Raw genomic sequence first — 44,473 nt, 5'->3', positions numbered from 1 at the left:
CCGAGGGGCGAAGCCAGGCGCGACGCACACCGGACAGCGACCGGCAGGCGCCACGCCGACGTCCTCGACACACCACCGCCCCCCCGCCCCACGACCGTGCGGATCACACGCCCGAGCAGGGCGCACCACCACGACTGGGCGGAACCGAGGGGCGAAGCCAGGCGCGACGCACACCGGACAGCGACCGGCAGGCGCCACGCCGACGTCCTCGACACACCACCGCCCCCCCGCCCCACGACCCCACCTGGGAGGCGCATCACCACGACCGGGCGGATCGCACGCCCGAGCAGGGCGCACCGGACGGCTACCGGCAGGTGGTCCTACCGCCTCCTCAGCCAACACCCCGGCCCACCGCACTGTCGGCAGCCGCATTGCCACGGCCTGGCCGATCCCAGGCCGAGATGACCGACGCACACCGGACGGCGACCGGCAGACGTCGCCACCGCCGGATCCCGCCCGCGGACACACCAGCACCGCGACCGGGTAGCACCCACAGCCGAAGCGCTCACCGACGCGCACCGGTCGACAACCGGCAGGCGCCACCCGCCAGTCCTCAGCCACCGCCACCGTCCACCGCATCAGCGGCAGCCGTCCGAATCGCCGACCCGCGCGCGGGACGGAAACCCGGCGGGCGCCACCCGACCGTTCTCGGCACGCCACCACCGCGCCGCCGGCAGGGGCACCCCCTCACTTACTGCACCCGGGTGAATCCCCTCGCCGTAGTGATGAAGGGGGCGTGCCGGAGGGGGAGACGAGGTGTGTGAGTTCCGTACGACGCCCCCCGCGCAGCCGCGACTGGCTGCGGGCGCTCGTGCTGTTGCTCGCGCTGCTGATTCCCGGCGCACATCTGCAGGCGCAGGCGATGCCGACGGTCCCGGCCGGGGAACTCGTCGAGTACGACGTCCTCGACACGGCCGTGCGGCCACCGGCCAGGATCGTCCACCGTGCGGTCGTACCCCTGAGGCCGGTTCCGTGGCCCGAGGCGGTCCCCGGGGAGCCGGCGGACCGTCCCCTCCCGGCGGCCCCGCGACCGCCGCACGCACTGCCCGCCCTGCGTTCCGTGGTCCTGCGCTGCTGACAGAGCCCGCTTCCGACAGGTCTGTTCAGCACTCACGCGAGGAACACCGTCATGCCCATCGACCCTTACGCGGCCCTGCGCGCCCTGCTGCGCGCGGAGGCCGCCCGCAGTGCGCCGAAACCGCAGAGCACGACGAAACAGCCGCCGGTGAGAGAGGAGAAGCGCGGCTGACCCTCCGGAGGAGGCGGGGCTACCGCCTCCTCCGGGCCGTACCGAAGACCGAGCGGGTGATCTCACGCCCGATCTGCGTGCCCAGCGACCGCGCGAGCGACTTGAACATGCCGCTGCCGACGACCTGTTCGACGACGGAGGGGTTCTTCTCCCGCGCAGAAGGCGGGGCCTTCGTCTCGGCCGTCTCCGCCATCTCGTCCGGGCCCTTGGCGCCGCGGGAGTCGAGCCTCTCGTACGCCGACTCCCTGTCCACAGCCTGTGCGTAACGCCCGTACAGCGAGGAGGCCCTGACCGCCGAGTCCAGCGCATCTGCGTCGAGGGGACCCATCAGGGACTCGGGGGCGCGCAGGCGGGTCGCGGCGACGGGCGTAGGAGCCCCTCTCTCGCTCAGCACCGTCACCACGGCCTCCCCCGTCCCCAGGCCGGTGAGCAGCTCCTCCAGGTCGTACGCGGAGTCGGGGAAGGTCTTCACGGTCGCCTTCAACGCCTTCTGGTCGTCCGGCGTGAAAGCCCGCAACGCGTGCTGGACCCGGTTGCCGAGCTGGGCGAGGACATCGGCGGGTACGTCCTTCGCGGTCTGCGTGACGAAGAAGACGCCGACTCCTTTCGAGCGAATCAGCCGGACGGTCTGCGTGAGGGAGTCGAGGAACGCCTTCGAGGCCCCCTTGAAGAGCAGATGCGCCTCGTCGAAGAAGAAGACGAGCTTCGGCTTGTCGACGTCCCCGACCTCCGGCAGATCGTGGAAGAGATCGGCGAGCAGCCACATCAGGAAGGTCGAGAAGAGCCGCGGCCGGTCCTGTACGGCGGCCAGCTCCAGCACGGACACGAGCCCGCGCCCGTCGTCCGCGACCCGCAGCAGCTCACCGGTGTCGAACTCGGGCTCCCCGAAGAAGTCGGCCATGCCCTCCGCCTCGAAGGCGGTGAGGGAGCGCAGGATCACTCCCGCGGTGGCCGTGCTCAGCCCGCCGATGCCCTTCAGCTCGCCCCTGCCCTCGTCGGAGGTCAGAAAGGCGACGACGGCCCGCAGGTCCTTCAGGTCGACCAGGTCCAGCCCCTTCTGGTCGGCGTAGTGGAAGATCAGGCCGAGGGACTGCTCCTGGGTCGGGTTGAGCTGGAGCACCTTGGACAGGAGCAGCGGCCCGAAGCTGGTGACGGTGGCCCTGACCGGAATGCCGTGCCCGATGCCGCCGAGGGCGTAGAACTCGGCGGGAAACCCGGTGGGCTCCCACCGCTGATGCACGTCGGCGGCCCTGGCCTGCACGTTCTCGTTCCGTGCGCCCGGCTCGCGGATCCCCGACACATCGCCCTTGATGTCGGCGAGGAAGACGGGCACCCCCTGCGCCGACAGCTGCTCGGCGATGAGCTGGAGCGTCTTGGTCTTGCCGGTGCCGGTGGCGCCGGCGACGAGCCCGTGCCGGTTGAGCATCGGAAGAGGGATCCTGACCTGCACGTCCGGGAGGCAGACGCCGTCCCACAGCAGCGCGCCGAGGTCGAGCGCGGGCCCGGCGAAGGCGTAGCCCGAGGCGATCTCCAGGGCCTGCTGGGGCAGCGCGGCGGAGCCGGACTGTGCCTTTGGCATGGATCGGTCGGTGGTTGCCGCGGCGGCTCCCGTCACACCCTCCGGCGGGCTCTTTCGCTCGTTCATACCAAACCCCTGCTCCCGTTACGCCCCTTTTCGCGACTTTTTTCCAGCGTCGCACTCGGCCGCCATGGCTGCGCCCGGAAGGTCTTGACCGGTAGGCTTTCCGTGTGATCTTCAAGCGCATCGGAAACGGCCGGCCGTACCCCGACCACGGCCGGGAAAGCACCCGGCAGTGGGCGGACGTCGCACCGCGCCCGGTCCGCCTCGATCAGCTGGTGACGACCAAGGGCCAACTCGACCTGGAAACCCTGCTCGCCGAGGACTCGACGTTCTACGGCGACCTGTTCGCGCACGTCGTGAAATGGCAGGGCGACCTGTACCTGGAGGACGGTCTCCACCGCGCGGTGCGGGCGGCACTCCAGCAGCGACAGGTGCTGCACGCGCGCGTGCTCGAGCTGGACTGAGCGACCACGCTGTAAAGGTTTTGACCCTTTCGGGTTCACCTGTGCCGTGGTCAATGATCATCTAGTAGGCATTGCCGTCCCGGCGCACTACGCTGCGCCCATGAGCATGCTGACGCCCCCCGGCATGGGCGGTAAGTACCGGATCACGGGCGACAAGTACCCCCGGATGCGTCGGCCCCGGCGGCGCGGCAGGCTCGTGCTCGGCGTGGTGGCCTCCGCCGCCGCGCTGAGTCTGGTCGGCTGGGGCACGCTCCAGCTCATCGACGTGTTCACGGGTGGCGGGGACCGGGCCTCCGCGGCCGGCTCCGGGACGGACTGCAGGACGAAGGCCGGCGCGTCCCCCTCCGTCTCCGCGGCCCCTCTCCCCAAGCCGGGCCAGATCACCGTCAACGTCCTGAACGCCACGGCTCGCGGCGGGCTCGCCAAGAAGACGGCGGACGAGCTGAAGAAGCGGGGCTTCAAGATCGGCGAGGTGGGCAACGCGACGGCGACCTACGACAAGAAGGTCAAGGGCACGGGGGTACTGCTCGGTCCCTCCTCCGCCCTCAAGACCTCGCTGCCGGTCCTCGCGACGCAGTTGGCCTCCGCCGAGACCCGCACGGACACCCGCAAGGGCGCCGAGGTCGACCTGATCATCGGGACGGCTTTCAAGAACCTCACACCGAAGGCGACGGCGGACAAGTCGATGGCAGCACTGGCCCATCCCGACCCGTCGGCGACGACGTCGAAGAAGAGCTGCTGAGCTTCGTAGGCGTGGGCCGGCGCCTATCGCGGTGCCGGATCAGGTTGTGAGGCGGCTATCGGTGGGTGGGGGCTGGTCGCGCAGTTCCCCGCGGGGCCGCTGCGCTCGGCTTGAACCGGGCGCCTAACGGGGTGCCGGGTCAGGTTGTCGGGCGGCTACCGGGCCGGTGGGCGCTGGTCGCGCAGTTGCCCGCGGGGCCGCTGCGCTGAGCTTGGACGGGGCGCCAATCGGGGTGCCATGTCAGGTTGTCGGCCGACTGCGGGGCCGGTGGGCGCTGGTCGCGCAGTTCCCCGCGCCCCTGGGGGGTTGCAGTCACCTGCGCCTGGAGGGACACCCCCTGCCCCGGAGCCAAGCGGGCCGCCGCAGGCATCAGGGGCGCGGGGAACTGCGCACAACGCCCGCCCCCACCGAACCCGCAGGCAACCCCTACTCGGCCGACCCGTACAGACGGTCGCCCGCGTCGCCGAGGCCCGGGACGATGTAGCCGTGCTCGTTGAGGTGGTCGTCGACCGCGGCCGTGACCACCGTGACCGGCGTACCCGCCAGCTCGCGCTCCATGATCTCCACGCCCTCGGGGGCGGCCAGCAGCACCACCGCCGTCACATCGTCCGCGCCCCGCTTGATCAGCTCACGGATCGCGGCGACCAGCGTGCCACCCGTCGCGAGCATCGGGTCGAGGATGTACACCTGCCGCCCGGAGAGGTCCTCCGGCATACGCGCGGCGTACGTGGTGGCCTGCAGCGTCTCCTCGTTGCGGATCATGCCGAGGAACCCCACCTCGGCGGACGGCAGCAGCCGGACCATGCCGTCCAGCATGCCGAGCCCGGCACGGAGGATCGGCACCACCAGCGGGCGCGGATACGACAGCTTCACACCGGTCGTGGCGGCGACCGGGGTGCGGATGTCGACCGCCTCGGTGCGCACGTCGCGCGTGGCCTCGTAGGCGAGCAGGGTGACCAGCTCGTCGGCGAGACGACGGAAGGTCGCGGAGTCGGTGCGCTGGTCGCGCAGCGTGGTGAGTTTGTGGGCGACCAGAGGATGGTCGACGACGTGGAGACGCATGGCCACAACAGTAGCCCGGTCCATCGATGCCCTCACGCTGGCGTCAAACCCCCCGACCGGGGGAAAGTGGGAGGGACGGACTGGGGTGGTGAACCGATGCCTGACCTGCCTGAGCACGAACCGTCGTCACAGGAGACCGACGCCGAGCGCCGGCGCCGGCGCGCGCAGTTTCTGCGCGACCTCGCGGAAGCCCGGGAACTGCGTGACCGAGTGCAGCCGCGCCGGGCGAAAGTGGCCCGTCTGCGGCACGCGATGCGCATGCGGACCTTCCGCTGGTAAGAAAGATCACGGAACGCGAGCCGCACGGAACAGGTGGCCGTGTGTGGGCCGTTGGGAAAGCCGCGTACGATCCCGCTCGTGGCGGCGACGAGTGCGCTGGTGAGTCCTTCACCGACGTGCCGACGCGCGTGCGATCAAAACCACCGGACACAGGGTGCCGAAGACGTCCCCTGAACGCCTTGTTTCTGCCACGATTCCGAGTGGGTGGGGCTCGGAGCCGAGCTCTCCCCGCCCGAACCTCCGCCGGGGGGACCCCCAACCGGCACACCTATGACCAGTGGGAGAGTCACGGTGTACTTCGCCGCACTGCTCGCGCGCACCGAAGACGGGTGGGAAGCGAGCGACACAGAGCTCCTCGACAATGTGGAGACGCTGTCGGATCTGGCCGACCTCGCCCGGGAAGCCGCGGCCGAGGACGACACGGTGCTCGTCCTGATCGAGCAGGAGGACGCCTGGTTCGGCGTCGTCCGCATCGACGGCGAGGAAGACCCTCGTATCTACGTCTCGGACGCCGCCGCCGCTGCCCGCAGCTCGTACGGCGAGATCCTGCTCACCGACGAACTGCTCGGAAGGGAGCCCGACGACGACCCCGACCTCGACGCCCTCGACCTCGACGGCACCGAGGACGGTGAGGACGACGACGAGGACGACGACGTCACCGCCGAGGCGGTCGGCTCCGGGGAGGCCGTGCCGCACGGCCCGGTCGGCGACGTTCAGGTCCTCGACGACCTGGGCGTCAGCGTGAAGGAGCTGAAGGCCCTGTCGGAGGACGCCCTCACCGCGATCGCCGAGGCCCTGGGCGCCTCGGAAGTCCTGGAGACCGTCCGCTGACCGCAGGAACCGAGAAGGACGGCACCCCGGACCCGGTACGCGACCGCTGGCGGGCCGCGATGCGGCTCGCCCTGGACGAGGCCGGCCGGGCGGGCGCGGACGTGCCGGTGGGCGCCGTCGTCCTGTCCCCGGACGGTACGACGGTGCTCGCGGCCGGTCACAACGAACGTGAGGCGGTCGGCGACCCGACCGCGCACGCGGAGGTCCTCGCGATCAGGCGGGCGGCGGCGGAGCTCGGCGAGTGGCGGCTCACCGGCTGCACGCTCGTCGTCACGCTGGAGCCCTGCACGATGTGCGCGGGCGCGATCGTGCAGTCCCGGGTGGACCGGGTCGTCTACGGCGCCCGGGACGAGAAGGCGGGCGCGGCCGGCTCCCTGTGGGACGTCGTCCGCGACCGGCGCCTCAACCACCGGCCCGAGGTCATCGAGGGTGTGCTCGCCAAGGAGTGCGCCGGGCTCCTCACGGAGTTCTTCCGCGGCCGCTGACGGACCGCCTCCCCGACCACCGATCGACCGCCTCCGGGCCGCCGATACCGATTTCAAACCATGCCCCACCTTGCTGTAAGGTCTCCCTCGGTAGCGTGTCCGAGCGGCCGAAGGAGCTCGCCTCGAAAGCGAGTGTGGCGCAAGTCACCGAGGGTTCAAATCCCTCCGCTACCGCTGGAGAAGGGCCCCGTCGAGAGACAGGGCCCTTCGTGCGTACTGATCACCCCGGTTACACTCGCGCCCCAGAAGGAACAGACGCACCAGTAGCGGGGGAGGCCGCGGTGGCGGTGAACGGAAAGAAGATCGCCGTCTATTTGCTCGTGGTCTTCGTGCTGTACGTGATCATCACGGACCCGGCCAAGGCCGCCGACTACGTGCAGATAGGGTTCCAGGGCATATCGGACGCCGCCAAGGCCGTGGGCGACTTCTTCACCTGGCTGGCCGACGGGGCGCACTGAACAGACTCGAGGGAGCGCCCATGATCCGCCATCTCGTCCTCTTCAAGCTCAACGAGGGTGTCGAGCGCGACGACCCTCGTGTCGTCGCGGGCGTCGAGGCCTTCCGCGCGCTGGACGGCAAGATCCCCGAGATCCGCTTCTGGGAGCTGGGCTGGAACCTCAGCGACCGCCCCATCGCCTACGACTTCGCCATCAACTCCGGGTTCGAGGACGCGGCCGCCCTGCGGACGTACGTCGAGCACCCGGAGCACCAGGCGGGCGTGGCGCTGTGGAAGGAGTTCGCCACCTGGGTGATCGCGGACTACGCGTACTGAGCCCGAGCGCTCGGAAGCCTCCTGCCGGCAACGGCGGGAGGCTTTTCTGCGTCTTCCAGCCCTACTTGCCCCTCAACACGGCGTAACCCAACGTTATGCGGTGCTTGCACACAGTGCACATGTCTTGTGATGCTATGACCGCTTTTGACGGATGAGTTGACCAACGAAGAGGTGGCGTTGACCGTGGCGGCCAGTACCGCGCCTCCCCAGGAGGCCCCCCAGGAGGCCGCCCCACGCAGTCGCGGCGCCGACACCCGGGCGCTGACCCAGGTGCTCTTCGGCGAGTTGAAGGAGCTCGAGCCGGGCACGCCGGAGCACAACCGGGTGCGGACGGCGCTCATCGAGGCCAACCTCCCGCTCGTGCGCTACGCGGCCGCCCGCTTCCGCTCCCGCAACGAGCCGATGGAGGACGTGATCCAGGTCGGCACTATCGGCCTCATCAACGCCATCGACCGCTTCGACCCGGACCGGGGCGTGCAGTTCCCGACCTTCGCGATGCCGACCGTCATCGGCGAGATCAAGCGGTACTTCCGCGACAACGTCCGCACGGTCCACGTCCCGCGCCGGCTGCACGAGCTGTGGGTGCAGGTCAACGGCGCGACGGAGGACCTGACGACCGCCTTCGGACGCACCCCGACGACCGCCGAGATCGCCGAGCGGCTGCGCATCACCGAGGACGAGGTGCTGTCCTGCATCGAGGCCGGACGGTCGTACCACGCCACCTCGCTCGAAGCGGCCCAGGAGGGCGACGGACTGCCGGGCCTGCTCGACCGGCTCGGCTACGAGGACCCGGCGCTGGACGGGGTGGAACACCGCGACCTGGTCCGCCATCTCCTGGTCCAACTCCCCGAACGGGAACAGCGAATCCTGCTGCTGCGCTACTACAGCAATCTCACCCAGTCGCAAATCAGCGCGGAACTCGGCGTCTCACAGATGCACGTTTCGAGGCTACTCGCGCGTAGCTTCCAGCGGCTGCGGTCCGCCAATCGGATCGACGCATAATCTTCGGCGGATAGCGGATGCATAAGGGGCGCACGGTCGCACGTTCCGGAACACCGCAGTTCGCAAGCGGGATCGAGAGGTAACCGGCGCGAGCGAATCGCTCACCAGCGCCGTTCCCGACACTTCTGTGCCGAAAAACCGTCAGACCCCCTTTATCCAGGGCGGATTCGGGTCTCACATGTCGACATGTCACTACAGCGTGTTGCCGACATGTGACATTCTGCCGGAAGCGCGTTTGCCGAGGCTTCGGCGCCGGTATTCAGGTGAAGGCTGACGTTCCACCACGGGGCGTTCGCCACGACCGTCCCGCGACCCAAAGGGGGTGGCATGTCCGCAGATCAGGGCAGCTCGAAGGTGCTCACGCTCACCAAGAGCGAGGCTGAGCCCGCACTCGACGACGTCACGGCTGTCGAGGCCGCGTCGGCCCCGGCTCTCCCGGCTCCCCCGACGGTGTCGGGAGCCATCGACACCCGCACCCTGTCCCGCTCCCTCTTCCTGCGGCTCGCCGCACTCGACGAGAACAGCCCGGAGCGCGCGTACGTCCGGGACACCCTCATCGAGCTCAACCTCCCGCTGGTGCGCTACGCGGCGGCTCGTTTCCGCTCGCGCAACGAGCCGATGGAGGACATCGTCCAGGTCGGCACCATCGGCCTGATCAAGGCGATCGACCGCTTCGACTGCGAACGGGGCGTCGAGTTCCCGACGTTCGCGATGCCGACGGTCGTGGGGGAGATCAAGCGGTTCTTCCGCGACACCTCGTGGTCGGTGCGGGTCCCGCGCCGCCTCCAGGAGCTGCGGCTGGCTCTCACCAAGGCCAGCGACGAGCTCTCCCAGAAGCTGGACCGCTCTCCGACGGTCGCCGAACTCGCGACCGTACTGGGCGTGTCCGAGGAGGACGTCGTCGACGGCCTCGCGGTCGGCAACGCGTACACCGCGTCCTCGCTCGACTCTCCGGCCCCGGAGGACGACGGCGGCGAGGGCTCTCTCGCGGACCGCCTCGGCTACGAGGACACGGCTCTGGAGGGCGTCGAGTACCGGGAGTCCCTGAAGCCGCTGCTGGCCAAACTCCCGCCCCGGGAGCGCCAGATCATCATGCTGCGCTTCTTCGCCAACATGACCCAGTCACAGATCGGCGACGAGGTCGGCATCTCCCAGATGCACGTCTCCCGCCTCCTGACCCGAACCCTGGCCCAGCTCCGCGAGGGTCTCATCTCCGACTGAGGGTTCCCCCTGTCACCGGGCATCCAGAAGCACCTGAGGGCGCCTATGGATGTGCCGGGTCAGGTTCTCGGGCGGCTGCGGGCCGGTGGGGGCTGGTCGCGCAGTTCCCCGCACCCCTGGGGGGTTGCAGTCACCTGCGCCAGGACAGACCGCAAGTCACCTCGCGGGCCACGGGGGCGTCCGTTACCGAGCCCATGATCAATGGACAGCAACCGCCGGACCGAGGACGGATACCCCCCACCCCGGCCCCGGCATTCAGGGGCGCGGGGAACTGCGCACGACGCCCGCCCCCACCGAACCCGCATCCAAAACCCGACCCCGCCGCGCTACCCGAGCGCCAGCCAAGCCACCGCCGCGACGATCGCCACCGCGACCACCACTCCGATGATGAGCCCGATGCGCGGACCGCCCGAAGTGGCGGCCGGCGCGGTCGGCTGTCGGCGGCCCTGCGGGCCCTCGTCGACGAACGCGCGGAACATCTGGGTGCTGCCGGCGGGGTCGTAGTTGCCCTCGGGGCCCTGGTTGTCAGCCATGCCCAGAGACACTAGCGAATCCGGGAGTAGGGCCCAAGTGCGGGGCCGACAGGGGCACCAGCAGTCCCCACATGCGGTTTACGTCCGCAATACTTGCCTTTGCCAACTTTTTATGCCGCACCCACCCCGTTTTATTTGCCTGTAGCAACCAAGCACGTCTATGGTTGCCCTAAGCAACGAACGCGGGAGGTGTGATGGCCGAGCAAGCGCGATACGAGGAGCTGATCCGCCAGTTCAGCGCCTTCGGGGCCGTGAAGAGGGAGATCGGGCGGATGATGCCGTCCGAGTGCCCCTCCGGTTCCGCCGCCGTGCTGACCCTCCTCGGGCGCTACGGGGACATGCGCATGAGCCAGCTCTCCGAGCTGCTCGCCGTGGACATGTCGGTGACCAGCCGCCACGTGGCACACGTCGCCGAGCGCGGCTGGATCGAGCGCTCCCCCGACCCGGCGGACAAGCGCTCACGCATCCTGCGTCTGACGCCGGCCGGCCAGGCGCTCCTGGACCAGCTGTCCCGCCGGACCTGCCTCATGCTCGCCGAGCGGCTCAGCGACTGGAGCGACGACGAGGTCATCCAGCTGACCGCGCTGATGGCCCGCCTGCGCGCGAGCTTCGACGACACCCGCGCCCACGGCCCCGAGCCCCGGCCGCCCGTCACCCCCGTACTCGAACAGACCACCCGTACACCCGCGATCACCCAGTAAGAGAAGGAAGCCCATGGCAACGACCACACCAGCCGGTGTGCGGGCTCACGCCAAGCACGGGGGAGGCTCCACCGAGTACGCCCCGATGACGCACCGGCAGATCATGGAGGCCATCTCCGGCCTGCTGCTCGGCATGTTCGTGGCGATCCTGTCGTCCACGATCGTCACCAACGCGCTCCCGCACATCATCAGCGACCTCGGCGGCGGCCAGTCCGCCTACACCTGGGTCGTCACCGCCGCCCTGCTGTCGATGACCGCGGCCACCCCCCTGTGGGGCAAGCTCGCCGACCTGTACAGCAAGAAGGCGCTCGTCCAGATAGCCCTGGTCATCTACGTCCTGGGCTCCGCGGCCGCCGGTCTCTCGCAGAACCCCGGCATGCTGATCGCCTGCCGTGTCGTCCAGGGCATCGGCGTCGGCGGTCTGTCCGCGCTCGCCCAGATCGTCATGGCCGCGATGATCTCCCCGCGTGAGCGCGGCCGTTACTCCGGCTACCTCGGCGCGACCTTCGCCGTCGCCACCGTCGGCGGTCCGCTGCTCGGCGGTGTCATCACCGACACCTCGTGGCTGGGCTGGCGCTGGTGCTTCTACGTCGGTGTCCCCTTCGCCGTCATCGCGCTGATCGTGCTGCAGAAGACCCTGCACCTGCCCGTCGTGAAGCGGGACGTGAAGGTCGACTGGGCCGGCGCGACCTTCATCGCCGCCGCCGTCTCGCTGCTGCTCGTCTGGGTCACCTTCGCCGGTGACAAGTACGACTGGGTGTCGTGGCAGACGTACACGATGGTCGGCGGTTCGATCGTGCTCGGTCTGCTGTTCGTGCTGATCGAGTCCAGGGCGAGCGAACCGATCATCCCGCTGCGCCTGTTCAGGAACCGCACCATCACCCTGGCCTCGCTGGCCTCGCTGTTCGTCGGTGTCGCGATGTTCACCGGCACGGTGTTCTTCAGCCAGTACTTCCAGCTGGCCCGCGACAAGTCCCCGACGATGTCCGGCGTCATGACCATCCCGATGATCGGTGGTCTGTTCGTCTCCTCCACCGTCTCCGGGCAGTTCATCACCCGCACCGGGCGCTGGAAGGCGTGGCTGGTCAGCGGTGGCGTGCTGGTGACGGCGGGCCTCGGTCTGCTCGGCACCATCCGGTACGACACGGACTACTGGAAGATGGCCGTCTTCATGGCCCTGCTGGGTCTCGGCATCGGCATGATGATGCAGAACCTGGTGCTGTGCACGCAGAACCAGGTCGACCCGAGCGACCTCGGCTCCGCCAGCTCCACGGTCACGTTCTTCCGTTCCCTCGGTGGTGCGGTCGGCGTCTCCGCGCTCGGCGCGGTCATGTCCCACCGGATCACGCACTACGTGTCGGACGGCGTCGCCGCCCTCGACCCCAAGTACCAGGCCGCCCTGTCCGGTTCCGGCTCCTCCACCGACAGCATCCCGGACCTGAGCAAGCTCCCGGCCCCGGTGCGCACCCTGATGGAGAGCTCCTACGGCCACGGCATCGCCGACGTGTTCCTGATCGCCGGCGCCCTCGCGGCCGTCGCGTTCCTGATCACCCTGTTCATCAAGGAGGTTCCGCTGCGGACCAGGGGCGCGCTGGCGCAGGCCGCAGGCGAGGAGACTCCCGCTCCCGCCGAGGCTCCGGTGGAGAGCGAGGCCGCCGCGCACACTCCGAGCTGGGCGGCCACCGAGACCGTCTCCTCCGACACCGAGACCGCTTCCGAGGGCACGCAGCGGCTGTCCGCCGTGGCCACCCTCGCCCGTCCGGAGGCGTCCGGTGAAGGCTCCGGCGGCATCCCGGTCCGCGGCTTCGTGCGCGGTGCCGAGAGCGCTGCGGTCCCGCAGGCCGCGGTCACGCTGATCTCGCTCGCGGGACGGCAACTGGGCCGGTCGGTCACCCAGGCCGACGGTTCCTACGCGGTCGAGGCGCCGAGCGTCGGGTCGTACGTCCTGATCGCCTCCGCGGACGGCTACCAGCCGCAGGCGTCCACGGTGCTCGTGAACGGCGAGCCGGTCGCCTACGACATCCTCCTCAGCGGCACCAGCGGGCTGAACGGGCTCGTGCGGGCCGCGCAGAACGGGGAGCCGGTCAAGGACGCGATGGTGATCGTCACCGATGTGCGGGGTGATCTGCTGGCCACCGGGACCACCGGTGAGCAGGGCGAGTTCGCCTTCGGCGAGCTGGTGCCGGGTGCGGTGACCGTCGCGGTCAACGCCGCCGGGTTCCGGCCGCGCGCCCTGCCCGTCGAGGTCGGCGGCACCGGCGTCACCCGCATCGAGGTCGACCTCGACTCGGGCGCCCGCCTGCAGGGTGTCGTACGGGCGCCGCACGGTCCGCTGGCCGACGCGCGGGTCACCCTCGTGGACGCGGCCGGCAACGTGGTCGGTACCGCGACCACCGGGTCGGACGGGGCGTACGCCTTCACCGACCTGGACGGCGGCGAGTACACGGTCATCGCGACGGGCTACCCGCCGCAGGCGACGGCCCTGACCGTGAACGGCCCCGGCGTCGACGGCCACGACATCGAACTCGCCCACCCCGGCGAGTAGTTCATCCGCTCCGGCCCGTGGCAGGGAGCGCGCGCCCCGAGCGGAGGCGCGCGCCCGCCACGGGCCGGTCTGCTTTGAGGAGGTACGAGACATGGGACTGACCGCGAGGATCCGCACCCGGGACGGATGGGCCGTGTCGCACGCGGTCGTCACGGTGACGGACATGACCGGCACCCAGGTGCTGCGCGCGGAGGCGGACGCGGAGGGGGCCGTACGGGACGGGACTCCGCTGGAGCCGGGGCCGTACACCGTCATCGTCACGGCCGTCGGCTATGCGCCCGCCGCGTCCAGCGCGATCGTCACCGCGAGCGGCCGCGCCGAGGTCGGCACGGTCACGCTGGCCCGCATCGGCGGCACGGAACTCCCGCCGCCGGGGCCCTGGACCGTCGATCCGGCCCACTCCAGTGTGGGCGCGCTCGCCCAGCACCTGGGCATCTCCAGCGTGCACGGCCGCTTCACCGACTTCACGGCGGCGATCGAGGTCGCCCCGGACGACGTGACCAAGTCCCGCGTGGAGGCGGTGATCCGGGCGGCCTCGATCGACACGGGGAACGCCATGCGGGACGAGCACCTGAGGTCGGCGGACTTCCTGGACGTCGAGCGGTACCCGGAGATCACCTACCGGTCGACGGGCCTGGTCGTGTCCGGTACGGATCGCTGGACGGTCCGGGGCGAGCTGGCGATGCGCGGTGTCGTACGGCCCGTCGACCTGGACCTCGCCTACCTGGGCACCGGCGCCGACCCCTGGGGCGGAACCCGGGCCGCCTTCCGGGCCACGACCCAGCTGCGGCGGGAGGACTTCGCCATGAACTACAACCAGGTCGTACAGGCGGGGATCGCGGCGATCGGCACGACGCTGAAGGTCGAGCTCGATGTGCAGGCGGTGCAGGGGGAGTCGCTGCCGCAGGCCTGAGGGCGTTGTCAGTGGCGGGTCGTACGGTTCGGATATGGAGCGGACCACGGGGGTGCAGGCCTACTACGCCGAGTCGGCGGAGCGGCTGGGGAGGGTGTACGAGAGCGTCTCGTTCGAGGCCGTGCACGGGGCGTTGCTGGATCTCCTGCCGGAGGCGCCCGCGCGGGTGCTGGACATCGGCGCGGGAACCGGGCGGGACGCGGCGGCGCTGGCCGGCCGCGGGTACACGGTCGACGCGGTGGAGCCGGTGGCGGAGCTGCGCCGGGTGGCCGAGCGGCTGCACCCCGGCAGCGGGGTGAGCTGGCGGGCGGGCGCGCTGCCGGAGATACCCGGCGTGCGGGGCCCGTACGACGTCGTCCTGCTGTCCGCGGTGTGGATGCACCTGTTGCCGGAGGAGCGGCCCCACGCCATGCGGCGGCTGGCCGGGCTGCTCGGCCCCGGCGGGATCCTGCTGATCACCCTGCGACGCGGTGAGCCGCCCGTGGACCGGCGGATGTTCGACATCCCGCCGCGCGAGGTCGCCGGGCACGGGGCGGAGGCGGGGCTGAGGCTGCTGCGGATCGTGGACGAGAAGGCGGACCGGCTCGGCCGTGCCGCGGTTCACTGGAACGCCGTGGCGCTCCAACTAGGCTGATTCCATGGCACCGAACATTGCGACCAACAAGGCCGTCTCCCTGGAACAGCTGCTGGACTTCGTACGGCCCCGGCACCGGGCGATCCTGCTGACGCGGCGGGCGGACGGGTCGCCGCAGGCCTCGCCGCTGACCTGCGGGGTGGACGACTCGGGGCGGATCGTCGTGTCGACGTATCCCGAGCGGGCCAAGACCCGGAACGCGAAGCGGGACTCCCAGGTCAGCGTGATCGTGCTGAGCGACGACTGGAACGGGCCGTGGGTGCAGGTCGACGGGACCGCGGAGGTCATCGACGCGCCGGACTCCGTGGAGCCGTTGGTGGAGTACTACCGGAACATCTCCGGTGAGCATCCGGACTGGGACGAGTACCGCTCGGCGATGGTGAAGCAGGGGAAGTCGATCATCCGGGTGACGCCGGTGCGGTGGGGGCCGGTCGCCACCGGCGGTTTCCCGGCGCGGTTGGCCTGATCGCGGGGTGGGCAAGCGCGCCTAAGGGCGCTCGACCATCGCCTCGATTCCCCTGACCAGGAGTTCCAGGGCGAACGTGAAGTCCCTGTCCCGCATGTCCTCCACCGTGTCGCCGCCCCTCGCCGTCATGATCTCCTCGTTCTCCTTGAGGAGTTCGGCTACGGCGGGGGCCCGGGTGGCGGTGCTCATGGCGTGGCGGAAGTACGACTCCTGGGTCATGCCGGCCTGGGTGGCGCGGGCGATGAAGTGGCCCTCGATGGTGCCGAAGCCGTAGACGAACTGGAAGACGGCGGAGATCGCGCCGGTGATGCCGTGCGCGGGCAGGCCGGTCCTGCGGACGATGCGGTGCACGGTCCTGGACAGCGCCAGGGAGTGGGGGCCGATGTTGAGGAAGGTGCCGGCCAGCGGTGAGACCCAGGGGTGCCGTACCAGCAGACCCCGGTACTCCCTTGCCACCGTGCGCAGTTGGTCCCGCCAGTCCTCGTCGGCCTCCGGGTCCGGCAGTTCCAGCTCGCCGAAGGCCGCGTCCAGGGCGAGTTCGAGGAGGTCGTCCTTGGTGTCGACGTACCAGTAGACGGACATCGCGGTCACGTTCAGCTCGGCGGCCAGCCGCCGCATGGAGAACTTGGCCAGCCCCTCGGCGTCCAGGAGACGGACGGTGACCTCGGTGATCCGGTCCCGGTCCAGCCCGGACGGCTGCCCGCCCCCACGCCCACCCCGGCGCACCTTTCCCTCCAGCCAGACACTGGTTCGCGCGGCCGCTTCTTGGCCTGCCTTCACCATGGCGCACCTTCCGAGACGTCGTTCACTTGCCGCGATGCTAGGCCTGCACCGACGCGGGGCTGTACCGACATGCGGCTCCGCCACGTGGGCGCGACCAGCCACAATCGGACTGCGGCCGCCGTTGAGCCGAAGCCACCACCCCACTAGGCGTCGTGCGCCCGCTCCGCCCGCCGCAGCAACACCCCTGCCACCACCCCGCCCAGCAACACCGCCACCGCCCCCACCAACTGACTGCTCTCCAGGCCGGAGGCGAACGCCTCCGTGATCCGTGCCCGCTCCGACGCCGACCCCGCCTCCGCCAGCGCTCCCGGCAGGGACACCGCGGCCACGGAGATCCCCGCCGCGAACCGCGCGTTCAGGACCGCGCCCAGCACGGCGACCCCGAGCCCCTGCCCGAACTCCGCCACGGTGCCGTTGATGCCCGCGCCGACCCCGGCCTTCTCCGGCGGGATCGCGCTCATGATCGCGTGGGCCATCGCGGGACTGGCGACCGCCGCGCCCGCGCCGATCAGCACCAGCCCCAGCAGCGTGCCCGGATACCCGTGGCCGGTGAGCGTGGCGATGGCCAGGAGGCCCGCGGCCATCACCGCCATGCCGAGGCCGATGGAGAGCGGCGTCCCGAGCCTCGTGGACCACTTCGCCGACAGGCCGGTGAAGTTGAGGGCGACGATCATCAGCGCGAGCGGGGCGGTCCGCAGTCCCGCCTCCAGGGGGCCGTACCCGAGGACGAACTGCATGTGCTGGGTGAGCAGGAAGAGCGAGCCGCCCATGCCGAAGGTGATCAGGACCGCGCCCGCCACCGCTCCGGTGAACCGGCGGTCGCGGAAGAAGTGCATGTCGAGCATGGGGTGGGGGATCCGGCTCTCCCAGTACGCGAACCCGGCGAGGACCACCACCGCCACGGCCGCCGGCACCAGCACCCGGCCGGAGGTCCAGCCGTGCTCGGGGCCGGAGATGATCGCGAAGACCAGGGAGGCCATGCCGATCGTGGACAGCAGGGCGCCGAGCAGGTCGGGGCGGTCGCCCTGCGGGTTTTTGGACTCGGGGACGAGGAGCACGACCGCGATCAGGGCGAGCGCGGCGACCGGCAGGTTGATCAGGAAGATCGCGCCCCACCAGAAGTGGTTCAGCATGAAGCCGCCGAGGAGGGGACCGGTCGCGAAGCCCAGGGAGTTGACCGCCGCCCAGATGCCGATCGCCTTCGGCTGCTCCTCGGGCGCGAAGATCTGCATCGCCACCGCGAGCGTGGTGGTCATCAGCAGCGCACCGCCCACGCCCATCCCGGCCCGTGCCGCGATCAGTTGGCCGGTGGAGTCGGCGAGGCCCGCGACCAGCGACCCGACGCCGAACAGCACCAGCCCCGCGGCCAGCATCTTCTTGCGGCCATAGCGGTCGGCGGCGCTGCCCGCGGTGAGCAGGAGACCCGACTGGACCAGCGAGTACGCGTTGATCATCCACTGGATGTCGGAGGTGGCGGCACCCAGTTCGCTGGTGAGGGAGGGGATCGCCACGTTCAGGATCGTGTTGTCGAGCAGCACGGTCAGCTGCGCGAGACAGATGACGCCGAGTATCAGCCAACGCTGGGGATGGCCCTGGGAGACGGTGACGGGGGTGGGAGCGGAGGCGGGGGCGGTCATGTTGTACACCGTAGAACAGTTCCTATACGGCGTACAACGCACTTTTCCGCCGTACGACGAGAAGGGCGGCGACCGCCGGGGTCGCCGCCCTTCTGCCGGGGAGAGGCGTCAGCCGCTCGCCTTCTGGGTGAGGTCGTAGAAGGTGGCCGAACCGACCGTGACCTTCTTGAAGTTGGCCTCGACCCACGAGGTGATCTGCGAGGACGTACCGCTGCTGCTGCCGCCCATGCCGCGGCCGGAGCCACTGGAGATGAAGTAGTGGACCTTGCCGTCCGCCACGTACTTCTTGAACTGGGCCAGCGTCGGGGACGGGTCGGTGCCGTTGAAGCCGCCGATCGCCATCACCGGGTCGCCGGTGGAGAGCTGGTAACTCGCCGCGTTCTGGGCGCCGATGGCCGCCGCGGCCCAGGTGTACTTCGACGCGTCGGTCTCCAGCAGCTTTTTCGCCTCGGAGGTGACGCTCGCTCCGTTCAGCAGGCCGCCGACCCCACCGCCGCCGCCCATGCCGCCACCGTCGCCCGTCTGTCCGCCGGGGCCGCCCTGTTGGCCCTGTTGGCCCTGGGTGCCGCCGTTGCCGTTCTGCTGGTTCTGCCCCTGCTGCCCGGGCATGCCCCCGCCGGGGAAGCCGCCCGTGCCGCCGCCCTGCGTGGTGCCGTTGCCGTTCTGCTGCCGGCCCTGCTGGCCGGGCGTACCGCCGCCGAAGCCGCCCCGGCCTGCGCCGCCACCGCCCGGACCGCCGCCGCCCATCATGGACGCGCCCGCCGGGCCCGCCGTCACGATGGAACCGGTGTGGCCCTCCTGGAGGGTGCTCAGGGTGTACGCCGTCGGGCCGGCCAGCGAGGCGACCAGGCCCAGGGAGGCCGCCGCGAGGGCGAGTTGCCGGGTGATGCGGCCCGCGAAGATCAGGCCGAGCGCGGCGACCAGGCCGCCGATCAGGACCAGGTACTTCAGCCAGGGCAAGTAGTCGGAGGTGCGGTTGAGCAGGACGTAGCTCCAGGCCGCCGCCGCCACGACCGAGGCCGCGAGGGTGATCGACGCCCACAGCTCGGCGCGCTTCTCCCACAGGATGCCCGCGCCCATGCCGATCACGGCCGCCATGTAGGGGGCGAGGGCCACCGTGTAGTACTGGTGGAAGATGCCCGCCATGTAACTGAAGACGACCATGGTCATCAGCAGCGAGCCGCCCCAGACCAGGAACGCACCACGCGTGACGCTGGTCCTCGTGAGTTTTCGGGTCGCCACCAGACCGGCGGCCAGGAGGATCAGCGCGGCCGGCAGCAGCCAGGAGATCTGGCCGCCGATCTCGGAGTTGAACATCCGGTCCCAGCCGGTCTCGCCCCACATGCCGGTGCCGCCACCGCCACCACCGCCGCCGCCGACCGAGCCGGTCTCGTCGCCGCTGAGGCGGCCGAAACCGTTGTAGCCGAAGGTCAGTTCAAGGAAGGAGTTGTTCTGGGAGCCGCCGATGTAGGGGCGCGAGGAGGCGGGCCACAGCTCGACGACCGCGACCCACCAGCCGCCCGAGACGACCAACGCGAGTGTGGCAGCGGCCAGTTGGCCTAGCCGCTTCCTGACGGAGACCGGCGCGCAGACGGCGTAGACGATCGCCAGCGGCGGCAGGATCAAAAAGGCCTGCAGGGTCTTGGCGAGGAACGCGAAGCCGATCGCCACACCGGCCCACAGCAGCCACTTGGTGTGGCCGTCCTCCAGGGCCCGGACCACGAAGTAGCAGGCGAGCGCCATCAGCAGCGCCAGCATGGCGTCGGGGTTGTTGAACCGGAACATCAGCGCCGCGACGGGGGTGAGCGCGAGCACGGCGCCCGCGATCAGACCGGCCGCGGGGCTGAACCGGCGGCGTACGGAGGCGTACACGACGGCGACCGTGCCGACGCCCATGAGGACCTCGGGCGCGAGGATCGCCCAGGAGTTCAGGCCGAAGATCCGCACCGACAGCTCCATCGGCCACAGCGAGGCCGGGGGCTTGTCGACGGTGATGGCGTTGCCCGCGTCCAGCGAACCGAAGAAGAACGCCTTCCAGGACTGGCTGCCGGCCTGGACCGCCGCGGAGTAGAAGGAGTTGGCGTAGCCGGAGGCGCTCAGGTTGTACAGGTAGAGCAGGAGGGTCGCGGCCAGCAGGCCGAGGAAGGCCGGGCGGGCCCAGCGCGGGTCCTCGGGGCGGCCGCGCCACAGTCTGCGGACGAAGGGCTGCTGGAGTTCACCGGACTCGGGGGCCGGGGGAGCGAGGGGCGCCTCGGGGGCCGTCGCCGCCGGACCCCACCCGGAACCCTGCCGGTTCGGATGGTCGGTCTGCGTGGTCATCAGGAGTTCCTCGGGTCGGTGTCGGTCGGGCGCACCGGCTGCAACCGCACGGTGGCGTCCTGCCGGGAGCGCTGCTCCGCGGCCTCACCGGCGCGGAACTCGGTCGTGTCGTACGGGGACGGCGGGGTGTACGGCGTCGTGGCGTACGGCGTCGTGGCGTACTGGTGTGCCGTCGGGCGCTGGGGCAGCGGCGCGTAGGGCTGTTGGACGGGGTGGGCCGGCGCGGACGGGGTGTGGGCCACCACCGTGGAGCGGGGCTGGTCGTCACCGCGGTCGGGGAAGACCCAGGCCCTGAAGAGCAGGAAGCGCAGCACGGTCGCCGCGAGGTTGGCGGCGATCAGCACCGCCAGCTCGGTGGAGTGCGCGGGGTCGCTGCTGGCCGCGTTGAGCGCGGCGAGGGAGCCGCTGGTTAGCGCGAGGCCGATGCCGAAGACGACCAGGCCCTGCGCCTGGTGCCGGACGGCGCCGCCCCGCCCGCGCACCCCGAAGGTCAGGCGCCGGTTGGCGGCGGTGTTGGCGACCGCGGAGACCAGCAGGGCCAGCGCGTTGGCGATCTGGGAGCCGCCGAACTGGCGGAAGCCGCTGTAGAGCAGCAGGTAGAAGAGCGTCGACAGCCCGCCGACGACACAGAACCCGACGAGCTGGCGGGCCAGCCCCTTCGGCACGTCCTGGATCTCGCGGTCGCGCGGGTCGTCACCGAACGGCCGGGTGATCCGGTCCAGCGGCAGCGATCCGCTCGCCAGGGCCTTGCCCACCCGCCACACCCCCTTGAGGTCCTCGGTCGCCGTCTTCACGATGTGGACGGTGGAGTCGGGGTCGTCGACCCAGTCGACGGGCACTTCGTGGATACGGAGTCCCGCGCGCTCGGCGATGACCAGCATCTCGGTGTCGAAGAACCAGCCGGTGTCCTCGACGAGCGGCAGCAGGACCTGCGCCACGTCCCGCCGGATGGCCTTGAAGCCGCACTGCGCGTCGGAGAAGCGGGCCTGGAGGGAGCCGCGCAGGATGAGGTTGTAGGCGCGGCTGATGAACTCGCGCTTGGGGCCGCGCACCACCCGGGAGCTGCGGGCGAGCCGGGAGCCGATCGCCAGGTCGGAGTGGCCCGAGATCAGCGGTGCCACCAGCGGCAGCAGGGCGTTGAGGTCGGTGGACAGATCCACGTCCATGTAGGCGAGGATCGGTGCGTCGGAGGCGGACCAGACGGTCCGAAGGGCCCGGCCGCGGCCCTTCTCCTCCAGCCGGAAGGCCTTGACCTCCGGGATCTCCGCCTCCAGCCGCCGCGACACCAGGGGAGTGGTGTCCGTCGACGCGTTGTCCGCGATGGTGATGCGGAACGCGTACGGGAACGTGCGCTCGAGGTGCTCGTGCAGTCTCAGCACACACGGCTGGAGGTCCTTCTCCTCGTTGAAGACGGGGATCACTACGTCCAGGACAGGCGTACCGGCGTCGCCGGCCGGGAGGTGCTCCCGCGCCGGCAGGGTGCCGGGAGAAGAGTCGGTTCGCATGTGAACGACTCTGGTCAAGCCCCCTGTTGCACCCATATGGCGGCGCTGTGCTGTGCCTGTGAGTGCGATTGCCAGTTCGTTTCGGGCGCCGGACGGGGGGCCACGGGCCCGACCGCGGGCAGGTGCATGGTGAACACGGTCCGCCCCGGAACGCTGTCCACGGTCACCGCGCCGCCGTGTGCGGTCGCGACGGCCTGCACGATGGCGAGGCCCAGGCCGGTGGATCCGGTGGCGCGGGAGCGCGCCGAGTCGCCGCGCGCGAACCGCTCGAAGACGTGCGGGAGCAGCTCGGGCGGGATGCCCTGGCCGTTGTCCTCGACGTCCACGCACATCCACGGTCCGCGCCGCTGCACGCGCGCGGTGACCGTCGTACCCGGCGGGGTGTGTTTGCGGGCGTTGCCCAGCAGGTTGATGAGCACCTGCTGGAGGCGGGCCGCGTCGCCGGAGACGAGGGCGGGTTCGTCGGGCAGGTCGAGGCGCCAGTTGTGGCCCATGCCGGCCGCGCGGGCGTCACTGATGGTGTCCACGACGAGCGGGATGAGGTCGGTCTGTTCGAACTGGAGCGGCCGCCCGGCGTCCAGGCGCGCGAGCAGCAGCAGGTCCTCCACGAGCAGTGTCATCCGGCCCGCCTCGGACTCGATACGGCCCAGGGCGTGCCGGGTGTCGGGACCGACCTCCTCCCTGCCGCGTCTGGTGAGTTCGGCGTACCCGCGGATGGAGCTGAGCGGTGTTCTGAGTTCATGGCTGGCGTCGGCGACGAACTGCCGCACCCGCGTCTCGCTCTGCTGCCGTGCGTGCAGGGCGCCGTGGACGTGGTCCAGCATCCTGTTCAGCGCGGCGCCGACCTGCCCGACCTCGGTGTGCGGATCGCACTCCGCCTCGGGCACCCGCTCGCTCAGATTGACCTCGCCGGTGTGCAGGGGCAGTTCGGAGACCCGGGTGGCGGTGTTGGCGACCCTGCGCAGGGGGCGGGTGGCGAGTCCGACGAGGACGTAACCGGCGATGACGGCGGCGCCGAGACCGGCGGCGGTGACGCTGATCTCTACGAGGATCAGGGTGTCGATGGTGGCGTCGACGTCCTTGGTGGGGACGGCGACGTAGTAGGCGGAGGTGTCGTTGCTGGTGTACCGGACGAGGTAGTCACCGATGCCGGGAAGCTCGACCTTGTGCTGCTCGTTGTCCTTGGGGACCGCGTTCAGCACCTCGACCTGTGCGGTCGTGAGGTTCGCGGCGGTCATGCCGTAGTTCTGGTCGGAGTCGGACTTCACCCCGCGCTTGGCGTCGGTGATCTTGCCCTTGACCACCTTGGCCGCGACCGTGCCGTCCGGCCCCGGGCCCATGACGAAGCCGGCGGGGGTGTTCTGCCGCTTCCCCTGTCCACCGGGCGGGTTGGCCCCCTTGTTCTTGTCGTCGTCGGTGCCGCCGTTGTTGCGCTGCTCGGGCGGCAGAGCGCGCGGCGCCGCCCGTGACGCGGCCTCGTTGAGCTTGCCGCTCAACTGGTCGTACAGATGGGTCCGCAGTGCGAGTGTGGTCACCGTGCCGATCACCGAGCAGACCACGGCGATCAGTACCACCGACGCGACGACGAGCCGCGTCCGCAGCGTGCGCGGCTTGCCTGCTCGCCCTGCCCGCTTCTGCGCCCGCGGCCGTCGTCGCCCGCTCATGAGGCGGCGGGCTTGATCAGATAGCCGGCGCCGCGCCGGGTGTGGATCATCGGTTCACGTCCCGCGTCGATCTTCCGGCGCAGGTAGGAGATGTAGAGCTCGACGACGTTGGCCTGGCCGCCGAAGTCGTACGACCACACCCGGTCGAGGATCTGCGCCTTGCTGAGCACCCGCCGGGGATTGCGCATCAGGAACCGCAGGAGCTCGAACTCGGTCGCGGTGAGGTGGATGTTCTGCCCGGCCCGCGAGACCTCGTGGCTGTCCTCGTCGAGGGTGAGGTCACCGACGACCAGCACGGAGTCGGAGCGGCGGTCGGCCGCACCGGAGCGGCGGATGAGGCCGCGCAGCCGGGCCACGACCTCTTCGAGACTGAACGGCTTGGTGACGTAGTCGTCGCCACCGGCGGTGAGCCCGGCGATACGGTCCTCCACGGCATCCTTCGCCGTCAGGAACAGCACCGGCACGTCCGGCAGTTCGCGCCGCAGCCGCCCCAGGACGGTGAGGCCGTCCATGTCCGGGAGCATCATGTCCAGGACGACGGCGTCGGGGCGGAACTCCCGCGCGGTCTGGACGGCGCCCGTGCCGTCTCCCGCGCTGCGGATCTGCCAGCCCTCATAGCGCAGGGCCATGGACAGCAGCTCGGTGATCGACAGCTCGTCGTCCACCACAAGCACTCGGACGGGGCTCCCGTCCGGCCTCAGCAGTTCGGTGCGCCCCTGGGGCGAGGTCGTGGTCATGGTGGACACCATGTCGGGGCCCCCTGAGAACACCCTTTCGGCAGTCTGTGATTTCCCTGAGAAACACACAGGCGCCTCTCAGGGAACACCTGGGGAATGCCTTGTCCGACGGGTCGGGTGAGGCGTCCGGCCGCATTCCGGAACCGCTACCGAACCGGCCCCTGCTCGTCCACACCGACCGTCGGCGCCCCGAGGAACACCTCGGCGCCGACCGGGCCGTAGGCGATGTTGAAGGTGTCCAGCCAGTACGACCAGTCCTGTATCCCCACGGCGCTGCTGAAGCGGTAGTTGAGCCGCCACTGCACCCACTGCCCGGGCTGGAGCCGCACGGCCGGGCGCCGCCGTGGCCGGGGCGGCACCCCGAACATCGGCCTCACCCGGGGCAGGACCCGCAACCGCCCGTCGACCTCCTGGAGTTGGACGTCGACGCCGGTGAGGCTGTCGCCCTGCCGGCCGTGCGGTGCGAAGTCGTCCTGCTCGTCCATCCGGACCGCGTGGACGAACGGCTCCCCGTCCCGCCCCACCGCGGACGGCGGCAGCACGAAGCCGACCGGAGCCGCGTTCCTCCTGGTCGCGGCCTCACCGCCACGGGACCGCTTCGTCCACGACGTGCGTATCCACTGCACGGTGACGTCCATCCCCGTCCTCCCTCGTCAGAACAATCCGTCCTGCACCCCCGACGTCTCCTTGAACTCTCTCATCGGCACGGTGATTTCCAACCGGTCGGCCGGGACCAGCCCCCACCCCGTCATCAGCCGGGTGTCCAGTACGACCACTGCCCCGCCCGCGGTCTCCAGGTGCAGGTCGGGTCCGGCGGCCGCGAGGAGCCGCCCGCCCAGCGACCCGCCCGCGACGAGCTCGCTCACCTCACCCACGGCGGCGGGCAGCCCCGCGAGGCCGAAGATCCCGACGTGGTCGACCGGTTCGTACGGCGCGCGGTCCAGGGACTCCGGCCAGCCGCCCAGCGCCACCGCCCGCGCGTGCAGTTCGGCGATTTCGGCGGCCCGCTCGGCGGCCGACCCCGGCAGGGCGGATCGTACGGCCCGCTTGGCGCCGTACGGGATGCGGTCGGGTACCGAGAGCGCCGCCCGCAGCAGTTCCTCGGTGCGCCGCGCGGCCATGAGCGGACCGGTGCCGAGCCAGCTGAAGCAGACGGCGCCCTGCTCCAACAGGCGGGCGGAGCCCCGCGCGTGCGCCGTGATGCCGACCTTGACCATGCCGGGCCCGAACCACGCCAGGTATACCCGGTACGGGCGGGGGTCGTCCGCGAGGGTGTCAGCGGCCACGGAGTGCGCCCGGTCCAGCCGCGCACACTCCTCGCACCGCGCCCCCGTGCTCCGCCCCGACACCGCGGCCCGCGCCGGACACGCGTGCCCCCGCGCTCCCACACATGTCCGCCCACCCCCCTCCGCGACCCCGAAGGCCACCCGCTTCCCCCAGGTCAGCGCACTGCGCCGCCCACCGTCCCACCGCAGCACGGGCCCGCCGGCCGACCACGACAACCCCGAGCACTTCCATCCCTGTGCCATCCCTCACGAGAGTAGGGGGCACCACTGACATCGCTGCCGGGCCGCAGGGTCGGGTGGTCGGTTCCGGCGGCCGTGGCTCTGGCCCTGACAACGGGGTCGGCCCAGCGGCTGGGCCTGAACGTCACCGACCTGCTGAGCTTCGCCTGCGTCCTGAAGGCCGGCGAGAACCTCCTCACCGCCGGAGACCTCGCCGAGCACGCCCATGTCACGACCGGCGCGGTCACCGGCATCCTCAACCGCCTCGAACGCGCCGGCTACGTCACCCGCGTCCCCGACCCTGCCGACCGCCGCCGGGTCCGGGTCGCCGCGCTCCCCGACGCCGTGGCCAAGGTCGTCGCTCTCTACCAGCCGTACTACGACCGTCTCGACGCCGTCTTCGCGGAGTACTCCGCCGACGAGATCGCCGTACCACGACTGGTTCAGCCGTTCGACGAACCTCGCGCTCGCCTATATCGAGGAGCTGCGGGCGAAGGACGCGAAGGGCGAGTAGCGGGGACGCCCCACCCCGGGGGTGGAGCCAGCCCTACCTTCGGTCCGGGAGGCCACTCCATCGTTTCGGCGAGCCCGCGACGGCATCGTTGATCGCAGCTGATCCACCCGGGATCAAGCGGATCGACAAGCCAGCGCCGAGCCGGAGGACACCCCATGGAGCCGCAGACGGCCGACCGGACCGAGTCCCCGTCGAAGCCCTCCCCGGCCTCTCCGACCGCCTCGGCCGCCCCGGGTCCGCTCGCCTCCTTCGTGCGCTTCGTCGTCTGCGGCGGCGGGATCGGCGTTCTCTCCAGCTTCGCCGTACCGCTGGTGGCGCTGACGATGCCGTGGGCGATGGCGAACGCGGTGATCACCGTGGCCTCCACGCTCCTGTGCACCGAGCTCCACGCCCTGTTCACCTTCGGCACCGGCCGCCGCCCCGGCCGGCGCCGGCACCTGCAGTCCTCCGGCTCGGCGGCCGCCGCGTACGCGGTCACCTGCGCCGCGATGTTCCTCCTGCACGCCGTCCAGTCCTCCCCGAGCGTGCTCACGGAACAGGTCGTCTACCTGAGCGCCTCCGCCCTCGCCGGCATCGGCCGCTTCCTGGTCCTGCGCCTGTTCGTCTTCGGGGGCACCCGCAAGGGCGACCGCCCGGCCCGGACGGTCGCCCTGCCCCGTCCGACCCTGCCGAGGGCCGCGGTGAGCACGGCCTGCTGAACGGGAGCTACGGGGGAAGCCGTCGTGCAGGGGGCTCCGGCTCGACCGGCACGGGGGCGCTGCCGACTCTCCAGCGGTCCGTTCAGGCGCCAGACAACCGCCGGGCAACGCCGAAGAGCCTCCACCCCGTCGGACACGAACGCCCCCGCCCGACGCCTCCAGCAACTCCCCCTCGCCGAACCACCCGTGCCACGCGATCTCCACCGGATCGGGCACGAGCGCGGCGGTCACGACAACCTCGTGCACCGCCCCGAACACCCTCAGTTCTTCCGCGAGTTCACGGGCCGCCGCGTCCTGGTACGACTCCCCGACCTCCGCGGCCCCGCCCACGAGCCAGTCGTACGTCCCGGGAAACCGCGAGAGTCCCTCTTGCCGCCGATGCACGAGAACCCGCCCAGCCCCGATCGCAGAGGGCCACGACAACCCCGCGACGGGGGCAGGCAGCCCCCTGGGGGTACAGCTGCCCCCACCCCGAATGGGGCGGCCGGCGCCATGTCGCGGGCCCGGGACGGGGGCCATCGTAGAAGCCATCGGATCGGGACCACCGGGCCCCGCCCCCGAGTTCACGCGCCTTGCATGCTCCGCCCTCTCCTGAAGGAACTCCCATGAGCCGGCTGCTGACCTCCCCGTCCACCTCGCCGATCGAGATCTCCCCCGAGACCGAACTGGCCCCGCTCCTCACCGCCTGGGACCTGGCCCATCCCACCGCGACCGACCCCGACTGGCGCCATCTCCTCGACGAACTCGCCCACCCCCGCACCACCGAGGCCTTCCACGGCCTGGCCACGAGCACCACGTGACCACGTACGTCCGAAAGCGCCGCCCAGTCGCGGACTCACCGGCCTTGAAGCCAGCCGCCCGCTCAATGAGGTTCAAGGCCACGGAGTCGCTGCGGATGACGATCCCTACGTCATGCCGTACTCCACGACAAAGCCCAAAGAGGCTGCCACGAGACCTATGAGGGTCGGTGTCGGACACTGCCGGTTGCTGGGGTTGCTGTACTTCTGCTGTACCGCATCACAAGTCCACTCGGGTCCCTGTCCCGCTGCTCCCATGCCGCAACACGACGTACGCGCCGACAGGAACGGCAGACCGCAAGGCTACTTATCGCTTCTGCGCCCGGCAGCGCTTCATCAGCGCGGTGATCCGTGCCTGGTCCGCCTGGCCATTGAGCTCGGCCAGGAGATCGTCAGGGCACAACTCGTAGAGATCACACCACCATCGGCGGCCTCGGTTGTCCCAGATCCGGTAGCCACCCGGCACTCCCCTGGCGACGTGGCGTCTTCTGCTCACCGTCTCTCGGCTCACCGTGCGGCTCGCGCTGTCGTTCAACCTTGTCCCCGGCTCAGACCATACGGAGGCCGGCACTGTCTCCGCGAGGCAATATGCGGCAGCCGGCCAACACGCTTTCCACCTGTCCGCGCGGCCGTCCGGGGGCGGTCGATCACCGGACACAGACCCGGACAGTGAGGTCGCTCCCTGGCCGCCCCGCCGGGCGCCGTCGGGTTGTCTGATCGTAATCCCGTCAGGACGGACTGGGACTTCGTTGATCGGCTAACGTCTACCGCAAGCGGCCGGCAAGATCCACCGCGGCCACAGGGGGTGACGCGGGAGCGCGTCCGGCCACATCGGGGCGCCGCGCGGCAGATCGTCACATCAACGAGGGGGAGACGTGAGGGCATCGCCCAGGACGTCGACTGAACCACGGCACGGAGGCCGCCGCCGCAGAGGCGGCGCGGGTCTCGCTTTCGGTGCGGCCGCCACGATTCTGGCGGTCGCCGGTACGGCCATCCCGCTCGCCGTGGACGCGTCGCCCGCGTGGGCCGCTCAGCCGGCGACCGCGGCGGACTCGTCCCAGGAGGTCGTGATCCCGCCCGCCGATCGGGCCACACCCCGTGTGGACACCCCGCTGGCGGCGGGCAACACCGGTTTTCTGCACCAGCAGGAGGGCCGGGACGGCTACACCTGGACCGACTTCGCGAGCGGCACTTCGACGCAGGTGCCCGGCCTGCAGACCCTGCCGGCCAACGCGCTCGTATGCCCCGTCGGTGCCGGCGGAGACCTGCTCGCCATCTCACCGAGCCCGGCCCGGGGCACCGCCTGGTACACCCTGCTCGATCCGCACACCGGTGAGCGCCGGGAGGCGCAGCTCCCGGCCGGCTACACGTTCCGGGGGACCGTCGCGGGCAAGGTGCTGGCCCTGGAGTCCGCGACCAGCACCACCAGCTCCGACGGTGTGCTCCTCGACACCGGCACCGATCCCGCGCAACCGCTGCACATCACCGGCCTGCCCGCGGGTGCTCAGCTGAGCAGCCTGTCCCTGCAGCAGGGTGCCACGGACGACCGCGGCGCGGTGATCTCCTTCCGGCAGGACGGCGCGTACCGGTACGGCCTGCTGGACCCCACCACCGCCGTGATCACCCCTCTCCCCGAGACGATGAGCGGCGAGGGCCTGCGCATCCTGCTGAGCGCCGACCGCGTCGCCTGGTGGAAGCATGGCTTCACCGGGCTGCGCTGGCTGCCCCGCGGTGACCTCTCCTCCGGGGCGCAGGAGTTCCCGATCCCCGACGACGCGGCTCCCGTGGCCCTCCTCGGCGGCACCCTCCTGACCTCGGGCCCTGACACCACCTCGGGCACCACGCTCGGTCGGCGGCTGACGTCCCGGCCGCTCGACGGCGGGGAGCCGAGCACCGCACTCGACCACATCGCGATCGTGTCGGACTCCCCACCGCAGACGGCGGACGGGAGCGCCCTGCTCGTCGGCGGCTCCGGCACCGGCGACTGGGCGGTGCACCGCTTCGCCGCCGGCTCCGGCGGGGCGCCGGCGCACGAGGTGGCCCAGCCGCTGCCCCCGGTGATCGCCAAGGTCCTCGGACTGAACCTGTACCGGGGCACCCTGAACCGGGTGGACAGCCTGGCGGGCAAGCTCTCCCTCTACCAGCAGGACGTCGGTACCGGGCCGGTCCCCGTCGCGGGAGCGGCCAAGCCCCTGCCCGCGGGCATGCCCACGTCCGCCGTGCGCTGTGCGACGGGTGAGGACTGCGTGCGGAGCGTGGAGGGCAACTGGTACGGACTGTCCTTCCTTTCCGAGACAGCAGGGCGGACCTACCTGGAAACCCGCGTGGACGCGTACACGTCGCACGCGCAGGTGCCGTTGCCCGGCAGTGGCGGCGAGGTCAGGGACGCGTCGTACTCGTACGTGGTGGTGGACGGCGGGTCCCCGAGAACCCAATATCTGATCGACCCGGGCTACAACAAGGTCGTACGCAGCCGCCCGGTGCAGGCCGCGGCGCTCTGGTACTCCACCCTGTGGAGCGCGACCCCCGGCAGCCCCGGCACGCTGACCGCGGAGCGGCTGACCTCGGACGCTGCCACTCCCGGCAAAACCGTCCGCACCGTGCGGACCGGTACCGCCTGCGTGCCCACCGAACTGCAGGCGACGGCGCGTTGGCTCTACTGGTCCTGCGGTGCCGACAAGCAGGCCGGGGTGTACGACCTGACGAACAACCGCGGCTTCGCAGTGCCGTCGGGCCCCGCCATGCTCGGCGACGGCTACGTGGTCCGGCACGACCGGGACGCGGGCGAACTCAAGCTGACGGACTTCCACACCGGCAGCCCGCTCGCGGAGCGCTCCATGGCCGCCCTCCCGGCCGGAACGCTCGCGGACGACCGCAGGATCACGTGGACCGTGGACAAGTACAGCGGCCACATCGCCTACGTGGACGCCGATCGCCGCGTGCATGTGAGCGCGGCCGGGGTACCGGGCTCCGCTCCGGTGATAGGGGAGGCGTACACCTCCGGGAGCGTCGCGCCGAGGACCACGTCGTCGTACTACTCGACCTGGACGGCCTCGTTGCTGCTGAGCCGCCCCGTGGACTCCTGGGAACTGGACATCGCCCAGAAGACGACCGGGCGCCGGGTGGCCGTGGTGCGCGGTGGGGCCGAACGGGGTCTCAACGGCATCTCGGCCTCGTGGAACGGCCGGGAGTCGAACGGTGCTCCCGCCCCGAGCGGTCTCTACACCTGGCAGCTGACCGCGAGGTTCAACGGCGGAACCACGCCGGTGCGCGTGGGAAGCGGCGGCCTGGACGTGATGTGCGGCGCCCTGCCGACCCATGTCTACGACTGCGACGGGTTCCCGGACATGGTGGCGGTCCGGAAGGACGGCCGGACCGACTCGTGGGAGGGGCATCCCAAGGGGCACTTCTACAACCGCAGCTACACCGCGGACTGGCCGACCTCCTCCACCCTGGTGCCGGCCGGCGACCTCAACGGCGACGGGTTCGCGGACATGCTGGTCCGCAACTCCACCGGCGAGCTGCGTGCGTACTGGGGCTTCGGGCAGGTGTACTTCGCCCGGGGAACCAACAAGTCCACTGTCATCGGCAAGGGCTGGAACCAGTACAACCTGCTGACGTCGTCCGGGGACCTCAACCGTGACGGCCGGTCCGACCTGCTGACCCGTGACCGGTCCGGAGTCCTGTGGTTCTACGCCGGCACCGGCAAGGGCACGTTCAAGGCCCGGGTACGCATCAGCACCGGGCTGTCCGGTTACACGGCGCTGGTGGGCGTGGGCGACCTCAATGGCGATGGAACCGGAGACCTTCTGGGCCGGGACAGGGCCGGGAACCTCTATCGCTGGTACGGCAACGGAAAGGGCGGCTTCGGGGGGCGCGCGAAGATCGCCTCGGGCTTCAACGCGTACAACGCCCTGGTCGGCGTCGGCGACCTGACTCAGGACGGGCGCAATGACCTCGTCACCCGCGATTCCGCAGGCAACCTGTACCGCTGGGCGGGCAACGGCAAGGGCGGCTTCGGAGCACGTGCGAAGATCGGCAGCGGCTGGGGCGTCTACAAGGCGCTGTACTGACGGTCCGGAACAGCAGCCTCCAGCCTGCAATGCCAGAGGGGTGCCCCCGTGTCCGGGGCACCCCTTGGCGGGCGGCGATCTGTGGGAAGAGTCGGACTACGTGTTCACCAAGCCGTTGGGTGGGGAGCTCTGACGGGACACCCGGGGGCGGGTCTTCACGACGAAGTACGGGACGCCGATCGAACCCGGCAACCTCACCCGCATGTTCGCCCTGCGCGCCCGACGTGCCGGCCTCCGAGTGATCCCGCTCCGGAACAACCGGCACACATGCGGCTCCCTCCTGGTCGCCCTCAGGGTCCACCCGAAGGTGGCTCAGCGCGTCCTCCGCCACTCGCAGATCGCCATGACGATGGAGCTCTACGCGGAGGCGAGTGAGGAAGAGGTACGTGCCGCGCTTGGCAAACTCTCCGCAGTGATGGGTGGCTCTCAGACCGTCTGATGGCCCGCAGGGCAGTAAATTTACTGCCCTCGGGGTCACACACCGATCAGGTGGCCTCGACCCGTTGCCGTACTTCGCTGCTGTACGGCACGACAAAGCCCCCTCCGGGATGATCCCGAGGGGGCTTTGAAATGCTGTGCACTCGGCAGGATTCGAACCTGCAACCTTCTGATCCGTAGTCAGATGCTCTATCCGTTAAGCTACGAGTGCTTGTTCTGTTTTTCTCGCCGTTCCTTGCCCTTCCGGGCCGCTCGCGGCGACAGGAAGAACATTACATGACTGCCGCTCCCATGTGAAATCCGTTTGCCATACCCCTTGCGAGCTGCGGAAACGTACATCTGAGCGAGATCGGGAACGGCCGGGAACGACGAAGCCCCGGTCGCTCGGACCGGGGCTTCGGTGATCTTGCGCGGAGGCGGAGGGATTTGAACCCTCGATGGGATGTAAGTCCCAAACCGCATTAGCAGTGCGGCGCCATAGACCGGACTAGGCGACGCCTCCAGCACAGCCGCCCGCGCGAGCGCGAGTGGTGCGTGCAGATGATGACACAGTCGAAGGTCGTGCCACCAATCGGTTCCCACGGTACTAGGCGGGCGGGGCGCAGGGCAAAGTGCTTCCGCGCAACGTACGGCCGCGTCCACCGTTAGTCAGGGCATGTCATACGCCACCCGGGTCCCCCGGCATCCCCGACTCACCCGGCTCGCCCGCTTGAGCCCGCTCCCCCTGTTCCTTGCCGCCCTGGCTCCCGCCCCCGCAGCGGCGTACACCGAGACCGGCGACCACCTCAGCGTCACCGTCCGAGACACAGGCACTGGTGCCGACCAGACCTTCGAGCTCCACTGTCACCCCTCCCGCGGAACCCACCCCGACCCCGTCGGCGCCTGCGCCGCGCTGGAGCGGAACACGCGGTGGGGGAAGGACACCTTCGCCCCCGTCCCCGAGGGCAGCGTCTGCACGATGCTCTACGGCGGTCCCGCCACCGCCCATGTCACGGGGACCTGGGCCGGGCGCCCCGTGGACGCCCGGTTCGACCGGAGCAACGGCTGCGAGACCGCGCGCTGGGACCGGTTCGTGCCGCTCCTCCCCGGCATGGACACCTAGCCCGCCGGGAGGCGGTCACACGTTCTACCTCACTTCGTCGTGCGACCTCCCTCTCATCCGGCACCCCCGCCCAACCGCTGCGCTTAGACTCCCTCGCGTGACACGTCGCGGGCCCCTTGGCAAGATGGCCCGAACGGTCGGCAAGGTGCGGTAACAGGGAGGAAGCGTCTCGTGAGCAGCAGGCCATCCCGAGGCGCTGCTCGCCTCGCAGCCATACTCGACGCGCTTCCCGACGCGTTGGTGCTGGTCAACGCCAACGGGACCGTCGTCAACGCCAACACCATCGCCCTGGAGGCGTTCGAGGCGCCCGGCACGGCTCTGGTAGGGCGCGGCCTGCTCGATCTGCTGCCGCAGTTCGACTCACGGCTCATCCCGGGCTCCATGCGGCGGCCCGACCACATGGACCCGCGCGGGCGGACCAAGCCGGCCCGGATGATGGCGCGGCGGACCGACGGGAGCGAGTTCCCCGTCGAGGTCACCAGCGCCAACCTGGAGAACGGCCAGCAGGCCTACGACGGTTCCGGCTACAGCAGTGACGAGCTGCTCATGCTCGTCGTACGGGATCTGACGGGGACCGTCGACACCGAGGCCGAGCTGGCGCGTTCACAGCGGCAGACCGAGATGATCCTGCGTGCCGCCGCGGAGGGTGTCGTCGGGACCGACACCGACGGGCGGATCGTGCTCGTCAACCCGGCCGCCGCCCAGATACTGGGTTACCGGGCCAGCGACCTCGGCGGACGTGAGCTCCACGACCTCATCCTGCACTCGCGCGTCGACGGCACCCCCTTCCCGTTCGAGGACTCCCCGCTCGCCGACACCCTGCGTTCCGGGCGCAAGCACCGGGTGCGCGGACAGGTGCTGTGGTCGAAGAAGGGCGAGAAGGTCCCGGTCGACCTGACGACCGCGCCCGTGCGCGACGGCGACCAGCTCGTCGGCGCCGTGCTCACCTTCACCGACCGGCGGCCCTACGACGCCCTCGCCGACGAGAAGTCCGCCGCCGAGAAGGCCCACGCCGAGGAGCTGGAGCGGCTCGAGGAGGAGCACGCCTCCGAGCTGACCGCGCTGCGCCAGAAGCACATCACCGAGCTGGAGGAGCTCCAGGAGCGGCACGACGAGGAACTCGCCGCCGGCGAGGAGCGGTACGCCTCGCTCGGTGAGCGTGAGAAGGACCGCTACGAAGCCCTCGCCGGGCGCCACGACCAGCTCCTCACCCTGCTGGGGCGCTCCCTGCGCGGCCCCCTCGACGAACTGCGCCGCGAGCTCTCCGCGCTCGCCGCCGACGACGCCGGGCAGCTGTGGCCCGAGGCCAACCAGGTCCTGCACCACCTCTCGGCCGGCTACTCCCGCATCACCAACCTCATCGACAACGTCCTCGGCTACCAGCGCCTCGACGCGGGCGCCGACGACATCGTCCGTACGAACGTCATGCTCGACGCGGTCGTCGCCGCCGGTGTGGACGGCGCGGTCGAGCTCATCGGGCCGGGGCGCGTCCAGTTCGCCGTACACGCGCCGCCCATCGAGGCGGAGGTCGACGCCCAGCGCCTGGCGACCGCGCTCGCGCATCTCATCGCGGACGTGGCCGGGGTCGACGCGACCGGGAACTCTCCCGTGTCCGCGGGCGGTTACATGGACAACACGGTCGTGGTGGCGGCCGCGCAGCGCGGCGAGGGCGTACGGATCGAGGTGCGCGGGCCGTACGCCGGGGGAGACCCGGTGCACGAGCCGATCGTGCGCGGGATCGTGCGCGCCCACGGCGGTGTGCTCCAGACGCACGAAGTGCCGGGCATGAGCGGCAGCGCGTACGTCCTCGAGGTACCCATCGGCGGTGGGGCGGGGGCCGTCGCGGTTCCCGGTCCGGCCGCGCTGGAGGCCGCCCCGGTGGAGCCGGCCCCGGTGGAGGCCTCCCCCAGGGAGATCGCCCCTGTGGAGACCACCCCTGCCGAGGGCGGCGGGCGGCGGCGGGCGCGGCGCTCCTCCACCGACTCCTTCCTCGAGGTCGACGTCCCGGCCGTGACCGACGAGTCACTGGCCCCCACCGGGCGGCGCAGGCGTCGGGCGGTGGACGAGCAGGAACAGGCCGTGTCCCTGCCGGCGCAGGCCTCCGGCGACGACGGGGACGACTCCGGCGGTACCGGGCGGCGTCGTGGACGGCCCGCCGAAGGTGCCGAGGGCGCCGAAGCCGGTGTGGCCGAGGGTGCCGTGGTGATGGCCGGCGAGCACGGCGCCGGGTCTCCCGCCGTGAACACCGGTCTCGGCGGGACCGTACCGCCGCAGGGTGTGCCGGTGCCGGCCGGACGTCGGGCCCGGCGCGAGGACGGGGAGCAGCACGCGCTGCCGGCGGCGTTGCCCGCGGGCGGCTCCGGCGGACCGGGCCGGCCGCAGGGAGAGCTCCAGATCGCCGGGCAGGGCCCGGCCGGTGAGGGGACATCGCAGCAGGACGGGCGGCGGCGACGTGCCCTCACGGCCGCGTCGGAGCGTGCCGCGGCGCAGGAGGCGGCCCCCCGTTCGGTGTTCGCCCTCCCGCCCGCCGACGCGGACAGGCCGGCCGACGGCACAGAGGCGACGGGACCGGGAGAAGTACAGGTACAGGCCCAGGGGCAGATTCCGTTGCCGGGGCACATTTCGGGCCAGGCTCAGGGGCAGGTCCCCGGTCAGGTTCCGGTGGCCGGTCCGGGCCAGGTGCCCGGTCAAGGACAGCTGCCCGGGCACATGCAGGCACCGGCCCCCGTTCCGCCGGCGGCTCCCGCCCCCGCCCCTACCCCCGTCCCCGCCAACGGTCACGGTGACGACGGCCGGCACGACGCCGTACCGCACGACCAGGCCGACGACCACACCCCGCCCCAGCCGCACCCCACCAACGCGCCGACGGGCCGCCGTCGACGGGCCGTGGCCCAGCCCGCGGAGGCGGTCCCCGCACAGGGCGGGCAAGGAGTCCAGGCGGCCGTTCCGGGCCGGCCCGTGCCCGTGGGAGTTCCCACCGCCCCTGCCCCGCAGGTCCCCGGCACGGTGCCGGCGGCCCAGTTCCCGGGTGTCCCCGTGCAGAACGCGACCGGACAGGCCGGTCTGATCCCGCAGACCGCACCCGCCCCGGCCTCGCCCCTCCAGGCCCCGGCCCAGCCGGTACCGGCCCCCGGCGGACCCCTCCCCGCCGAGACACCCCAGCCGCAGATCCAGCCCCAGGCACCGGCCCCGGCACAGACCCCGCCCCCCTCCCAGCCGTGGCCCACCGGCCGCGACACCTCCGGCACCGGCACCCCCGTACCAGCGAACGGCGCCGCCACCGCCGTACCCCCGACCCCGAACCAGCCCGCGCAGGCCCCCGACGCCGGTCGGTCCACTCCGGCGCCCGGCGCGCCCTCGCCGGCGCAGCCGTTGCCCGCCGAAGCCGTGGCGGCGCCCGCCGCGCCCGCCGCGGCCGTCGACCCGAACTCCACCCAGGGCCGGGCGTTCAGCGTGCGGACCCTGGGGCAGGGGGTTCCGTTCACCCGGCAGGCGGCCCAGGTGCAACAGCCGGGGGCGGCCACGCCTCCCCCGCAGCAGCCCGGCGGTTCGGGACGGCGCCGCAAGCTGGGCACCCGGCCCGACCCCGCTGCCGCGGCGGCGCCGGAGCAGGGGGCGCGTCCGCATCCGGCGGCCGAGCAGGCGGTGTCCACGGCGTCGCCGACCGGGCAGTCGCGGCTCGCGCACGCCACCGAGGCGGCCGGGCGGTCGTACGCCATAGGGGCGCCGGACGTGAACGCCGCCGAGGGGCCCGAGCCGTTGGACGGTCCCGGTGGGGCCGTCGAGATCCCGGACACCCCGCGGCCGCAGCCGATGGACGACGAGCTGCCCCCGGAGCCGCTGGACAATCCGCGGCGGCTGCTGGTGTGGCCCGCGCCGGACGTGACGACCCAGCAGGCGCTCAGCGACCGTGGGTATCGGCCCGTCATCGTGCAGTCGCGCGAGGAGGTCGACGCGCAGATCGCGGCGTTCCCCGCCGCGCTGTTCGTGGACCCGCTCACCGGGCCGATCACACGGACCGCGCTGCAGTCGCTGCGGCAGGCGGCGGTGGCGTCCGAGGTGCCGATCATGGTGACCGCCGGCCTCGGCCAGGCCTCGCGGGAGGCGGCGTACGGCGCCGATCCCGCCGTCCTGCTGAAGGCGCTGGCGCCGCGGGACAGCGAGCAGCACCCGCCGCGCGTGCTGCTGATCGAGGAGCACGCGGAGATCGCGCTGGCGCTGACCGCGACGCTGGAGCGGCGGGGCATGCAGGTCGCCCGCGCGGCGAGTGACGCGGACGCGGTGACGTTGGCCGGGCAGCTCAGGCCCAACCTCGTCGTGATGGACCTCATGCAGGTGCACCGGCGGCGGGCCGGGATCGTGGACTGGCTGCGGGCCAACGGGCAGCTGAACCGCACACCGCTCGTCGTCTACACGGCCGCCGTCGACCAGGCCGATCTGCCTCGGCTGGCCTCGGGTGAGACGGTCCTCTTCCTCGCCGAGCGGTCGACGAGTGAGGAGGTCCAGTCGCGGATCGTGGACCTGCTGGCCCGGATCGGGACGAACTAGGGCGCGCTCAGCGCCCCTGAAAGCACCGCCCCTGAAGCACCGGGTCTGAAAGCACCGCGCCCCGAAAACGCCGCGCCCCGAAAAGCGCTGTCCTACTTGGCCACGAGCCTGCGCGCCGCCTCCCGCACCGATGCCCGCAGCCGCTCCCGGTCCGCAGGCTCGCCGCCCACCAGGATCCGTTTCATCTGCGGGACCACCGCGGCCCAGTTGGCCACGGCGATCAGCAGGAACAGCAGGTCCCGGGGTGGGATGGCGTCGGTGACCACACCGCGGGCCTGGCCGTCGGCGAGGGTCGCGACCTTGTGGCGGTAGTGCTCCTGGCGTTCGGCCTCGTCGGGCAGCTCGGTGCTGGAGCCGTACTCCAGGCCCTCCCAGAAGAGCAGGCGCAGCACCTCGGGGTGGGCCTCGTGGTAGTCCATGAGGCGGTCGATCCAGCTCTCGATGTCGTCCGGGTCGACCGGGACGGCGACCGCGAGATCGAGCATGACCTTGCCCAGGACCTTCGTGAACAGCTCCGCCTTGTTGCCGAAGTAGGCGTACATCAGCTGCTTGTTGGCCTTGGCCTCGGTCGCGATGCGGTCGATGCGGGCGCCCGCGATGCCGTGCCGGGCGAACTCGGCGACCGCCGCCTCGAAGATCCGGGTCCGGGTGGCCTCGGGGTCCCTTGCTGCTGCCATGGGGCCAGGGTAGGGGCAGTCCGGACAAGTAACCAACTATTTGGTTGACAGGGAATCGGCGGAGCTCCCAGACTGTTGAGCCATTCGACCAACCAACCAGTTAGTTGTTAGACCTGACTCGAAGGGTCCCCGGTCATGCCGACAGCCACCGTCACCACGGGACGGTCCAGCAAGGCCCCCGCCGGGCGCGCGGGCTCGCTCCTCCTCGTCCTCATCGCCGTCTGCACCGCCGTCACGGCCGCCAACATCTACCTCGCGGCCCCGCTGCTCCCCCTCATCGCCCGCGACTACGGCTCGACGCCCTCCGCGGTGGCCTGGGTCGCCTCCGTCGCGCAGTTCGGCTACGCCTTCGGCCTGCTCGTCTTCGCCCCGCTCGGCGACAGCGTGAACCGGCGGCGCCTGGTCGCCACCCTCTCGCTCGTGACCACCGCGGCCCTGACCGCCGCCGCGCTCGCCACCGGCACCACCGCCCTCGCGGCCGCCGTCCTGGTCGCCTCCGCGGCCACCGTCGTCCCCCAGCTGCTGGTCCCGCTGGTCGCCCGGCGCGCCCCCGCCGACCGCCGGGCCCGCCATGTCGCGGCCGTCATCGCGGGCCTGTTCACCGGCGTCGTCGCGGCCCGGGTGCTCGGCGGACTGATCGGACAGGCCTACGGCTGGCGGGTGGTGTTCGTGGGCGCGGCCGCCCTGACGGCCGTCCTCGGACTCGCGACCGCGTACGCCCTGCCGGCGGAGCAGGTGCGCCGCTCCGGCCCGCTCTTCTCGGGCCTCACCGCCCTGCCGTCCGTCGTGCGCCGCTCGCCCGACCTGTGGCGCGCGTGCGTACGGCAGGCGGGGATGTACGGCGCCTGGAGCGCGCTGTGGACCTCGCTGGCCCTCCTGCTGACCGGCTCGTCCTACGGTCTGTCGACCGCGACCGCCGGGCTCTTCGGCCTCTTCGGACTGGCCGCGAGCGTCGTGGCGCCGCTGGCCGGCGGGTTCGTGGACCGCTTCGGCGCCGCCAAGGTCGTACGGTCGGCGTATCTGCTCGCCGCCGTGTCCGTGCCGCTGTTCTGGCTCGGCGGACACCAGCTGTGGGCGCTGTTCGTCGCGGCGATCGCCGTGCACGCGGCCCTGGTCGCCTCCCACGTCGCCAACCAGACCCTCGCCCTGACGACGACCTCGACCCCGGCCACCGCCAACACGGCGTATGTCGTGGCCGGTTTCGCCGGCGGCGCGACGGCCTCGGCACTCGCCGCCTCGGCCTTCGGAGGGTGGGGCTGGGGTGGCGTGTGCGCGGTGGCGGGCGTGTGGCTGGCCTTGGGATGGGCTGCCACGTCGGTACGGCGGTGACGACTGCCGTACGACGACCAGGGCTCCGGGTCCGGCCCGGGGCGCCCTGTTCGCCGTACCCCTCCTACACCTCATGCCCCTCGTGCGTCTGTACCGCTCAGAGCTGGGTGACGTCCAACTCCCCCTCCGCGTACCGCTTGCGGATCACCTTCTTGTCGAACTTGCCGACGCTCGTCTTCGGGACCGCCTCGATGATCGACCAGCGCTCCGGGAGCTGCCACTTGGCGATCTTGCAGACATCGCTCGCCAGGAACGCGCGCAGGGACTCGAAGTCGGCGGTGGAGCCCTCCTTGAGGACGACCGTGGCCAGCGGACGCTCGCCCCACCTCTCGTCGGGGACGGCGACGACGGCGGCCTCCATGACGTCCGGGTGGGACATCAGGGCGTTCTCCAGCTCGACCGAGGAGATCCACTCGCCGCCGGACTTGATGACGTCCTTGGCGCGGTCGGTGAGGGTGAGGAAGCCGTCGGCGGAGATGGTGCCGACGTCACCCGTCTTCAGCCAGCCGTCCTCGCTGAACTTGTCGGCCGGGCGCAGGGGTTCGGTGTCCGGGCCGTTGTAGTAGGCGCCGGCGATCCAGGGGCCGCGGACCTCCAGCTCGCCCGCGGACTCGCCGTCCCAGGGGAGGCGCTCGCCACCGGGGCCGGTGAGGCGGGCCTCGACGCCGCTCGGGAAGCGGCCCTGGGTGAGGCGGTACGCGAACTCCTCGGGCGTGCCGACCACGTGGGCCGGCGGGCGCGCGACGGTGCCGAGCGGGGAGGTCTCCGTCATGCCCCAGGCGTGGCAGACCCGCATGCCCAGCTTGTCGAAGGCCTCCATCAGGGAGGGCGGACAGGCCGAGCCGCCGATGGTGACCTGGGTGAGCGAGGAGACGTCACGCGGCTTGGCGGCGAGCTCACCGAGCAGGCCCTGCCAGATGGTGGGGACCGCGGCCGCGTGCGTCGGCCGCTCGCGCTCGATCATCTCGGCGAGGGGCGCGGGCTGCAGGAAGCGGTCCGGCATCAGCATGTTGACGCCGGTCATGAAGGTGGCGTGCGGCAGGCCCCAGGCGTTGACGTGGAACTGGGGGACCACCACGAGCGAGGTGTCCTGGTCGGTCAGGCCCATCGACTGGGCCATGTTGACCTGCATGGAGTGCAGATAGATCGAACGGTGGCTGTAGAGCACGCCCTTGGGGTCGCCCGTGGTGCCGGAGGTGTAGCACATGGACGCGGCCTGGCGCTCGTCCAGCTCGGGCCAGTCGTACGTGGTGGGCTTGCCGGCGATCAGGTCCTCGTACTCGTGCACGCGCGCGTGGGAGCCCTCGAGGAGCGTGCGGTCGCCGGGGCCGGAGACCACCACATGCTCGACCGTCTTGAGGTGCGGGAGCAGCGGGGCGAGCAGGGGGAGCAGCGAGCCGTTGGCGATGACGACCCGGTCGGCCGCATGGCCCACGATGAAGGTCAGCTGGTCGGCCGGGAGGCGGAGGTTCAGGGTGTGCAGCACCGCACCCATGGAGGGGATCGCGAAGTAGGCCTCGACATGCTCGGCGTTGTTCCACATCAGGGTCGCCACCCGCTCGTCCCCGGCGACTGAGAGGTCCTCGCGCAGGGCGTGCGCCAGCTGGGCGGCGCGGGCGCCGACCTCGGCGAAGGAGCGGCGGTGCGGCTCCGGCTCGCCGGTCCAGGTGGTCACCTGTGAGGTGCCGTGGATCGACGACCCGTGGGTCAGGATCCTGGAGATCAGCAGCGGTACGTCCTGCATCGTGCTCAGCACGGCGTCCTCCCGGGGCGACATTGCCTGCGCGGTAGTAAGGGTCGCGCCGATTCTGCGCACATACCGCGCGGTATGTCACTAGAGCCGGGCGATCGATCACGTCACGATGCCCTCACGACGTCCGATCGTGTCGCCCCCACGACGTCCGCTCGTGATGCCCTCACAACGGCCGAGCGTCGCCGACGGTTCCCTACCGCTCCCTACCGTTCCCTACCGTGCGAGCACCAGCTCGGGGTCCTCGCGGAGCTTGCCCAGCGCCCGCGACACCGCCGACTTCACGGTCCCGACGGAGACTCCGAGCACCTCGGCTGTCTGCACCTCGCTGAGGTCCTCGTAGTACCTGAGGACGACCATCGCCCGCTGCCGCGCCGGCAGCTTCATGATCGCCCGCCACATCGCGTCGTGCAGCGCCTGCTGCTCGGCGGGGTCGTCGTCGCCGGGCACGGGGTCGGGCTCGGGGATTTCGTCGGTCGCGAACTCGTCGACCTTGCGCTTGCGCCACTGCGAGGTGCGCGTGTTCAGCAGGGCGCGGCGCACATAGCCGTCGAGGGCCCGGTGGTCCTCGATGCGCTCCCAGGCGACATAGGTCTTGGTCAGGGCGGTCTGCAGCAGGTCCTCCGCGTCGCTCGGGTTCGCGGTGAGCGAGCGGGCGGTACGCAGCAGCACCGGCTGGCGGGCCTTCACGTACGAGGCGAACGACGGGTACGCGAGGGTCTGCGTCGCCGGTACGGCGGCCTTCGAAGCGCTGGTGCAGACGGGTGTGGTCATGGCTCCACGCTAGATTCGCGACCGCCCCCCGCTCATCGGCCACAGGTCCCGAAGGGGACTCCCCCTCAGGTTGTAGAGGTGGGGCCTGCTGCACCTCCTGAAGGTGGACGAGGGGGGCACGTCTACTGCGGGATGACCCCTGGGGGCTACCCGTCCCCGGTGAGCACCAGCCCGGACGTGGGTACGCCCGTCCCCGCCGTCACCAGGGTGCGCCGCGCCCCGGGTATCTGGTTCACGGCCGTCCCCCGCACCTGGCGTACGGCCTCCGCGATGCCGTTCATACCGTGCAGGTAGGCCTCGCCCAGCTGGCCGCCGTGGGTGTTGAGGGGGAGCGAGGCCCGGCGTACGAAGTCCGCGGCCTCGCCCCGGGCGCAGAAGCCGAACTCCTCCAGCTGCATCAGGACGAACGGGGTGAAATGGTCGTAGAGGATCGCCACGTCGATGTCCTCGGGGGTGAGGCCGGAGGTGCGCCACAGCTGGCGGGCGACGACGTTCATCTCGGGCAGGCCGGTGAGGTCGTCGCGGTAGTAGCTGGTCATCTGTTCCTGGGCGCGGCCCGCGCCCTGGGCGGCGGCCGCGATGACGGCGGGCCGGTGGGGGAGGTCACGCGCGCGTGCGAGGGAGGTGACGACGATCGCCTGGCCGCCGTCGGTCTCCTGGCAGCAGTCCAGGAGCCTGAGCGGCTCGACGATCCAGCGGGAGGCCGCGTGGTCGGCGAGGGTGATGGGGCGGCCGTGGAACCAGGCGGCCGGATTGGTGGCCGCGTAGGCGCGGCCGGTCACCGCCACCTCGCCGAATGCCTCCGGACCGAGGCCGTGGGTGTGGAGATAGCGCTGGGCCGCCATCGCCACCCAGGAGGCCGGGGTGAGCAGGCCGAAGGGCAGGGACCAGCCGAGGGCGGCCCCCTCGGCGGAGGGTTCGCGGTGCTGGACGCCCGAGCCGAAACGACGGCCGGAGCGTTCGTTGAAGGCGCGGTAGCAGACGACCACCTCGGCCACGCCCGCCGCGATCGCGAGCGCCGCCTGCTGGACGGTCGCACAGGCCGCGCCGCCGCCGTAGTGGACGCGGGAGAAGAAGGACAGCTCGCCGATCCCGCAGGCCTGGGCGACGGTGATCTCCGGGCTGGTGTCCATGGTGAAGGTGACCATGCCGTCCACGTCGGCCGCCGTGAGTCCCGCGTCGTCGAGCGCCGCGCGGACCGCCTCGGCGGCCAGGCGCAGTTCGCTGCGCCCGGAGTCCTTGGAGAACTCGGTGGCCCCGATGCCGACGATCGCGGCCCGGCCGCCGAGCGCGTCACGCGCGCGTGCGCTCATTCGGCGTCCCCGATCGAGAAGGTGACCGTCCCGGTCACGTGGTTGCCGATGCGATTGGTCCCCACGATCCGAACGGTGGCGGTGGTGCCTTCCACGGTCTCCACGGTTCCCTTCAACACCATGGTGTCGCCCGGGTAGTTGGGCGCGCCCAGCCTGATGGCGACCTTCCTGAGCACGGTCCGGGGTCCGAAGTGGTCGGTGATGTAGCGCCCCACCAGGCCGTTCGTCGTGAGGATGTTCATGAAGATGTCCGGGGAGCCCTTCTGCCGGGCCAGTTCCGGGTCGTGGTGCACGTCCTGGTAGTCCCGGGAGGCGATCGCGCCCGCGACGATCAGCGTGCGGGTGACCGGGATCTTCAGGGGTGGCAGCTCGTCGCCCGCCCTCATACGGCGGCCTCCTCGTCGGCGGCGCGGAAGACGGGCAGGGTGAGATCACCGTCGTACGTTCGGAAGGCGAGCCGCACCGGCATCCCGATCCGCACCTTGTCGTACGGCGTCCCGACCACATTGCTGATCATCCGCACGCCCTCCGCGAGTTCGACGAGTACGACGGCGTAGGGAGGGTCGAACGCCGGGAAGGACGGGTGGTGCATGACGACGTACGAGTAGACGGTCCCCTCTCCGCTCGCCTCGACGGTGTCCCAGTCGGGGCCGCCGCAGTGGGCGCAGCCCGGCAGCCACGGGAAGCGGAGGGTGGCGCAGGCGGTGCAGCGCTGGATGAGGAGCCTGCGCTGTGCGACGCCCTCCCAGAAGCCGGCGTTGTCACGGTTGACGACGGGGCGGGGCCGCGCAGGTGTCTTCTTCCCCTGCACGGGCGCGTACTTGAGGAT

39 protein-coding genes, 3 tRNA genes and 3 pseudogenes (1 of these 45 only partly in view) are annotated in these 44,473 nt (G+C 71.2%); 24 read left to right on the top strand and 21 right to left on the bottom strand.

Annotated features, from left to right (window positions below; translation table 11 throughout):
• Positions 1-760: 760 nt before the first annotated feature.
• Entirely contained in the window at positions 761-1,078 is a 318-nt protein-coding gene (locus tag ACIRP7_RS12270; protein WP_403656920.1) for a hypothetical protein, read from the top strand.
• Positions 1,079-1,268: 190 nt separating this feature from the next.
• Here the strand turns inward: ACIRP7_RS12270 and ACIRP7_RS12265 are convergent, their stop codons facing one another.
• Positions 1,269-2,828 (bottom strand): helicase HerA-like domain-containing protein, encoded by a 1,560-nt coding sequence (locus tag ACIRP7_RS12265; RefSeq protein ID WP_403656916.1) that lies wholly within the window; start codon positions 2,826-2,828, stop codon positions 1,269-1,271.
• Positions 2,829-2,998: 170 nt separating this feature from the next.
• On the opposite strand from ACIRP7_RS12265, the gene ACIRP7_RS12260 reads away from it, so the two are divergent.
• Together ACIRP7_RS12260 and ACIRP7_RS12255 are read left to right on the top strand one after the other, a co-directional pair.
• Positions 2,999-3,295: a type II toxin-antitoxin system VapB family antitoxin gene (locus ACIRP7_RS12260; RefSeq protein ID WP_003999914.1), complete on the top strand. Its 297-nt coding sequence runs from the start codon at positions 2,999-3,001 to the stop codon at positions 3,293-3,295.
• Between the two features lie 100 nt (positions 3,296-3,395).
• Positions 3,396-4,037: a LytR C-terminal domain-containing protein gene (locus ACIRP7_RS12255; RefSeq protein WP_403656913.1), complete on the top strand. Its 642-nt coding sequence runs from the start codon at positions 3,396-3,398 to the stop codon at positions 4,035-4,037.
• A gap of 426 nt (positions 4,038-4,463) precedes the next feature.
• Here ACIRP7_RS12255 and upp read toward each other — a convergent pair whose 3' ends face one another.
• The gene (gene upp / locus ACIRP7_RS12250; protein WP_393602098.1) at positions 4,464-5,099 is read right to left on the bottom strand and encodes a uracil phosphoribosyltransferase; all 636 of its coding nucleotides are present in this window, start codon (positions 5,097-5,099) and stop codon (positions 4,464-4,466) included.
• A 96-nt stretch (positions 5,100-5,195) separates the two neighbouring features.
• Here upp and ACIRP7_RS12245 point away from each other — a divergent pair, with 96 nt between their 5' ends.
• The 8 genes from ACIRP7_RS12245 to ACIRP7_RS12210 all read left to right on the top strand — a co-directional run bounded on the left by ACIRP7_RS12245 (position 5,196) and on the right by ACIRP7_RS12210 (position 9,689).
• Complete coding sequence (locus ACIRP7_RS12245) at positions 5,196-5,378, top strand: hypothetical protein (RefSeq protein WP_007383124.1); 183 nt, start codon at positions 5,196-5,198, stop codon at positions 5,376-5,378.
• A gap of 291 nt (positions 5,379-5,669) precedes the next feature.
• A complete protein-coding gene (locus ACIRP7_RS12240) occupies positions 5,670-6,209 on the top strand; it encodes a hypothetical protein (RefSeq protein ID WP_403657149.1) in 540 nt (179 codons plus the stop codon).
• A 59-nt stretch (positions 6,210-6,268) separates the two neighbouring features.
• Positions 6,269-6,694, top strand: coding sequence for a tRNA adenosine(34) deaminase TadA (tadA, locus tag ACIRP7_RS12235; RefSeq protein ID WP_403656906.1), 426 nt, complete (start codon positions 6,269-6,271; stop codon positions 6,692-6,694).
• A gap of 89 nt (positions 6,695-6,783) precedes the next feature.
• A tRNA-Ser gene (locus ACIRP7_RS12230) sits at positions 6,784-6,868 on the top strand.
• A 107-nt stretch (positions 6,869-6,975) separates the two neighbouring features.
• The gene (locus tag ACIRP7_RS12225) at positions 6,976-7,152 is read left to right on the top strand and encodes a hypothetical protein (protein ID WP_352391355.1); all 177 of its coding nucleotides are present in this window, start codon (positions 6,976-6,978) and stop codon (positions 7,150-7,152) included.
• A 20-nt stretch (positions 7,153-7,172) separates the two neighbouring features.
• Positions 7,173-7,466, top strand: coding sequence for a Dabb family protein (locus ACIRP7_RS12220; RefSeq protein ID WP_352391356.1), 294 nt, complete (start codon positions 7,173-7,175; stop codon positions 7,464-7,466).
• Between the two features lie 144 nt (positions 7,467-7,610).
• Positions 7,611-8,468: an RNA polymerase sigma factor SigF gene (locus ACIRP7_RS12215; protein WP_352391357.1), complete on the top strand. Its 858-nt coding sequence runs from the start codon at positions 7,611-7,613 to the stop codon at positions 8,466-8,468.
• A gap of 327 nt (positions 8,469-8,795) precedes the next feature.
• Complete coding sequence (locus ACIRP7_RS12210) at positions 8,796-9,689, top strand: RNA polymerase sigma factor SigF (protein WP_403656901.1); 894 nt, start codon at positions 8,796-8,798, stop codon at positions 9,687-9,689.
• 326 nt (positions 9,690-10,015) lie between these two features.
• Here the strand turns inward: ACIRP7_RS12210 and ACIRP7_RS12205 are convergent, their stop codons facing one another.
• On the bottom strand, positions 10,016-10,222 hold the full coding sequence (locus tag ACIRP7_RS12205; RefSeq protein WP_403656898.1) for a hypothetical protein: 207 nt from the start codon (positions 10,220-10,222) through the stop codon (positions 10,016-10,018).
• A 194-nt stretch (positions 10,223-10,416) separates the two neighbouring features.
• On the opposite strand from ACIRP7_RS12205, the gene ACIRP7_RS12200 reads away from it, so the two are divergent.
• The 5 genes from ACIRP7_RS12200 (at position 10,417) to ACIRP7_RS12180 (ending at position 15,481) form a co-directional block, all read left to right on the top strand.
• Positions 10,417-10,923, top strand: coding sequence for a MarR family winged helix-turn-helix transcriptional regulator (locus tag ACIRP7_RS12200; RefSeq protein WP_403656895.1), 507 nt, complete (start codon positions 10,417-10,419; stop codon positions 10,921-10,923).
• 13 nt (positions 10,924-10,936) lie between these two features.
• Positions 10,937-13,468, top strand: a complete 2,532-nt coding sequence (locus ACIRP7_RS12195; protein ID WP_403656892.1) for an MFS transporter — start codon at positions 10,937-10,939, stop codon at positions 13,466-13,468.
• A 91-nt stretch (positions 13,469-13,559) separates the two neighbouring features.
• The gene (locus tag ACIRP7_RS12190; protein WP_403656889.1) at positions 13,560-14,381 is read left to right on the top strand and encodes a YceI family protein; all 822 of its coding nucleotides are present in this window, start codon (positions 13,560-13,562) and stop codon (positions 14,379-14,381) included.
• A 34-nt stretch (positions 14,382-14,415) separates the two neighbouring features.
• Positions 14,416-15,015, top strand: coding sequence for a class I SAM-dependent methyltransferase (locus tag ACIRP7_RS12185; RefSeq protein ID WP_403656886.1), 600 nt, complete (start codon positions 14,416-14,418; stop codon positions 15,013-15,015).
• A gap of 4 nt (positions 15,016-15,019) precedes the next feature.
• Positions 15,020-15,481: a PPOX class F420-dependent oxidoreductase gene (locus ACIRP7_RS12180; protein WP_403656883.1), complete on the top strand. Its 462-nt coding sequence runs from the start codon at positions 15,020-15,022 to the stop codon at positions 15,479-15,481.
• A gap of 21 nt (positions 15,482-15,502) precedes the next feature.
• Here ACIRP7_RS12180 and ACIRP7_RS12175 read toward each other — a convergent pair whose 3' ends face one another.
• The 8 genes from ACIRP7_RS12175 to ACIRP7_RS12140 all read right to left on the bottom strand — a co-directional run bounded on the left by ACIRP7_RS12175 (position 15,503) and on the right by ACIRP7_RS12140 (position 25,655).
• Positions 15,503-16,264, bottom strand: a complete 762-nt coding sequence (locus tag ACIRP7_RS12175; protein ID WP_403656880.1) for a TetR/AcrR family transcriptional regulator — start codon at positions 16,262-16,264, stop codon at positions 15,503-15,505.
• 143 nt (positions 16,265-16,407) lie between these two features.
• Positions 16,408-17,901 (bottom strand): MFS transporter, encoded by a 1,494-nt coding sequence (locus ACIRP7_RS12170; RefSeq protein ID WP_403656877.1) that lies wholly within the window; start codon positions 17,899-17,901, stop codon positions 16,408-16,410.
• 108 nt (positions 17,902-18,009) lie between these two features.
• Positions 18,010-20,220 (bottom strand): ArnT family glycosyltransferase, encoded by a 2,211-nt coding sequence (locus ACIRP7_RS12165; RefSeq protein WP_403656874.1) that lies wholly within the window; start codon positions 20,218-20,220, stop codon positions 18,010-18,012.
• Positions 20,220-21,725, bottom strand: coding sequence for a glycosyltransferase (locus ACIRP7_RS12160; RefSeq protein ID WP_403656871.1), 1,506 nt, complete (start codon positions 21,723-21,725; stop codon positions 20,220-20,222). Before ACIRP7_RS12160 ends, ACIRP7_RS12165 begins: the two co-directional genes overlap by 1 nt.
• A gap of 14 nt (positions 21,726-21,739) precedes the next feature.
• Positions 21,740-23,389 (bottom strand): ATP-binding protein, encoded by a 1,650-nt coding sequence (locus ACIRP7_RS12155; protein WP_403656868.1) that lies wholly within the window; start codon positions 23,387-23,389, stop codon positions 21,740-21,742.
• Positions 23,386-24,126 (bottom strand): response regulator transcription factor, encoded by a 741-nt coding sequence (locus tag ACIRP7_RS12150; RefSeq protein WP_031047840.1) that lies wholly within the window; start codon positions 24,124-24,126, stop codon positions 23,386-23,388. Before ACIRP7_RS12150 ends, ACIRP7_RS12155 begins: the two co-directional genes overlap by 4 nt.
• Positions 24,127-24,272: 146 nt before the next feature.
• Positions 24,273-24,764: a hypothetical protein gene (locus tag ACIRP7_RS12145; protein ID WP_403656864.1), complete on the bottom strand. Its 492-nt coding sequence runs from the start codon at positions 24,762-24,764 to the stop codon at positions 24,273-24,275.
• Between the two features lie 15 nt (positions 24,765-24,779).
• Positions 24,780-25,655, bottom strand: a complete 876-nt coding sequence (locus ACIRP7_RS12140; RefSeq protein WP_403656861.1) for a DUF2797 domain-containing protein — start codon at positions 25,653-25,655, stop codon at positions 24,780-24,782.
• Positions 25,656-25,754: 99 nt separating this feature from the next.
• On the opposite strand from ACIRP7_RS12140, the pseudogene ACIRP7_RS12135 reads away from it, so the two are divergent.
• Positions 25,755-26,145 (top strand): annotated as a pseudogene (locus ACIRP7_RS12135) (MarR family winged helix-turn-helix transcriptional regulator); the annotation flags it as partial.
• Between the two features lie 155 nt (positions 26,146-26,300).
• Complete coding sequence (locus tag ACIRP7_RS12130; RefSeq protein ID WP_403656858.1) at positions 26,301-26,843, top strand: hypothetical protein; 543 nt, start codon at positions 26,301-26,303, stop codon at positions 26,841-26,843.
• Between the two features lie 315 nt (positions 26,844-27,158).
• Here ACIRP7_RS12130 and ACIRP7_RS12125 read toward each other — a convergent pair.
• Positions 27,159-27,362: pseudogene (locus ACIRP7_RS12125) on the bottom strand (hypothetical protein); the annotation flags it as partial.
• 86 nt (positions 27,363-27,448) lie between these two features.
• Here ACIRP7_RS12125 and ACIRP7_RS12120 point away from each other — a divergent pair.
• Entirely contained in the window at positions 27,449-27,643 is a 195-nt protein-coding gene (locus tag ACIRP7_RS12120) for a hypothetical protein (protein WP_403656855.1), read from the top strand.
• A 304-nt stretch (positions 27,644-27,947) separates the two neighbouring features.
• Here the strand turns inward: ACIRP7_RS12120 and ACIRP7_RS12115 are convergent, their stop codons facing one another.
• The gene (locus ACIRP7_RS12115; protein ID WP_403656852.1) at positions 27,948-28,136 is read right to left on the bottom strand and encodes a hypothetical protein; all 189 of its coding nucleotides are present in this window, start codon (positions 28,134-28,136) and stop codon (positions 27,948-27,950) included.
• 508 nt (positions 28,137-28,644) lie between these two features.
• Between ACIRP7_RS12115 and ACIRP7_RS12110 the strand changes: the two genes are divergently transcribed.
• Positions 28,645-31,713: an FG-GAP repeat domain-containing protein gene (locus ACIRP7_RS12110; protein ID WP_403656849.1), complete on the top strand. Its 3,069-nt coding sequence runs from the start codon at positions 28,645-28,647 to the stop codon at positions 31,711-31,713.
• Positions 31,714-31,846: 133 nt separating this feature from the next.
• Positions 31,847-32,152: pseudogene (locus ACIRP7_RS12105) on the top strand (site-specific integrase); the annotation flags it as partial.
• 137 nt (positions 32,153-32,289) lie between these two features.
• Here ACIRP7_RS12105 and ACIRP7_RS12100 read toward each other — a convergent pair.
• A tRNA-Arg gene (locus ACIRP7_RS12100) sits at positions 32,290-32,362 on the bottom strand.
• 200 nt (positions 32,363-32,562) lie between these two features.
• Positions 32,563-32,653, bottom strand: a tRNA-Ser gene (locus ACIRP7_RS12095).
• A 153-nt stretch (positions 32,654-32,806) separates the two neighbouring features.
• On the opposite strand from ACIRP7_RS12095, the gene ACIRP7_RS12090 reads away from it, so the two are divergent.
• Both ACIRP7_RS12090 and ACIRP7_RS12085 read left to right on the top strand, forming a co-directional pair.
• Positions 32,807-33,253 (top strand): SSI family serine proteinase inhibitor, encoded by a 447-nt coding sequence (locus tag ACIRP7_RS12090; protein ID WP_403656846.1) that lies wholly within the window; start codon positions 32,807-32,809, stop codon positions 33,251-33,253.
• A 171-nt stretch (positions 33,254-33,424) separates the two neighbouring features.
• Complete coding sequence (locus ACIRP7_RS12085) at positions 33,425-37,801, top strand: PAS domain-containing protein (protein WP_403656843.1); 4,377 nt, start codon at positions 33,425-33,427, stop codon at positions 37,799-37,801.
• A gap of 92 nt (positions 37,802-37,893) precedes the next feature.
• On the opposite strand, the gene ACIRP7_RS12080 is transcribed toward ACIRP7_RS12085, so the two are convergent.
• Positions 37,894-38,478 carry a TetR family transcriptional regulator gene (locus ACIRP7_RS12080; RefSeq protein ID WP_403656840.1) on the bottom strand — a complete coding sequence of 195 codons (585 nt, stop codon included), beginning with the start codon at positions 38,476-38,478 and terminating at the stop codon, positions 37,894-37,896.
• A 135-nt stretch (positions 38,479-38,613) separates the two neighbouring features.
• On the opposite strand from ACIRP7_RS12080, the gene ACIRP7_RS12075 reads away from it, so the two are divergent.
• Positions 38,614-39,807, top strand: a complete 1,194-nt coding sequence (locus ACIRP7_RS12075) for an MFS transporter (protein ID WP_403656837.1) — start codon at positions 38,614-38,616, stop codon at positions 39,805-39,807.
• 97 nt (positions 39,808-39,904) lie between these two features.
• Here the strand turns inward: ACIRP7_RS12075 and ACIRP7_RS12070 are convergent, their stop codons facing one another.
• The 5 genes from ACIRP7_RS12070 to ACIRP7_RS12050 form a co-directional block, all read right to left on the bottom strand.
• Entirely contained in the window at positions 39,905-41,584 is a 1,680-nt protein-coding gene (locus ACIRP7_RS12070) for a long-chain fatty acid--CoA ligase (protein WP_403656834.1), read from the bottom strand.
• 189 nt (positions 41,585-41,773) lie between these two features.
• Positions 41,774-42,331 carry a SigE family RNA polymerase sigma factor gene (locus ACIRP7_RS12065; RefSeq protein WP_057609235.1) on the bottom strand — a complete coding sequence of 186 codons (558 nt, stop codon included), beginning with the start codon at positions 42,329-42,331 and terminating at the stop codon, positions 41,774-41,776.
• A gap of 146 nt (positions 42,332-42,477) precedes the next feature.
• A complete protein-coding gene (locus ACIRP7_RS12060) occupies positions 42,478-43,644 on the bottom strand; it encodes a lipid-transfer protein (protein WP_403656830.1) in 1,167 nt (388 codons plus the stop codon).
• Complete coding sequence (locus ACIRP7_RS12055) at positions 43,641-44,030, bottom strand: MaoC family dehydratase (protein ID WP_403656827.1); 390 nt, start codon at positions 44,028-44,030, stop codon at positions 43,641-43,643. Before ACIRP7_RS12055 ends, ACIRP7_RS12060 begins: the two co-directional genes overlap by 4 nt.
• A protein-coding gene (locus tag ACIRP7_RS12050; RefSeq protein WP_403656824.1) for a bifunctional MaoC family dehydratase N-terminal/OB-fold nucleic acid binding domain-containing protein crosses the window boundary here: on the bottom strand, positions 44,027-44,473 show its 3' portion. Its footprint extends 522 nt past the window's final position; the window shows 447 of its 969 coding nt (coding positions 523-969); its start codon lies beyond the right edge, outside the window — the gene reads right to left on this strand; it ends in the stop codon at positions 44,027-44,029. The genes ACIRP7_RS12055 and ACIRP7_RS12050 overlap by 4 nt, the downstream gene beginning before the upstream one ends.

This window comes from Streptomyces sp. NPDC102270, assembly GCF_044766405.1.
Lineage (GTDB): Bacteria > Actinomycetota > Actinomycetes > Streptomycetales > Streptomycetaceae > Streptomyces.
The sequence above is the reverse complement of the archived record's forward strand: the minus strand, read 5'-3'. Positions and strand labels throughout refer to the sequence as shown.

What these genes read in the sequence shown, in the direction of transcription:
- ACIRP7_RS12065 (WP_057609235.1), bottom strand. Translation starts at nt 42,331, where the DNA reads ATGACCACACCCGTCTGCACCAGCGCTTCGAAGGCCGCCGTACCGGCG.
- ACIRP7_RS12175 (WP_403656880.1), bottom strand. Translation starts at nt 16,264, where the DNA reads ATGGTGAAGGCAGGCCAAGAAGCGGCCGCGCGAACCAGTGTCTGGCTG.
- ACIRP7_RS12080 (WP_403656840.1), bottom strand. Translation starts at nt 38,478, where the DNA reads ATGGCAGCAGCAAGGGACCCCGAGGCCACCCGGACCCGGATCTTCGAG.
- ACIRP7_RS12220 (WP_352391356.1), top strand. Translation starts at nt 7,173, where the DNA reads ATGATCCGCCATCTCGTCCTCTTCAAGCTCAACGAGGGTGTCGAGCGC.
- ACIRP7_RS12265 (WP_403656916.1), bottom strand. Translation starts at nt 2,828, where the DNA reads ATGCCAAAGGCACAGTCCGGCTCCGCCGCGCTGCCCCAGCAGGCCCTG.
- ACIRP7_RS12205 (WP_403656898.1), bottom strand. Translation starts at nt 10,222, where the DNA reads ATGGCTGACAACCAGGGCCCCGAGGGCAACTACGACCCCGCCGGCAGC.
- ACIRP7_RS12120 (WP_403656855.1), top strand. Translation starts at nt 27,449, where the DNA reads ATGAGCCGGCTGCTGACCTCCCCGTCCACCTCGCCGATCGAGATCTCC.
- ACIRP7_RS12130 (WP_403656858.1), top strand. Translation starts at nt 26,301, where the DNA reads ATGGAGCCGCAGACGGCCGACCGGACCGAGTCCCCGTCGAAGCCCTCC.
- ACIRP7_RS12210 (WP_403656901.1), top strand. Translation starts at nt 8,796, where the DNA reads ATGTCCGCAGATCAGGGCAGCTCGAAGGTGCTCACGCTCACCAAGAGC.
- ACIRP7_RS12090 (WP_403656846.1), top strand. Translation starts at nt 32,807, where the DNA reads ATGTCATACGCCACCCGGGTCCCCCGGCATCCCCGACTCACCCGGCTC.
- ACIRP7_RS12200 (WP_403656895.1), top strand. Translation starts at nt 10,417, where the DNA reads ATGGCCGAGCAAGCGCGATACGAGGAGCTGATCCGCCAGTTCAGCGCC.
- ACIRP7_RS12245 (WP_007383124.1), top strand. Translation starts at nt 5,196, where the DNA reads ATGCCTGACCTGCCTGAGCACGAACCGTCGTCACAGGAGACCGACGCC.
- ACIRP7_RS12160 (WP_403656871.1), bottom strand. Translation starts at nt 21,725, where the DNA reads ATGCGAACCGACTCTTCTCCCGGCACCCTGCCGGCGCGGGAGCACCTC.
- ACIRP7_RS12255 (WP_403656913.1), top strand. Translation starts at nt 3,396, where the DNA reads ATGAGCATGCTGACGCCCCCCGGCATGGGCGGTAAGTACCGGATCACG.
- ACIRP7_RS12150 (WP_031047840.1), bottom strand. Translation starts at nt 24,126, where the DNA reads ATGACCACGACCTCGCCCCAGGGGCGCACCGAACTGCTGAGGCCGGAC.
- ACIRP7_RS12055 (WP_403656827.1), bottom strand. Translation starts at nt 44,030, where the DNA reads ATGAGGGCGGGCGACGAGCTGCCACCCCTGAAGATCCCGGTCACCCGC.
- ACIRP7_RS12145 (WP_403656864.1), bottom strand. Translation starts at nt 24,764, where the DNA reads ATGGACGTCACCGTGCAGTGGATACGCACGTCGTGGACGAAGCGGTCC.
- ACIRP7_RS12165 (WP_403656874.1), bottom strand. Translation starts at nt 20,220, where the DNA reads ATGACCACGCAGACCGACCATCCGAACCGGCAGGGTTCCGGGTGGGGT.
- ACIRP7_RS12070 (WP_403656834.1), bottom strand. Translation starts at nt 41,584, where the DNA reads ATGTCGCCCCGGGAGGACGCCGTGCTGAGCACGATGCAGGACGTACCG.
- ACIRP7_RS12180 (WP_403656883.1), top strand. Translation starts at nt 15,020, where the DNA reads ATGGCACCGAACATTGCGACCAACAAGGCCGTCTCCCTGGAACAGCTG.
- ACIRP7_RS12140 (WP_403656861.1), bottom strand. Translation starts at nt 25,655, where the DNA reads ATGGCACAGGGATGGAAGTGCTCGGGGTTGTCGTGGTCGGCCGGCGGG.
- ACIRP7_RS12195 (WP_403656892.1), top strand. Translation starts at nt 10,937, where the DNA reads ATGGCAACGACCACACCAGCCGGTGTGCGGGCTCACGCCAAGCACGGG.
- ACIRP7_RS12155 (WP_403656868.1), bottom strand. Translation starts at nt 23,389, where the DNA reads ATGAGCGGGCGACGACGGCCGCGGGCGCAGAAGCGGGCAGGGCGAGCA.
- ACIRP7_RS12185 (WP_403656886.1), top strand. Translation starts at nt 14,416, where the DNA reads ATGGAGCGGACCACGGGGGTGCAGGCCTACTACGCCGAGTCGGCGGAG.
- ACIRP7_RS12060 (WP_403656830.1), bottom strand. Translation starts at nt 43,644, where the DNA reads ATGAGCGCACGCGCGCGTGACGCGCTCGGCGGCCGGGCCGCGATCGTC.
- tadA (WP_403656906.1), top strand. Translation starts at nt 6,269, where the DNA reads ATGCGGCTCGCCCTGGACGAGGCCGGCCGGGCGGGCGCGGACGTGCCG.
- upp (WP_393602098.1), bottom strand. Translation starts at nt 5,099, where the DNA reads ATGCGTCTCCACGTCGTCGACCATCCTCTGGTCGCCCACAAACTCACC.
- ACIRP7_RS12170 (WP_403656877.1), bottom strand. Translation starts at nt 17,901, where the DNA reads ATGACCGCCCCCGCCTCCGCTCCCACCCCCGTCACCGTCTCCCAGGGC.
- ACIRP7_RS12190 (WP_403656889.1), top strand. Translation starts at nt 13,560, where the DNA reads ATGGGACTGACCGCGAGGATCCGCACCCGGGACGGATGGGCCGTGTCG.
- ACIRP7_RS12075 (WP_403656837.1), top strand. Translation starts at nt 38,614, where the DNA reads ATGCCGACAGCCACCGTCACCACGGGACGGTCCAGCAAGGCCCCCGCC.